The sequence below is a fragment of the Streptomyces chengmaiensis genome, assembly GCF_029846775.1.
Lineage (GTDB): Bacteria > Actinomycetota > Actinomycetes > Streptomycetales > Streptomycetaceae > Streptomyces > Streptomyces chengmaiensis.
Genome location: NZ_JARWBG010000039.1, coordinates 1 through 55028, shown reverse-complemented (window position 1 = coordinate 55028; position 55028 = coordinate 1). Strand labels below are relative to the sequence as shown.

Genomic DNA, 55028 nt, shown 5'->3' with positions numbered 1-55028 from the left:
GCGTCGGCGCGAAGATCCCCGAGGCCGTGCCCGGCAACCCCGGCGAGACCGCCGCCGAACAGCTGCGCCAAGGCCTGTCCAAGCTCAGCGCCGAGCAGCAGTCCAACGTCGTCTTCTACGCCGGCCCCAAAGGCATACTCGGCATGGGCACCCGCTGGGGAAGCTGGCAGCTCGCCGAGGAACTCACCCCCAAGGAGCCCGGCAAAGAGATCAACCAGTTCCGCAGCTGGGACGTCATACGAGCCATCCACGACCGGCTCAAACTGCTCCAGCGCGGGCCACTGCACTCCGGCGGCTTCCCCACGCCGTCCGTCAGGCACTGGATCGTCGCCCCCGTCGGCGAGAACGCCGGCGCCGTCTCCCGGCCCGAAGGCCAGGATGTCGACGCCTTCCAGATCCGCGCACACGAGATACAGCGCATCTGCAACGAGCAGCAGTTCGGCAGCGGAAACCGCCACTACCTGGGCGTGCAGTTCACCCTCTGGGACGGCCAGCTGGTGCTCACCATGATGATCACCGTCACCGTGCTGCACGAGACCCTGCGCGTCGAGGTCACCGGCCATGCCCTCGGCCCCGTGCACTCCCTCTTCACCAGCAAGCCCGAGGCGAAGACCAAGACCGTCAGCAAGACCATCCGCTTCTGGGAGACCCGCAGCATCGCCCTGCCGCTGGTGGAGACCCGGGAAGTCGTCCGGCTCATGGTGCGCGCACCGCTGACCTGGTATCCCCCGCTGCTGGAGTTCCTCGGCGGCAAACTCGTCCTGCCCGAACCCTTCGGGCTGCGCCACGCCTGGGCCGAGAAGCCCTGGCGGCACCGCTTCATGGCGGACGACGCGATGCGTGCGGCCACCCCGGTGCTGCGTGTGGCCCATGCCGCCGCCATGAGGGTGCTCGAGGAGAACGGCGTGGACACGGAGCGTTTCGGCAACCGCTCGACGGCCGTCAGCGGGGCGGTCCAGGACGCCGCCCCGAAGAAGGCGGACATCTACGACGCATAGCCGTCAGACGCCACCGGGTGCGGCCCCCGCACTATGCGGGCCACGCCTCCGCGAGCATCTTGCGGGTGTCGGCGAGCAGCTGCGGCAGGACCTTGGTGTGGGCGGTGACCGGCATGAAATTGGTGTCCCCGCCCCAGCGGGGCACGATGTGCTGATGCAGATGCGCGGCGATGCCGGCGCCGGCGGCCACGCCTTGGTTCATGCCCACGTTGAATCCGTGGGCGCCGGAGGCGGCACGCAGAGCCTGCATGGCCTGCTTGGTGAACTCCGCCAGCTCGGCGGTCTCGGCATCGGTCAGCTCCGTGTAGTCGGCGACATGCCGGAACGGCACGACCATGAGATGACCGCCGTTGTACGGGTAGAGGTTCAGCACGGCGTAGACGCTCTCACCTCGGGCGATGACGAGCCCGTCCTCATCGGACTTGGCCGGAATGGTGCAGAAGGGACAGCCGTCATCGGCCCCCGGCCCGGTCGGCTTGTTCTCCCCCAGGATGTAGGCCATCCGGTGAGGCGTCCACAGGCGCTGAAAGGCGTCCGGCGTCCCCACCCCGATCTGCTGCTCCGGCTCAGTCGTCATACCGGCCAGCATATTCGCCCGTGGGAGGGTGGGAAGCGCCGAGGGGCGGTACCGGAAGGACCGCCCCTCGGTCAGCCCCGTGTGCACGGGGACCGCTCATGCCGCGAGCTGCCGCTGCGGCTGTTCGCGGGACCACCCCGCTCACGCGGGGACCGTGTCACACCTGAATGCGATGTTCGACAGCGTCGACGAGCTCCTGCAGTGCGAGGTCGCGGGGAATCCCGTTCTTCTGCGAACCGTCGCGGTAGCGGAAGGAAACCGTGCCCGCGCTCATGTCGTCGTCACCGACGATGATCATGTACGGGACCTTCAGCTTCTGCTGGTTTCTGATCTTCTTCTGCATACGGTCGGAGGACGCGTCCACCTCGACCCGCAGCCCCTTCCGCTTCGCCTCGGCGGCGAACTCCTCCAAGTACGGCACATGCGCGTCGCCGACCGGGATGCCCACCGCCTGCACCGGGGCCAGCCACGGCGGCATCGCGCCCGCGTAGTGCTCCAGCAGCACGGCGAAGAACCGCTCGATGCTTCCGAACAGGGCCCGGTGGATCATGACCGGACGCTGCTTGGAGCCGTCAGGCGCGGTGTACTCGAGGTCGAAACGCTCGGGCAGGTTGAAGTCGAGCTGGATGGTCGACATCTGCCAGGTCCGGCCGATCGCGTCCTTGGCCTGGACGGAGATCTTCGGACCGTAGAACGCCGCGCCGCCCGGGTCCGGGGTGAGCGGCAGGCCCTGCTTCTCCGCAGCCTTGCGCAGCACCTCGGTCGCCTCTTCCCAGACCTCGTCCGAGCCGACGTACTTCGTCTCGTCCTTGGTGGAGAGCTCCAGATAGAAGTCGGTGAGACCGTAGTCGCGGAGCAGATTGAGGACGAAGGTGAGGAGCGAGTCGAGCTCCTCGGCCATCTGCTCCTTGGTGCAGTAGATGTGCGCGTCGTCCTGGGTGAAACCCCGGGCGCGGGTCAGGCCGTGCACCACGCCCGACTTCTCGTACCGGTACACCGTCCCGAATTCAAACAACCTCAGAGGCAGCTCACGGTACGAGCGGCCCCGCGCATCGAAGATCAGGTTGTGCATCGGGCAGTTCATGGGCTTGAGGTAGTAGTCCACGCCCTCGTCGAGCTGCATGGGCGGGTACATGCCCTCGGCGTACCAGTCCAGATGGCCCGAGGTCTCGAAAAGCTTCCCCTTGGTCGCATGCGGGGTGTAGACGAACTCGTACCCGGCCTCCTCGTGGCGACGCCGCGAGTAGTCCTCCATCACCCGGCGGATGATGCCGCCCTTGGGGTGGAAGACCGCGAGGCCGGAGCCGATCTGCTCCGGAATGGAGAACAGGTCCAGCTCGGCGCCCAGGCGGCGGTGGTCGCGCTTCTCGGCCTCCGCGAGGAACTCCAGGTGGGCCTTGAGCTCGTCCTTGGACGGCCAGGCGGTTCCGTAGATGCGCTGAAGCTGCTTGTTCTTCTCGCTGCCGCGCCAGTAGGCGGACGCGTTGCGCATCAGCTTGAACGCCGGGATGTTCCGGGTGGTCGGCAGGTGCGGGCCCCGGCAGAGATCTCGCCAGCACAGCTCGCCGGTCTTGGCGTCCAGGTTGTCGTAGATGGTCAGCTCGCCCGCGCCGACCTCCACATCCGCGCCGTCCTCGCTGGAGGCGGAGCCCTTGAGGCCGATCAGCTCCAGCTTGTAGGGCTCGTCCACGAGCTCTTCGCGGGCCGCCTCGTCGGTGACCACCCGGCGGGAGAAGCGCTGGCCGCGCTTCTGGATCTCCTGCATCTTCTTCTCGATGGCCTTGAGATCCTCGGGGGTGAACGGCTTCTCGACGTCGAAGTCGTAGTAGAAGCCGTCCCTCACCGGCGGGCCGATGCCGAGCTTGGCCTCCGGGAAGAGCTCCTGCACGGCCTGGGCCATCACATGCGCGGTGGAGTGGCGCAGGATGTCGAGGCCGTCCGGGGAGGAGATCTCCACCGGCTCGACCTCCTCGCCGTCCTTGACCTGGTACGCCAGGTCCTTCAGCTCGCCCGCGACGCGTGCGGCGATGATCGTGCGCTCGCCGGAGAAGAGGTCGGCGGCCGTAGTGCCCGTCGTCACCACGCGCTCTTCCCGCTCGGAATCGCGTTGGATGATCACACGGACGTCTGACACCGGTCTCTCCTGACTGAAGGGGAAGCGCCGCGCTGGTCTCGCGTGCGCACGTCGAATCGTACCGAGCCGAGCCGACCGCGCGCGAAACGGTTTGCCGCCCCTCCCTCGCACGGGAGCTCACTCGTCCCTCGCACGGGAGCTCACTCGCCGGGGCCGCAGGCGTCCTCGAAGAAGTCCAGGTTCTCGTAGAGCGACTTCATCAGCCGGTCCCGCTCGGACTCGTCGACCTGTACGGGCACCACATGGGAGGCGTCGCTGAGCCTGCGGAAGCCGCCGCGGCTCTCCAGGCGGCCGACCACGCGGATCGGCAGTCCGACCAGGTGGGCGTGGCCTGCGGTGCGGTAGGAGTCCTCGTCCAGGGCCACGCGGACGTGCGGCACTTCGGCCCCGGCGAGCACCCTCAGCCGTACGGTCCCCTCGCCGCGCGGCCCGGAGCGGCGCATCCGCACCACCGCGCCGGTGATCCGCACGGGCACCGAGGGCTCGTCCTTGAGGTAGCGTGCGCCGGCCTCCCGGAGGGCCGGCAGATCACCGGGGGAGAACTCGACGGGCTCACCTCGGGGCGCGCAGCCCTGCGGGACGCCGGCGGCGGGCGACCACTCGACCGCGATCCGCGCCCCCTCCGATCCGCGTACGAGTGCGATGACGGCCTCGGTGAGCTCCCGGCTGACGCCCGCCTGCACCGCGGTGTCGAAGGCTTCCATGCCGCCGGTCGCGCGCTGGTAGTCGATGGCCTCCCGGGCGGCCTGGAGTGCGTGGTAGAGGCGTACGGCGACGGGGCGGCCGGTGTCGACGGGCACGAACGCGGTGAGTGTGCTGCCGCCGGAGGCGGGGGCGACGAGGACGCTTTCCAGGGAGGCCTGGGCCTGCCTGCGGTGGCGTGCGCCGTAGTAGCCGGCGCGGCCGCGGACGGCGAGGGCCGCGGCGAGCAGCGTCTGGCGGGCCGCGGTGCGCAGTTGTTCCTGCACGGTCCAGGCGGCGGCCCCGGAAGGCCCCTGGGGCACGTCGCGGTGCCAGCGGATCTCGTCGCCGACGAGGGTGAGGCCGACGAGCACCTCGCGGGCGGAGGGGACGGAGCTGCGTTCGAGGGCGGTGAGGGCTTCCCCGATGAGGTCTTCGCAGTCGGGGAAGGAGCGGCTGTCGGGGACGAGGAGGCTGGTGCCGGCGGCGGGGCCGGGCGGGGTCCAGCGGGCGTACCGTCCGGGGGCCCCGCCCCGGCGTCGCCAGCCGTGGCGGGCGAGGAGGGCGCTGAGGATTGCTGGGTCGATCCGGGCGGGGTCGGGGTGCGCGGCGGTCCCGTACCAGTGGGCGTCGGGCGGTTCGCCCGGCGGGTGGAGGCGGGTGGTCGGCGGGGCCGTCGTCTCGCTGTGCGGCCGGTGTGGGACGTGCGTCTCGCATGGACCGTGAGGCTCACGAGGGCTGTGTGGCTCACAAGGGCTGTGTGGGTTGTGTGGGTTGTGTGGACCGTGCATCAGGGTCTCCCTCCCGCCCCGACCCGGGTCATGATCTCGCAGAGCGCCCGGTCGTCGAAGATCCGCGAGGTCTGTATCCGCACATTGGTTCTGCGCCGGCCCGTCACCGGGTGGCCGGCCAGATTGATCCAGTAGCAGCAGTGGCGCAGATCGAGCCGGTCATGGCTGGCCCGCAGCCATTCGTCCTGGGTGCGCGGTACGAGCATCACGACGAGGATCTTGTGCACGGAGACCGGGGTGCGGGCCAGCTTCACCAGATGGTCGTTGTCGAGGGTGAAGGAGAACGCCCGGGCCGGTGGGTGCGGGGGTATCTGGTAGGTGCATTTGAGCTGCACCTTGATGGTGATCTCGTCGTCGACTGCATGGCGGGCCGAGCTGTGGCTGACGTGCCAGTCGATGCCGTTGTCCGGGAACGGCTGGGAGAGCGAGCATCCGGCCGCCGCCGCGACGGCGTGCAGATAGCCCACCTGGAGGGTCTCCATACAGGCGGTGGTGGCGAGTGCGCCGCGCAGCGGTGCCGTCCGCTGGGGCAGCAGCCCGCCCGATTCAGGCTGCGCGAGCGCCATGGCTCCGTGTGCCTTCCCGGCAGTGCCGATCGATTCGCCGTGACGGCGCGTCAACGTTTCCGCCCGTCAACTGTGTTGTGACCCGACAGACCTCGGCGCAAACGGCGTACGGGGCAAACAGCCCGGGTATCACCGATTCGGGCAGGGGGACGACGCCATCTGCCCGGCATGTGCGAGGAGTTCGGGGATGACGCACTGGTATGACGGCCCCCTGGCCGCATTTGACACGGAGACGACGGGTGTGGACGTCGAGGAGGACCGCATCGTCTCGGCCGCGCTGGTCGTGCAGGACCTGGCGGGCGGGCAGCCGCGGACAACGCGGTGGCTGGTCGATCCGGGTGTGCCGGTGCCCGCGGAGGCGACCGAGGTGCACGGTCTGACGGAGGAGCATCTGCACCGCCACGGCCGGTGGCCCGCGCCGGTGATGGAGGAGATGGCGCGTGCGCTGGCCGAGCAGTGTGCGGCGGCGCGGCCGCTGGTGGTGATGAACGCTCCGTTCGATCTGACGCTTCTGGACCGCGAACTGCGTCGGCACCGGGCGTCGTCGCTGTGCCGCTATCTGGAGAACGTGCCGCTGTGCGTGCTGGATCCGCGGGTGCTGGACAAGCATCTGGACCGCTACCGCAAGGGACGTCGCACGCTTGCGGACCTGTGCGCGCACTACGAGGTGGAGTTGGCGGGGGCGCATGACGCGGCGGCGGACGCGACGGCGGCGCTTGAGGTCGTCCGGGCGGTGGGCCGGCGGTTCGCTTCGCGGCTGGAGCGGTTGTCGCCGGCCGAGCTGCATACGCTGCAGGCGGTGTGGCACGCGGCGCAGGCGCGCGGTCTGCAGGCGTGGTTCGCGCGCAGCGGGATGCCTGAGGAGTCGGTGGATCCGTCATGGCCGCTGCGGCCCGAACTGCCCGCGGCCGCCTGAGTCGTACGGCCGGGTGCGCAGAACGCACGAAGCCGGTCCGTCATTGACGGACCGGCCTGCTGCTGTGGGCGATACTGGGTTCGAACCAGTGACCTCTTCGGTGTGAACGAAGCGCTCTCCCGCTGAGCTAATCGCCCGGGAACGCACTGAACCATACAGGCTGCCGAGGCGTTCGTTCAAACTCCGCCCCTGCTGAGGAGGGCGGTGAGGCCGCGTCTGCCGCTGCGCATCATGGCGGCGTGGTTGGCGACGAAGAGCGGTCGGCAGGGCAGTGCGAGCAACCGCATGAGGGGTTTGCGGACGTCGACCTCCTGCTCGTACAGGGCCCGGGCGCCCGGACCGTGTGCGGTGACCGTCCAGCGCGCCCAGCCCTCCAGGTCGCCGTGCATGGCGATCTCCAGGACGCGGGCGTGCGGGTCCTTCCGGGTGGCGCTGGCGGTGACGCGCAGGTCGTACGGGAGGAGTGAGCGGAAGCGCGCGGCGCCGCTGTCGTCGCCGAGGCCGGTGACGGAGCGGACCTGGGGCCACCAGCGCGGATACTCCTCGGCACGCTCCAGTGCGGCGTAGACGGCGTCGGGCGGAGCGGGCAGCTGCCAGACGCTGCGGAAGCGGAAGTGGCTGAAGCGCATGGGGCAAGTGTGCGCCGTGATGGGGGTACTCAGACGGGACCTGAGTACCCGGGCGCATGACGGGCACTGTGGCGGGGGCCACACTGCGGCGCATGGAGAACGTACCGCCGCCGGCCGTCGAGCTGTCGACGCTCGACCGGGAGCTGGCGCGACTGGAGGCACGCCGGGCTCAGTTGCTGGCGCGCCGGGCGCAGCTGCTGAGCATGCCGTACGACGGGTTCGGGCCGCCTGCGGCCGTGCCCGTCAGGCGTCCTGCGACGGCCGTCGGGCCGCGGGGCGGGCCGGAGGCGACGCCGACGAGCGTCCAGAATGTGCTGTTGGCACTGGGCGGGGTGCTGCTCGCGGTCGCGGCGGTGGCGTTCACGCTGGTGAGCTGGGGGCGGCTGGGCATCGGCGGCCGCGGCGCGGTGCTGGGGCTGGTGACGGCGGCCGCGCTGGCGGCGCCCGCGGCGCTGCTGCGCCGACGGCTCGCGTCGACGGCGGAGTCGGTGGCCGCGATTGCGCTGGTGCTGACGGTGCTCGATGCGTATGCGCTGCACCGGGTGGTGTTCACGGGTGTGGAAGGGCGGGTGTTCTGGGCGCTCGCCGCCGCCGTGCTGGCGGCGGTGTGGGCGGCGTACGGCCTGGCGTTGGGGCGGCTGCGGGTTCCGCTGCCGGCGGCTGTGCTGGCCGTGCAGTGGCCGCCGCCGCTGTGGGCATGGTCCGCGGGGTCCGGGGGGCCGGCGCTGGAGTGGGCGCTGCTGGCGACGGCGGTCCTGGACGTCGTGCTCGCGGCGGGGGCCGGGAGGGCTGTTCCGTCCGCAGTGCGGGTGGTGGCCGCCGCCGGGGCGGGGCTGACGGGCTGCTGGGCGCTGCTGATCGCGGGCGTGCAGTCGGTGACGGCGGATTCCGCGACGGCTGCGGTCCTGCCGGGGGCGCTGCTGTTCACGGCCGCGGGGGTGCTGGTGTGGGCGGCCCGGCGGCTGCCCGGGGCGGCGGCGGGTCTGGCGGCCGGAGCGGGGCTGCTCGCGGTCGTGGGGGCCGGTGGCGTGGTGCGGGCGGCGACGCCCGACGGGTGGGCGGTTCTGGGGTACGCGCTGTGTGCGGCGGCGGTGTCGGGAGCCGTGCGGGCGGGGGCGCGGTCCGGTCGAGCGGGTCCGGTCGCGCAGGGGCTGTCGTATGCGGCGGTCTCGGTGGCCGGGGGCGCGGTCCTGTGCACCTTGCCGCTGCTGCTTGCGGGGGCTCTGCTGGGTCCGGCAGCACGGCTGGAGGGGGTCTGGTCGGGCCCGACGGCGGCCGCGTACTCGTCCGGGGGCCTGGTGCCGGCGGAGCCGGGCGGGCTGCCGGCGGTGCTGATCCTGCTGGCAGGTGCGGCGGTGCTGTGGCAGTGGCCGGGGGCGCCGGGCGGCCGGGCCGGTGGTGCGGCAGCGCTGGTGTGGAGCGCCGGGATGGTGCTGCCGGTCGGGCTCGGGGCCGGGGACGGCGCGGGGTTGGCCTGGGTGCTGGCGGTCACCTGCACGGTGGTCCTGGTGGCCGTGCGGGGTACGGGGTGGCCGGGGCTCGCCGAGGTCTCGACGGCGTGCGCGCTGGCGGGCGGCGCGAGCGCCGTTCTGGCGGGGCTGGCGACGCGGACGGCGACGTTCGCGGTGCTCGGGGTGCTTGTGGCGGTGTTCTGTCTGGGCGTGCTGTTTGCGCGCTCCGGGGCCGGACGGGCGGTGCAGGCGGTGTTCGCCTGTACGGCGACCGTGTGTGCGGCGGGTCTGGTGGGGGCGGGGGCGGCCGCGGCGGGCCTGGCGGCGCATCAGGCGGCCGTGGCGCTGCTTGCCGTGCCCGCGGCGGCGGCTCTGGCGGCTGCCCGGCTGGGGCGGCGCCCGGTGACCGTCCCGCTCGAGGTGACGGGGGCGGCGGCGGGGCTGACCGCGGTAGGACTCGCTGCCGGGGACGCGACGTGGCTGGGCGGGGTGCTGGCGCTCGGCGGGGTGATCGCCGGGGGGACGGCGCTGCGGGCGGAGCGCCGTCCGGGCGCCGGGTACGCCTCGGCGGCGCTGCTCACGGCGGCGACGTGGGCGTGGCTTGCGGCGGCGGACGTGACCGTGCCGGAGGCGTACACGGCGTCGGTGTCCGTCGCGGTGCTGGCCGTAGGGGTGCTGCGACGACGGGGCGACGCCGAGGCATCGTCCTGGTCCGCGTACGGACCGGGTCTCGCGGTGACGCTGGTTCCCAGCCTGGCGGCGGCCTGGGGCGAGGGGCACTGGCTGCGGCCGCTGCTGCTGGGGGTCGCGGCGCTGGCGGTCACCCTGGCCGGGGCGCGGCTGCGGCTGCAGGCTCCGCTGGTGCTGGGCGGCGCGGTGCTGGCCGCGGTCGCCCTGCACGAGTTGATGCCGTACGCGGTGCAGGCCGTGGGGGTGCTGCCGCGCTGGCTGCCGCCGGCTCTGGCGGGTCTGGCGCTGCTGGCCATGGGTGCGACGTACGAGCAGCGGCTGCGGGAGGCACGGAGGCTGCGGGATGCGCTCGGCCGGATGAGCTGACCTGGCGTCGGCGGGCGGGGACGCCGAAGGCCATGGAGACTCAGCGTCTCCATGGCCTTCGGTCCGGACAAGTGGGCGATACTGGGTTCGAACCAGTGACCTCTTCGGTGTGAACGAAGCGCTCTCCCGCTGAGCTAATCGCCCGGGCGCACCGCAAACATTACCCCATGTCAGCGGGTGCCTCCGACCACTTTCCGGTCACCAGTGCCCCTCCCGGCACGCTCTGCCGGGTCGCGGCACCAGCCCGGTCGCGGCACTAGCCGATGCCCCACGGCATGACGATGCCGAACTTCCACACATAGACCGCGAGCAGCGCCGCGGCGACGACCAGCCCCACGACGGTGAGAATGATGTTCCGCCGCCGGACCCTGGGGTCCAGGGCGCGGTGGGCGGCTTCGGTGACCTTGCGCTTGGTCCAGCGGAGCACGATCTGCGCCCAGACGAACTCGGTGGCCCAGATCGCCATGCCCGCGAAGATCACCAGCCAGCCGGGGCCCGGCAGCACCAGCATCGCGGCGCCGGCTCCCACGACGGCGAGACCGACGACGAACACGCCGACCTGCCAGCTCACATGGAGGGTCCTGGAGCGCTGGATGAACTCCGGCGCCCGCGAGCCCAGCTGCGGTTCCTCCTCGGCCGTCGATTCCGCCGCCTCGGCGACCCCCTTGTGAGCGGTCTCCTCCCGACCGCCGTGGACCGAGGCCGTCACGTCCCCCGTCGCGGGCTGTGAGGCCGTCGCCGCGACGCCCTTCCCCCGCTCGTCACTCTCCGCGCTCATAGTGCCAAACCTACCGGATCGATCGACTTCACTGGAATGGCCGTATATCACAAACCAGTCCAGGCCCGTATGAGCGACTTGAAGAAACACAAAACGGTCAGAGGGGTTTACATCGCCACCGTAGGTGGCATGTCGATTTCGCCGACGTGCGAATCCCCGAGCGCACACTGAGCGAAAGGCCCTGGCGCTTATGAACACCACGGTCAGCTGCGAGCTGCACCTGCGCCTCGTAGTTTCGAGCGAGTCTTCACTGCCTGTACCCGCGGGCCTGCGGTATGACACGGCCGACCCCTATGCCGTGCATGCCACCTTCCACACCGGAGCCGAGGAGACGGTCGAGTGGGTGTTCGCCCGCGACCTTCTCGCCGAGGGTCTGCACCGGCCCACCGGCACCGGCGACGTCCGGGTCTGGCCGTCCCGCAGCCATGGCCAGGGCGTCGTCTGCATCGCACTCAGCTCCCCGGAGGGCGAGGCGCTGCTCGAGGCCCCGGCGCGGGCCCTGGAGTCGTTCCTGAAGCGGACGGACGCGGCCGTGCCGCCCGGCACCGAGCATCGCCACTTCGACCTGGACACGGAGCTGTCACACATCCTGGCCGAGAGCTGAGCCAGGCCGAGCGCCGCACGGCGCCGTCTTACTCGGGGAGACGGCGCCGCGCACACAGAGTCATATACGCCGGACGCCGACGCCGTCACCGCCCGCATTCCCGCCGCGGTCACGGCGTCGGTGCGCGTCTGCGCGAACCGCTAGAGTCAGCGCAATTCGACGGGCACCCGCCCGAAGCCGGCCAGGGAGCGAATCGTGCTGATCCCCCACGACACCCGTATCGCCCTCGACGCTGTCGTCGATCTGGTGAACACCGAACCCGCGGACGACAGGGACGAGGCGCTGCCGGACGTCGCAGCGCTGTACGCGTTCGCGGACCGGCACAGCATGAGCGGCGTGGGAACGCTCGGCCCCAAGGACCTGCAGGCCGTGCACGGTGCGCGGAGGCAGTTCGCCGGGATCTTCGCCGCGCCGGACAGCCGGACCGCGGCCGGACTGATCAACGAGCTGGTGGCGGCCGCGGGCACCACCCCGCAGCTGACCGACCACGACGGCTACGACTGGCATGTGCACTACTTCGCGCCGGGTGCGTCGATCGCCGACCATCTCGCCGCCGACTGCGGGATGGCCCTGGCCTTCTTCGTCGTCGCGGGCGAGCGGGACCGGCTGCGCCGCTGCGAGGCGCCCGACTGCGGCCGCGCCTTCGTCGATCTGTCGCGCAACCGCTCGCGCCGCTACTGCGACAGCCGCACCTGCGGCAACCGGCTGCATGTCGCCGCGTACCGGGCGCGCCGCCGGGAAGCGGCGCGCTGACCTCCGGCGACGACGCCTGACGGCTCGGGGTCCGCTCACAGCAGGAAGAGATCGTGGACGGCGGCCATGAGCAGCAGAAAGCCGATCACTCCGAGGAAGATCATCAGCGGCGGCTGGGAGAGGGCGAACAGGCAGCCTCGCGGCTGCTGGTCCGGCTGGGTCGGTGCGGGGGAATCGCCCCGGGTGGTCTCGAGCATCTCGGGGCCGATGATGACGCAGCGCACGCTCCGGTGATCACGTAACACGCACTGGAGGATGGTGAGTTCACCACTTCCCCCACGGCGTGTCCCGACCTGTGAGATCTTGGTCGGTTCACCGACGGCGGGGGACTCGTAGGCCGCGGCATGGTCACCCGCCGTCGGCCCTGCGTCGGCCCTGCGTCGGCCTCAGATGCCGTGCTTCTTCAGGATCGCCTCGATGTCGCTGAAGTCGTCTCCGTCGCCGGCGGCCTTGGACTTCGAGGGCTGCGCTCCCTTCGCGGGCTTCGCCGGCTTCGTCTGCCGACCGGCCGCGGGACCGCCGGCCCCGAGGGACGGCTGCGAGGCCCCGGGCTCCAATGCCGCGCTCTCCTTGCGAGCGCCCATCGAGCGCCGCTCGACGGCCCGAGTGGTCATGAACAGCAGCCAGGCGCCGCCGAGCAGGCCGAAGCCGACCCATGCCGTCGGGCTGAAGGCGGTGTCGACGGCCCACTCCACCGCGCCCGTCAGCACCAGCCCGATGGGCACCAGCGAGTAGGCGGTGATCCGGGCCGCGGCGAGGAAGCGTTTGCGATAGGCCGTGATCGCGGCGATGCCCAGGCCCGCCGCGGACACCGCGGAACAAATGGTCTCGGCAAGCATCCGGTCCTCCAGGCTCGGCGGCATGAGCGGGTACGTCCCCTTCCATCCTGCACCGTGCGGCCGCCTGGGGGCCATGGCCCCTGGACGACCTCAGGGAGATCTCCGGGACGGCCTCCTCCCCAGGTCCCGGTTCCGGTCGACGGGCTGGAAGACTGGCCCCATGAACGACTCCACTGCCGCGCAGCCCGCGCCCCGCCCGATCCTCGAGGTCTGGTGCGAGCTCCAGTGCCCCGACTGCCGGACCGCCCTGACGGATCTGCGTGCCCTGCGTGCCCGCTACGGCGACCGGCTGGAGCTGCGGCTGCGGCACTTCCCCCTGGAGAAGCACAAGCACGCCTTCGCCGCGGCCCAGGCCGCCGAGGAGGCCGCCGTGCAGGGGCAGGGCTGGCCGTACGCGGAGGCGGTGCTGGAGCGGATCGCGGAGCTGGACGCCGAAGGCGAGCGGTTCCTGGTACGCCTGGCGGGGGAAATGGGCCTGGACGCCGAGGAGTTCGACACGGCGCTGATCGACGGCCGGCACATTCTGATCGTGGACGCCGACCAGGCGGAGGGCAAGGCCATCGGGGTCACGGGAACCCCGACCTATGTGGTCGACGGCCGGCGGCTGGACGGCGGCAAGAGCCAGGAGGGGCTGCGGGAGCGCGTCGAGGAGATCGCCGACCGGCTGCTCGCCGCGTCCTGACGCCGCGTCCTCCGGCGGCGGGCCGCCTCTCGACGAAGGCGGTCCGCGCGGGACGCCAAGGCCCCTCAGCGCTGCGCGGGACGTGCCGCGATCAGCCGTCGAGCGGATGCCGGCGCGTCCTGGCCGGTCGCGCCCACACGGCGGAGCCGCGTACCGATACAGCCCGCGCGCTCGGGGGCTCCCCCACCATTGCCGCCCCGCGCCCTTCGAGGCTCCCCCACCGTTGCCGCCCCCGCGCCCTTCGAGGCTCCCCCACCGTTGCCGCCCCCGCGCCCCTCGGGGCTCCCCCACCGCGGTCAGAGGAGCGGCTTGGCAGCGTTGACGGCCGTGACCCGGTAGCCGAGCGACTCGTACAGCCGGACCGCCGGAGTGTTGGCGGCGAACACATGGAGCCCTACGAGGCCCAGCCCGGCGTCCCGCGCGATGTGCTCGGCCAGCAGCATCAGGGAGCGCCCGTGCCCCTGCCCTCGGTGTGCCGCCCGGACCTCGACGTCGTACACATACACACCCTGTTCGCCCGGAAGGACCTCGGTCCGGCCGGCGAACAGAGTGCCCAGGCGCTCCTCGCCGCGGCTCAGCACACGCAGCCAGGTCCCGGGTGTGGCGAGACCCTGCGGAAGTGCTCCTTCGTGGTCGGCCGTCGACTTGGCACGGGCCTGCTGGGGGCTGAGGCCGCGGTCGGCCCAGCTCTGCGCATAGGCCGCGACGGCCGCCTGACGCCACGGCTCGAACTCCGCCTCGCTCATGGGGCGGGCGGCCGTTCCCGGGGGCAGCGGCGGCGGGCCGGCCGACACCTGCTTGACCATGTTGCGGCTGCGCTCGACGTAGCCGAGGGCCGTGCTCAGCCGCAGCGCGGCGGTCGCCTCGGGCGGCACGGAGACGACCACCTGGCGGCAGTCCCAGGCGCGCAGCACCTCTTCGGCGGCGAGCGCGGCGACCGTGCCGCGGCCGCGCCGCCGGTCGGCCTCGTCGATGGTGAGGGAGCGGATGGTTCCGGTCGTGGGGCCCAGGGAGCGGTGGGTGGCGAGTTCGACGGCGCCGACGGGGCGGCCGTTGACGCAGACCTCGTAGGCCCGCGAGCGGCCGCCCGCAGCCTCGTGCTGGATCGGCCCGGTCGGCCGCAGGGTCGTGGTCATCAGGGGAGTTCTACCGGTCCTGCGGCCGCCCGTCACCACGTTTGCGCGAACATGCCCCCGCGGTCAGCGCGCCAGGGGGTCCCAGTCCGCGGCCGCGCGCTCCTCGAAGATCCGCATGGCCTTGGCGGTGACCGGTCCCGGCGCTGTGCCGAGGGGGCGCCCGTCGACGCCCACGACGGCCTGGACGTCGCGCAGGGTCGAGGTCAGAAAGACCTCCTCCGCCCGGTCCAGCGCGTCGAAGGGCAGATCGGTCTCCCTGGCCCCGGTCCACTCCACGGTCAGGGCGCGGGTGATTCCGGCCAGGCAGCCGCTGGCGACGGGCGGGGTGTGCAGCTCGCCGTCGAGGACGACGAAGACATTGGAGCCGGTGCCCTCGCAGAGCTGCCCGACCGTGTTGGCGAACAGGGCCTCGGAGGCGCCCTGCTCCAGCGCCCTGGCGAGAGCGACGACGTTCTCCGCGTACGAGGTGGTCTTCAGGCCTGCCAGGGCGCCGCGTTCGTTGCGCGTCCAGGGCACGGTGATCGCGGAGGTGGTGTCGGGCCTGCGCGGTGTCTCACCGAGGGCGACGACGAGCGTGGGGCCGGCGGCGCCGCGGTCGGAGCCGAGCGGAGAGGTGCCTCCGGTGTAGGTGATGCGCAGCCGTCCCAGCTCCATCGGATTGGCTTCCAGGACGGCGGCGCAGGCGCTGCGCACCTCGTCGGCGTCGGGCTCGGGCAGCCCGAGGCCCCGGGCCGAGCGGGCCAGCCGGTCGAGGTGGCGGGTGAGCGCGAAGGGCCGGCCGCGGACGGCCTTGACCGTTTCGAAGATGCCGTCGCCCACGGTCAGCCCGTGGTCGAGTACGGAGACCAGCGCGTCGTCCGCGTCCCTGAGCCCGCCATTGACCCACAGCTTCATCCGGCCGTCCTTCCGATCGCCTCGTACGCTCCCGACGCTACCGCGAGCAGCCGGTCCGCCTTCAGTTCGGTCTCCTGCCACTCCCGCTCGGGGTCGGAGCCCCAGGTGATCCCGGCGCCGGTGCCGAAGCGCAGCATGCCCTGCGGGCGGTCGATCCAGAAGGTCCTTATGCCGACGGCGAGCTCCGCGCGGCCTTTGTCGGCGTCCACCCAGCCGATGCCGCCGCAGTACGGGCCGCGGGGCGCGGTCTCCAGGGCTTCGATGATCCGCAGTGCGCTGGACTTGGGCGCGCCGGTCACGGAGCCCGGCGGGAAGGTGGCGGAGAGCAGCTCGCGCCAGCCGGCGGCGGGGGCGAGCTCGCCGCGCACGGTGGAGACCAGATGCACCAGTCCGGGGTGCGGTTCCACGGCGCACAGGTCGGGGACGGTGACGGTGCCGGTGGCGCAGACCCGGCCCAGGTCGTTGCGGACCAGGTCGACGATCATCACGTTCTCGGCGTGGTCCTTGTCCAGCAGGTCCTCCGCGGTGCGGCCGGTGCCCTTGATGGGTCCTGACTCGACGGTGCGGCCGGTGCGGCGCAGATACAGCTCGGGCGAGGCGGTGGCGATCTCGACGCCGTGGGCGGGCAGCCTGATCGTTCCTGCGTACGGGGCCGGGTTGCCGCGGGCCAGCAGGGCGGTGAGCGCGTCGACGTCGGCGTCCGCGGGGTCCGGCAGGGGCGCGGACAGGACCCGGCAGAGGTTGGCCTGATACACGTCCCCGGCCGCGATGTGCTCGCGGATACGGCGTACTCCCGCCGTGTACGCGGCGCGGTCGAGCGATGACGCCCAGTCGTCTACGGCGGGGCCGCGCCAACGCCCCGGGGCGGGCTCCGGCACCGCTTCGAGGCGTACGTCTCCGAAGCGGGCGCAGGTCAGACGGCCTTCGAAGTCTGCGGCGACGGCCCAGAAGCCGGTGGAGTCAAGGGCTTCCGGGTCGCTGGTGACATCGCGCAGATCAGAGGCGACGATACGGCCGAAGCGGGCCAGCGGGGCAAGGTCGTACACGTCTGCGAGTGTATGGCGGGCGGGGGAAAGGCGCGGATCAGCCGCTCCGGCTTGCACACACCTCAGCACGCTGCGGAAACGCGTTTTTGTGCTGGCCCAGGAATCCGCTAGAGTTCAACACGTCGCCGGGACGCGGAAGCGGACCGGAAACGACAGGCGGACGTGGCTCAGTTGGTAGAGCATCACCTTGCCAAGGTGAGGGTCGCGAGTTCGAATCTCGTCGTCCGCTCGAAGTGGGGGATCATTCCCGGGCCCCTACGCTCCGGGTGGAGTGGCCGAGAGGCGAGGCAACGGCCTGCAAAGCCGTCTACACGGGTTCAAATCCCGTCTCCACCTCCAAGGACGATTAGCTCAGCGGGAGAGCGCTTCCCTGACACGGAAGAGGTCACTGGTTCAATCCCAGTATCGTCCACTGGACCTGCACAGGTCCCCCGCGCGATTAGCTCAGCGGGAGAGCGCTTCCCTGACACGGAAGAGGTCACTGGTTCAATCCCAGTATCGTCCACTGGACCTGCACAGGTCCCCCGCGCGATTAGCTCAGCGGGAGAGCGCTTCCCTGACACGGAAGAGGTCACTGGTTCAATCCCAGTATCGCGCACGCAGTGCCCGCAGCCGGTCGGCTGCGGTCCCGAGGACGATTAGCTCAGCGGGAGAGCGCTTCCCTGACACGGAAGAGGTCACTGGTTCAATCCCAGTATCGTCCACCACCCGGAACCCCGGTCGCGTTCGGCGACCGGGGTTCTCTCGTAGCGGGCCTCAGGAGGAGAAGAGCATCCGGCCGAAGCCCTTCTTGCGGTAGTGCCCGTGGTGGCCGTGGTGGCCGCCGTGCGGGGCGCCCCAGGCGGGGGCCGGGGCCGCGGGGTAGCTCTGTGCTGCGGGCGGCGGGGGCGGGGCCTGCTGCTGCCACTGCGCCTCCAGACGGGTCAGCGACTCCAGCTCCCCGTAGTCGAGGAAGATGCCGCGGCAGCCGCTGCACTGTTCGATCTGGACGCCGCTGCGGTTGTACGTGTGCATGGGTGCATGGCACTTGGGACACTGCATGCTCTGCTCAGCTCCTCGCCGGTCGGTCGACGTCGCGGGACTCCTGCCCCATGACGAGGAGTTCAGCCTACGGGGCGGGGTCGCACGCCAACTCGGGCGGGAGGGCGGCGATCCGCACACAGGCGTCGAGCACGAGTTGTTCCACCTCGTCCGGTTCGCGGCGCTCTGCGGCCGCTTTGGCCAGAGCGAGCGCGGCCGTCTGGACGGTCAGCGCACGGGCGGGGACGTCCAGCCGGGGCCAGGGGTCGGCCGATGCCCCGGCGGGCACCGCGGGCCCCTGCGCGGAGCGGTACGCGCCGAGGAACCGCCGCCAGACGTGCGGGGGCAGCAGCCCCGCGGCATACCAGGCCGCGGGGCGGGCGAGGTCCCAGGCGGGGTCGCCGAGACCCAGGTCGTCGACGTCGATCAGCAGCCAGCGGCCCTGTGGCGCGGGGTGGCGCACCAGCTGGCCGAGATGCAGATCCCCGTGGCAGAGGGAGCCGCCGAGGGGCGGCGGCGCCTCTCCGCGCGCCCAGGCGGGCAGTCGCAGCCAGGCCCGGCGGACCGCGTCGGCGGCGGGGTGCGCGGCGGCGGCGCCTTCCATCCGGGCCACGGCCAGGGCGGCCTTGGCCGGTCCGCGCATGGCGGGCAGGGGCCCGGGCAGGCCCGGCAGGTCCGCTGCGGCGATGCGGTGCAGCCGGGCGAGCAGGGCCGCGGCCTGTTCCCAGGGGGCGGCGTCGGGGTCGCCCGGGTCGACCGGCAGTCCGTACGGCCAGGCGCTGACGGGCCTGCCGTGCAAGAGCGGGCCGGTGGCGGGGAGCGGCGGCAGGAGGACTCCGGCGAGCCGGGGGTGGGCGGCGACGGCGAGCCGGGTGCGGTGGGCGTCCGGGTCGGTGTCGGGGGCATGCGCCTTGGCGACGACCGTGTCATGGCGGACCACGGTCCCGTCGTCCCGCTCCGCAAGCACGTGCGCCGCCTGTCGGCAGGCATGGCACGGTTGCCGCCGGGAGGGGACGCGGTCGGGGGCGTGGGCCACGGACTGGGCGACGCCGGCGAGCAGGGGCACGACGGATGCGGACGCGGCGGGGGCAGACGCACCTGGTGCGGCGGATGCGGTCATGGTCTCCCCCTCCGGGCGTCGTCCCAGCACGTCATGAGCATGATCGTCGGCGCGGCGCCGGCGCGGCGTCCGTACGGACCTTACGCCCGAGGGAGGGGCGCGGGAGCCGCGCCCCCAGCGGGGCCGGGATATCCGGCCCCGCCTGCGATTGAGGCGTGGAGCGTGAGGTCTGGAGCGGGCTCCGGTTCGGGCAGGGGCGGGCCGGGGCGCAGCCGACCCCGTACCCCGGACGGCGCGATGGCCGGACAGCGCGATGGCCGGTCAGCTCCCCAGCTGACCGGCCCACCGCTGCCGTCCGCCGCACCCCCGTCCCCACGGGGCTGTTGGCCGGATGTCCCCGGCCCGGACCGCTCTTCCGGGCCCGGGGCGCCGCTCAGCGCCCCAGCATCACGCCCACGGACGACGCCTGTGCGACCACCGCGTCCCAGCCGCCGAAGACGACCACCAGCAGGGCTGCCAGCGGCAGCACCATGGCCGTTGCGACGAGGGGGTGGCGCGTGCCGGACGGACGGCCGCCGAACGCGGCGAGCGCCCTGCGTTCCTGCGTGCGGATCAGTGTCCGCGGAGCCGTGTCCGCCATGGTCCTCTCCTGTCGTGGTCGGCAGCGGCGGGCGTCCGACCTCGGGGGACGAGTGCTTGCGCCCGCCGCTTGACCTCAACACTAGGGAAACCGGCCGGGCCGGACGTCATGCCCGCGTACCGATTGCCGGGCCTCCCGGAGGATGACCCGTGCGTTCGCCGTGTACTCCCCTGGGTGGAGACGGGGACGTGCGCCTGAGGGTCTTCCCTGAAGGGTCGCGCCGGGCGGGCGCTCAGGTGAGTTCGATCACGCGCCCCGCAATCGCCGGCGCCGGGCCGGGTGCGCGGCTCAACTGCGCGGCGGCGAACGAGCATTGACTCCCTTCGGGTGGACCGGGCGGCGGTCCTCCCGCCGGTCGGCGGCGACATTCCGAACCGGCGGGAAGGCGCGGCCTATGAGCACACCGGGGCGGGGGTACGTAAGCTGTGCCACGTTGAAAACGGACGACGGGGCAGCACGGTGGGGCCTTCCACCACACATAGGGGACGGACATGGCGATGATGCGGCTCCGGCGCGAGGACCCGCGTGTCGTCGGCTCGTTCAGGCTGCACCGGCGGCTGGGCGCGGGCGGAATGGGCGTGGTCTATCTGGGCTCCGACCGCCGTGGCCAGCGGGTCGCCCTGAAGGTGATCCGGCCGGATCTGGCGGAGGATCAGGAGTTCCGGTCGCGTTTCGCACGCGAGGTCTCCGCGGCGCGGCGTATCCGGGGCGGCTGCACGGCCCGTCTGGTGGCCGCGGACCTGGAGGCGGAGCGCCCCTGGTTCGCCACCCAGTACGTCCCGGGCCCGTCCCTCCACGACAAGGTGGCCGAGGAGGGCCCGCTGCCGGCGGCCGAGGTGGCCGCGATCGGGGCGGCGCTCTCGGAGGGCTTGGTGGCGGTGCATGAGGCCGGTGTCGTCCACCGGGATCTGAAGCCCTCCAACATCCTCCTCTCCCCCAAGGGCCCGAGGATCATCGACTTCGGCATCGCCTGGGCGACCGGCGCGAGCACGCTGACGCATGTGGGCACCGCGGTCGGCTCCCCCGGGTTCCTCGCGCCCGAACAGGTGCGGGGAGCCGCGGTCACGCCGGCCACCGACGTGTTCTCGCTCGGTGCGACGCTGGCGTACGCGGGCACGGGGGACTCCCCTTTCGGGCACGGCAGTTCGGAGGTCATGCTCTACCGGGTGGTGCACGAGGAACCGCAGCTGCACGGGGTTCCCGACGCCCTGGCCCCGCTGGTGAGGGCCTGTCTGGCCAAGAGCCCGGAGGAACGGCCCAGCACGCTCCAGCTGTCGATGCGGCTGAAGGAGATCGCGGCCAGGGAGGCGCAGGGGCTGTCCGAGGCGCGGCCGCCCGCGCAGCGCAGCCGTGGCAGGGAGCGGGAGCGCGACCGGGAGAGGGAGCGTGTCGGGCCCGACCGGGCCACAGCCCGGTACACCGAACGTGCCGAGCGGCGTACCGGGGGCACGCCGGTGCCGCGTCCGCAGCCGCCGCGTACGACGGGGCGCAACGCCGCCCCGTCCGGCAGCCCCATGGTGTCCCGCCCGTCCCGTACGAACGGCCGGCCGGGCCGGACCGGGGCGCCCGTCAGGACCACCTCCACAGGCCGGCGGCCGGCCAATCCACGGCTGCTGCGGCAGCGGCTCGTCGTGTTCGTCGTGGTGACGCTGATCGTGGCGCTGGGGATCGCCCTGGCGCAGCAGCTCTGATGCGCTGCGCCGGCCGGGCGCGGCTCAGTTCAGCGGCCGGCCGGCGGCCACCGCGTAGAAGGCGACCGCGGCCGCGGCCCCCACGTTGAGCGAGTCGACGCCGTGCGCCATCGGGATGCGTACCCACTCGTCGGCGGCGACCAGAGCCTGTGTGGACAGTCCGTCCCCCTCCGCGCCCAGCATCAGCGCGACGCGCTCCAGCCGGTGCGGGGCGGCCTCGTCGATGGCGGCGGCCTTCTCGTCCGGGGTGAGGGCGAGCAGTGTGAAGCCGGCCTCCCGCACCGGCTCCAGGCCCTTGGGCCAGGAGTCGAGCCGCGCGTACGGGACCGAGAAGACGGCGCCCATGGAGACCTTCACGGAGCGGCGGTAGAGGGGATCGGCGCAGTCGGGCGAGAGCAGCACCGCGTCCATGCCGAGGGCCGCGGCGCTGCGGAAGATCGCCCCTATGTTGGTGTGGTCGTTGACCGACTCCATGACGGCCACGCGCCGCGCGGTGCGCAGCAGCTCGTCCGCCGCGGGCAGCGGCTTGCGCTGCATGGAGGCGAGCGCGCCGCGGTGTACGTGGTACCCGGTGACGCGTTCGGCGAGCTCCGGGCTCACCGCGTACACGGGCGCCGGGAGCTCGTCGATCACATCGCGCATGACGTCGACCCATTTGGCCGACAGCAGCATCGACCGCATCTCGTAGCCGGCGTCCTTGGCTCGCCTGATGACCTTCTCGCCCTCCGCGATGAACAGCCCTTCGGCGGGCTCGCGCCTGCGGCGCAGCTCGACGTCGGTGAGGCCGGTGTAGTCACGCAGACGCGGGTCGTCGGGGTCCTCGACGGTGATGAGATCGGCCACGGGGTGATACTGCCCTTTCAGTGCTGCGGCGCCAACGGGTGTGGTCACTCGGGCCGGTTCGGCGCGTCGGCGCCGACGCCGACGGTGACGACGTCGCCGACCACGATGACGGCCGGCGGCCGTACGTCCCGCGTTCTGACGGTCTCCGCAACGGTGGCGAGCGTCGCGTCGACGCGGCGCTGGGCGGCCGTCGTGCCCTCCTGGATCATCGCCAGGGGCGTGGCCGGGTCCTTGCCGTGCGCGATGAGCGCCGCGGCGATCGCACCGATCTTGTCGACCGCCATCATCAGGACCAGAGTGCCGCGCAGCTTGGCCAAGGCCTGCCAGTCGACGAGGGAACGCGGGTCGTCCGGGGCGACATGGCCGCTGACCACGGTGAACTCATGGGCCACGCCGCGATGTGTGACGGAGATGCCGGCGGCGCCGGGCACGGAGATCGAGCTGGAGATGCCGGGAACGACGGTGCAGCCGATGCCGTGCTCGGCGAGGGCCTGGGCCTCCTCCATGCCGCGGCCGAAGACGAAGGGGTCGCCGCCCTTGAGGCGGACGACCGCCTTGCCTGCCTTGGCGTGCTCGATGAGCGCGTTGTTGATGGCCTCCTGGGCCATGAAACGGCCGTACGGGATCTTCGCGGCGTCGATCACCTCGACGTGCGGGGGGAGTTCGTCGAGGAGGTCGCGCGGGCCGAGGCGGTCGGCGATCACGACGTCCGCCTCGGCGAGGAGCCGGCGGCCGCGGACGGTGATCAGGTCCGGGTCGCCGGGGCCGCCGCCGACGAGTGCGACGCCGGGCGTCCGCTCGCGGTGGTGGGGCGCGGCGAGCGTGCCGTCGCGCAGGCCCTCGACGATGGCGTCGCGCACCGCGGCGGAGCGGCGCGGGTCACGCCCGGTGAGGACCGCGACGGTCACGCCCTCGGAGCGGCCGGTGGCCGGGGTCCAGGCGGTGGCCGCGTTCGCGTCGTCGGAGCGTACGCACCAGGTGCGGGTGCGTTCGGCTTCGGCGGAGGCAAGGCGGTTGGCCGCGGGGTCGGAGGTCGCGATGAGGGCGTACCAGGTGTCGGCGAGGTCGCCCTCCCGGTAGCGCCGCCGCTCCCAGCGGACCTCACCGGCCTCGGCCATGGCCTCGACGGAGGGTGTCGCGGACGGTGAGACGAGGACGATGTCCGCCCCGGCGGCGATCAGGGCGGGGAGGCGGCGCTGGGCGACCTGGCCGCCGCCCAGGACCACGACGCGCCGCCCGGAGAGGCGGAGTCCTACGGGGTAGGCGGGGTGCGGCTCGGCTGGGTCGGCGTACTGAGCGTGCTCCACGTGCTCGGCCATGGCGGTGCGTGCTCCTCGTGCGGGACGGGCGGGCCGCTGCGGCGGTGAAGCGGCTGGTGGGCGGGGTGGCAGACCCCGTCGCCCCACCTTACGGTGCGGGTGCCGCATCCGGGCCCCGGGCATCCGAGAAGACGCCGGCCGCGGGCCGGGGACTTCTCCGGCACCCCGAAGGGGAAGGGTGGGGGGACCGTTCCGGCGCCCCGAGCGGCGCGAGTCGGCGGTCTTCCGTGGGCGGCGGCGGGGCTGCCCCCTGCCAAGGGGGTGCGGGGCAGCCCCGCACCCCGGGTGGCGGCCTACTTCTCGGTGACGCCCGCCGAGTCAAACGTCGCCACCTCGTGCATCGCGCGCGCCGCGCTCTGCACGAGGGGCAGGGCCAGCAGCGCGCCCGTCCCCTCGCCGAGGCGGAGGTCGAGGTCGACGAGGGGGCGCAGGCCGAGCTTGTTGAGGGCGGCGACGTGGCCGGGCTCCGCGCTGCGGTGACCCGCGATGCAGGCCGCGAGGGCCTCGGGTGCGATCGCCCGGGCCACCAGCGCCGCCGCCCCCGCGCTCACCCCGTCCAGGACGACCGGCGTCCGCAGCGACGCACCGCCCAGGATGAAGCCGACCAGTGCCGCGTGCTCCAGTCCGCCCACCGCCGCGAGGACTCCGACGGGGTCCGCGGGGTCGGGGGCGTGGAGTTCCAGCGCACGGCGGACGACGTCGACCTTGCGGGCGAGCATCTCGTCGTTGATGCCGGTGCCCCGGCCGGTGATCTCGCTGGGGTCCATGCCCGTGTAGACCGCGATGAGCGATGCGGACGCGGTGGTGTTGGCGATGCCCATCTCACCGGTGAGCAGGGCCTTGTTGCCCGCCGCCACCAGGTCCCGCGCCGTCTCGATGCCCACCACCATCGCCGCGTGGACCTCTTCGCGGCCGAGCGCGGGCCCGTTGGTGAAGTCCGCGGTGCCGGGACGGACCTTCCGGGGCAGCAGGCCCGGCGTCGCGGGCAGGTCCCCGGCCACGCCCACGTCGACGACGCAGACCTCCGCGCCCACCTGGTTGGCGAACGCGTTGCACACCGCCCCTCCGCCGAGGAAGTTGGCGACCATCTGGGCCGTGACCTCCTGGGGCCACGCGGTCACGCCCTGGGCGTGCACCCCGTGATCGCCGGCGAAGATCGCGACGGCTGCGGGCTCCGGGATCGGCGGCGGGCACATCCGGGACAGACCGCTGAGCTGCGCGGAGATGATCTCCAGCATGCCCAGCGCCCCGGCCGGCTTGGTCATCCGCTTCTGCCGCTCCCACGCTTCGCCGAGCGCCTTGGCGTCCAGCGGGCGGATGTTGCCGACCGTCTCCTGGAGCAGATCGTGCGGCTCCTCGCCCGGCAGGGCGCGCCGGCCGTAGGTCTCCTCGTGGACGACCCACGACAGCGGGCGTCGCTTGGACCAGCCGGCCTGCATCAGCTCCGGCTCCTCAGGGAACTCGTCGACGTATCCGACGCACAGGTACGCGACGACCTCGAGGTGCTCCGGCAGGCCGAGCGCCCGGACCATCTCACGCTCGTCGAAGAAGCTGACCCAGCCCACGCCGAGGCCCTCCGCGCGGGCGGCGAGCCACAGGTTCTCGACCGCGAGGGCGGAGGAGTAGGGGGCCATCTGCGGCTGGGTGTGCCGGCCGAGGGTGTGGCGGCCGCCGCGGGTCGGGTCGGCGGTGACGACGATGTTGACGGGCGTGTCGAGGATGGCCTCGATCTTCAGTTCCTTGAACTGCTTGGCGCGGCCCTTCGGCAGCGACTTCGCGTACGCCTCACGCTGCCGCTGGGCCAGCTCGTGCATGGTGCGGCGGGTCTCGGCGGAGCGGATGACCACGAAGTCCCAGGGCTGGGAGTGGCCGACGCTGGGCGCGGTGTGGGCCGCTTCGAGGACGCGCAGCAGCACCTCGTGCGGGATCGGGTCGGAGCGGAAGCCGTTGCGGATGTCGCGGCGCTCGCGCATCACACGCAGCACCGCCTCGCGCTCGGCGTCGGCGTAGCCGGGCGCGGGCCCGTTCTCCGGGGCGGGAGCGGCGGCCGGGGCGGTTTCGGGGTCCGCGGGGGCTTCTCGTTCCTCCGGGGCCGGTGCCCCGTCGGCGGTCCCGGTCGGCTGCGCGGTCCCGGTCGGCTGCGCGGCCTCGTGCTGCTGCACCGGCTCGGCCTGCTGCACCGGCTCCGTCTGCCGCTCGGGGTCGGGTTCGGGCTGCGGTGCCGGCTCCAGGATTGCCGCGTCCGCTGCTTCCACTGCTTCCGGTGCTTCCGGAGCGAGCGGCTCCTGCTCGGCTGCCGGCTTGGTCGCCGGCTCGGCCTGCGGCGCGACGGGCTCCGGAGCGGACCTCGCAGGCTCTGCCGGCGGCTCGACCGAACGCGGCGCGGGCACGACGGCGGCCGGTGCGGGCTGATGGCCTGGCTCCATCGTCGCCGGTGAGACGACTGTTTCTGCCGGTGCGGCAGTGGATGTGGGCTGCCCGTGTGACTCGGGTGACTGAGGGGACAGAGGGGTCATGGGGGGCTGCGGGTTCCACGGGATGCCCGCCTGCGGCGGGATCTCGCCGAGCTGGGGTCCCGGAAGGACGGCTGCCGCCTCCTCGCCCGGCACGTCGAGGTATTCGAGCCCGGGGGCCGCCGCGGGCACCTGGTGGCCCACGGTGACCTGCACCGGCTCCGACGCCGCTGGCTGCTCCGGCTCAGCCGCCGCCGACGGGGCGGGCGCCGGCTCGGCACCGGTCGCCTCCGCCACAGCCGACTGCACGGGCAGCGGCTCGGCGGGCTGCGGCGAGGTCTGCGGCGCGCCCGCGGGACCGCGGTCGGCGAGGGAGCGCACGACGCCGCTCGTCGGCTCGGGGACGGGCGGGCCCATGTGCAGGGGACGGCGGGCGGACTGCGACGGCGACGGCGACGGCGCGGCCATGGCGGCGGGCGGGACGCGTACGCCCCCGAGGTCCACGGAGCCCGAGTCCCGGCCGCCCATCTCGTGTGCGCCGGGCACATGCTCGTCCGCCGCGGGTGCGACGGGCGTCGCGGGCTCCTGCGGCGCGGCGGCGTGCTCAGTGGCTTCGTACGGCGGGACCGGCTCGGCGGTCTGGGTTGCGGGTTCCTGGTGCGCGACCGGTTCCGGCACCACCGGCTGCTCTGCGGGGACGGCTTCCTGCACGGCGGGTTCCGGCGGAGCGGGAGCGGCGGCGGGAGCCTGCGCCGGCTCCGGAGCCACGACCTGCGGCGGGAGCGGCGCCTGGGCGGCGATCTGCTCCCGGGCGGCGGCCGTCGGCTCGGAGCCGGGCGCGGGCTCCTGCGGGTCCGCGGCTTCCGGAACGGCGGCCGCCGGCGCCGCTGCGGCGGCTTCCGGAACCGCCTGCTGCTCCCGCTGTGCCGGCAAGGGCGCCTGCGCGTGGGCGGCGTCCGGCGTGTGGGCGGCGTCCTGCGCGGGTACGGGCGCGGGCACGGCGGCGGGGGTGTGCACGGGCTGCGGCGCGACCGGCTGCGGGTCGCTCCATGCCCCCGCCGAGCCGGGCATCAGCAGCAGATCGTCCTCGTCGGCGTTGTCGGAGGCGTCAAGGAAGGTGTACACACCCGGAGCGGGGACGCCCGGCTGCTCCACCAGCCTTGCGTTCTCCGGCAGCCCCTCGCCCGGGACCTGGCCGGTGTCAGTCATGCGTACCCCTCGCCCATCGCTTGTGATCCTTCGCCTGTGGCCCGGGGCGTCGCGCCGCGGCGCACCCCGCGCCCGTCAACAAGAACGAGCGGGTGCGCCACGCGGCACGATGGCCCCGGCAGCAAGCATTGTCGCGGCCGATCGCCCCTGCGGCAGGCAGTTCCGCAGCGGTTCGGTGTGGGCTGCGCCACGTCGCGCTCCCCCCGGTTCCGACGTACCACAACCGGAGCCCAATGCGGCCCCTTTTTCCGGACATTGGTGAACCAATCGCCGAACGCCCGGCTGCGGTACGACGATCGGCCAGCCTACCCCGCGCCGTCCGTCCGCGGGGTCACAGGGCGCGGTCGGGCTGCCGGGGAGCGGCCCTGCCGGAGAGCAGGAAGACGACGCAGCGGTCGCGCTCCGCCCAGTCGGCGGTGTCGAGTTCGACGGACTGGAGCAGCGCGCACTCGACGGTGTAGCCGCCGGCGGCCAGAGCCGCTCCGACGGCCTCGGCCTCGTCGCGGGTGGTGGCATGGGTGACGATGCGGTCGGGGCGGCGCTCGGCGCAGGCGGTGACCACGGCGACGCCGCCGCCTCCGATCCGTACGACGTCCGGTTCCGGCAGCCGTTCGAGCACGTGCGGGGCGTGGCCGTGCACCGTCTGGAGCTGTACGCCGAAGCGGCGGGCGGCGGCCTCGGTCCTGCCGCAGGCGGCGGGGTCGGCGTCGACGGCGATCACCGCTGCGCCGAAGCGGGCGGCCTCCACGGCCAGTGCGCCGCTGCCGCAGCCGATGTCCCACACGAGGTCGCCGTAGCGCGGTCCAAGGCGGGCCAGCTGTGCGGCGCGCAGTTCGGGGGCGTCGCCCGGGCTCCCGCCGGGCCCGTCGCCGTCACCGTCCCCGTACTCCTCGGGGGAGAGCGCCCAGCCGCGCACCGGGGGCGGGTAGCCCAGGTCGCGTCCCATGGCCCAGCCGCCCGCGCCGTTGCCGGGCGGTGTGCCGCCGCCGCCCGCGCCGCCGATGACGATCACCACGTTGGGGTCGCTCCAGACATGGTCGGCGGCCTTGTCGGAGGTGAGGACGGTGACCTGCTCGCGTTCCGTGCCGAGTTCCTCGCAGATGACGAAGGTGCGGTGCACTCCGTCGAGGAGGAGGGCGAGCTCCGCGGGGCCGGCTCCGGGCGAGGTGAGCACGGCGACCTTGCCGTGGGCCCGGCAGACGTTGACTGCACGGCGCAGCGTGCGGGCGTGGGCGACGACGATCTGGGCGTCGTCCCAGGGCATTCCGGCGCGGGCGAAGGCCGCGGCGACCGAGGAGACGGCGGGCACCACCTCGACTTCCAGTCCGTACTCCGGCGCATGCAGGGTGCGGACGACTCCGAAGAAGCCGGGGTCTCCGTCGGCGAGGACGACCGCGGTGCCGCGGTGGCCGGCGATCCGCCGGGCGGCGAGGCCGACGCTGCCGAGGCGGATGCGTTCCGCGTCGCCGGGCACCTCGGGGAGGGCAAGGTGATGGGCGGCTCCGGCCACGAGGGTGGCGGCGGAGAGGGCGGAGACGGCTGCCGCGGTGAGGGGCGAGCCGTCCCAGCCGATCACCGTGACCCGGTCGGCCATCGTCGTCAGTCTCCTGGTGTCGTCGCAGGTGGTGAGGCGCCCGCAGGCTGCGGGCACGGTGAGATTACCCGGAGTCCCGCGGCATCGCCTCGCCGCCTGCCGCGGCCCGCGGCCCGCCGGGGTCAGTTCCAGTCGGTGAAGGAGGCGTATCCGGCGTCCGCGAACTGGTCGGCCGCGCCCTCGAGGTCCTCGGGCAACAGGCTCCAGACGATCAGATCGGTGCGGATGTCGGTCCAGCCGCCGTCCTCGGTCTGGGTACGCGCTATCCACGCGTTGCGGAGCACTCCCTCGCTGATGCAGCCGATCTTCTGGGCGACCTGCTGGGAGGCGGTGTTGTCGGCGGCGGTGCGCAGCTCCAGGCGTTCGAAGTGCTGGTCGCGGAAGAGCCACTGAGCGACGGCGAGCAGGGATTCGGTGGCGTAGCCCTCGCCGCGCGCCCAGGGGGCGGTGACATACGCGGCTTCGGTGGACAGGGTGCGCCAGTTGGTGTGCTGCAGCTGGACGATCCCCACGAGCCGCTGGGTGAGGAACTCGGTGACGGCGAAGACGATGCCGCGGCCTTCGCTGCGCTCTGCCGGTGCGGTGGCACGGACCCAGGCTTCGGAGTCGGCGGGGGTGTAGGGGTGGGGTGCCGGGGTCCAGGCGGTGACCAGTTCGTCGTTCATCATCTCGGTGAGCGCCGGGACGTCGGCGTCTTCAAAGGGGCGCAGCACCAACCGCTCCGTGCTGATGGACACGTCCGGGAAGGTCGTCATGCGCATCTCCATGCCGGTCTGGCGTGCCGGTCGCCGTATGGTGACCGCTGTTGTCGCGTGGGGCGTTGTGGCTCGTGTGGTGCGTAGCCGTGAAGGCACAGCATGCAACATCGAGCGGGGAGCGTGCATGGCCGGGTCGGGTACGGCCCGGTGTACGGCGAGGCCCGCGCCCTGGAACATGCAGGTCACAGGGTGCGGGCCTGGCGGTCCGTCAGCGGATGCCGCTCACTTGGCGGCTGAGAAGGCAGGGATGACGGAGCCTTCGTAGGTGTCCTGGATGTACTTCTTCACCTCGGGCGAGTTGAGAAGTCCGACGAGCTTCCTGACGCGCGGGTCGTTCTCGTTGCCTTCCTTGACTGCGAGGAAGTTGGCGTACGGGTTGCCCTCGGCCTTCTCCAGCGCCAGGGAGTCGGCGGCGGGCTTGAGGTCCGCCTCGATGGCGTAGTTGCCGTTGATGACGGCGGCGTCCACGTCGTTCAGGGCGCGGGGCAGGGTGGCGGCCTCAAGCTCCTTGAACTTCAGGCCCTTGCCGTCGGCGATGTCGGACAGCTTGGCGTCGGCGCCCGCGCCGTCCTTGAGGGTGATCAGGCCGTTGTCGGCGAGCAGCTTGAGCGCGCGGCCCTCGTTGGTGGTGTCGTTGGGCACGGCGACGGTCTGGCCGGCCTTGAGGTCCTTGAGGTCCTGGGCGCTCTTGGAGTAGAGGCCGAGCGGCTCCAGGTGGACGTCGGCGACGGGCACGATGTGGGTGCCGTTCTTCTTGTTGAAGTCGTCGAGGTACGGGCGGTGCTGGAAGAAGTTGGCGTCGACCTGCCCGCTCTCGGTGGCGGTGTTCGGCAGGACGTAGTCCGTGAACTCCTTGACCTCGAGCTTGAGGCCCGCCTTGGCGGCCAGCTTGTCCTTGACGTAGGTGAGGATGTCGGCGTGCGGCGTGGGGGACGCGGCGACGACCAGCGGCTTGGAGGCGTCTGCGTTGCCGGAGCCCTGCTCCGGGTCGGAGGCGGTGCCGCAGGCGGTGAGGCCGAGGGCGAGGGCGGCGAAGGCCGAGGTCGCCAGAGTGACCTTGGTGTTCTTGGTGTTCTTGGTGTTCTTGGTGTTCTTGAGCACGAAGAGTGCCTCTTTCTGGTGGTGCGGTTGACGCCCGGACAAGGAGTACGGGCCGATGGGTGCCGGGAGATTGGTGCCGGGTATGGATCCGGCGGCTGCTCAGGCGGCGCGTCCCCGGCGGGCCAGCAGCCGTGCGGCGGTGTCGCCGATGAGCTGCACCGCGGTCACGATCGCGATCAGGATGACGACCGTGATGAGCATGAACTGGGTCTCGAAGCGCTGGAACCCGTAGGTGACGGCCTTGGAGCCCAGTCCCTCGCCGCCCACCGCACCGGCCATCGCCGAGTACCCGACGAGGACGATGACGGTGGTGGTGACGGCGGAGACCAGCGACGGAAGGGCCTGCGGCAGCAGGACCTTGCGCACGACGGCGGGGATGGAGCCGCCCATGGACTGGACGGCTTCGACCAGCCCGTGGTCGACCTCGCGGACGGCGGTCTCGACGAGCCGGGCGAAGAAGGGGATGGCGCCGACGGCGAGCGGCACGATCATCGCGGTGGGGCCGATGAAGGTGCCGACGACGAGCTGGGTGAACGGGATCAGCGCGATCAGCAGGATCATGAACGGCAGCGAGCGGCCGATGTTCACGATCACCCCGACGACGCGGTTCACGGGGAGGTTCTGCAGCAGTCCGCCCTTGTCGGTCAGCACGAGGAACACGCCGAGCGGGAGACCGCCGAGGACGGTGACGAGAGTGGACCACAGCACCATGTAGAGGGTGTCTGCGGTGCCCTGCTGCAGCAGCGGCTGCATCTCGGACCAGGTCACTCGGCCGCCTCCTCGGCCAGGGCGGGGCCGTCGGCCGCCGCGGCGGACGGGTTGTCGTCCACGACGTCGATCTGCAGGCCCTGTTCGCGCAGGAAGCCGACGGGGACGACGTTCTCCTCGTACGGTCCGGGCAGCTCGATGCGCATGCGGCCGATCTGCCGGCCGCCGACGGTGTCCATCGCGGCGCCGAGGATCGAGATGTCGATGTTGTACGTGCGCGAGAGCTGGGAGATCACCGGCTGGGTCGCCGTCTCGCCGTGGAAGGTGACGTCGAGCACGGTGCGGTCGGGGCCCGAGGCGTGGCCGCCGACGGGGAAGAGCTCGCGCGCGAGCTCCGAGCCGGGGGTGGCCAGCAGTTCGCTGACCGTGCCTGACTCCACGACCTTGCCCTTCTTCATCAGGGCGGCGGAGTCGCAGACGGTTTTGACGACGTCCATCTCGTGGGTGATGAGCAGCACGGTGAGGCCGAGCGCGCGGTTGAGTTCGCGCAGCAGCGTCAGGATCGAGCGGGTGGTCTCGGGGTCGAGGGCGCTGGTGGCCTCGTCGGAGAGCAGGACCTTGGGGTCGCCCGCGAGCGCCCGTGCGATGCCGACGCGCTGCTTCTGACCGCCGGAGAGCTGTCCGGGGTAGGCCCTGGCCTTGTCTGCAAGGCCGACCAGGTCGAGCAGTTCCAGGGCCTTGCGGGAGCGTTCGGCGCCGGAGACCTTGAGGATCTCCAGGGGCAGTTCCACATTGTCCTGGACGGTGCGCGAGGACAGCAGGTTGAAGTGCTGGAAAACCATGCCGATGCGGCTGCGGGCCTCGCGCAGCTCCTTGCCCGCGCGGAGGCCTCGGCCGGCGAGGGCGGTCAGGTCCCGGCCGTCGACGGTCACGGTCCCGGAGGTGGGTCGCTCCAGCAGATTGACGCAGCGGATGAGGGAGGACTTCCCGGCGCCGCTCTGGCCGATGACGCCGAAGACCTCGCCTTCGCGCACCTGCAGGTCGACGTCGTCGAGGGCGGTGACCTCGCGGCCTCGTGACTGGTAGACCTTGGTCAGGCCTGTTGTGGTGATCACAGGGATGTTCCGTCGTTGTCGAGTGCGCGGCGCGGTGTGTGCGCCGGGCACGGGGCATTCGGGTGTGGAGAGTCAGTGACGGCCGGGCCCATGCGGCGGGTCCGTCCGGGCGGCCCGGGCGGCGCGTGCGCAGGGGTTCGGTCCGGGGTCGGCGGCCGGGCGCCGACGGACGCCGCACACGGCACGGCTGTCGGTCTCGCTTCGGGGCGCGAGGCGTACGGCAGGGGCCCTCAGAAGGCGCACATTCGACACATGCAACGAGCACCGGGCGTCGTTTTCGCCTCGGTCGCAGGGGTGCGGCTGCTCGTCGTGGTCATGGCGGCAAGTAAAGCAGACAGCCGTACGAACTGATCACGACTGTCCGCATTCCGGACGTCGCTCATGCGGCATATGGACGGCTTGAGGCTGTACGCCACAGGTGGGAGCAGATCGGCGACAGGCCGCTTCGACCGGACTGACCTGCGCGGACACCGGGGACGGAGCTCCGGCGGCGGCGTCCGGGCCGTCCGGCACGACCGCCGTGCTGTGGTCAAGACCACCACCCCCGGGCAACCCCGTGGGCCCGCTCGCATCGGGCCTTTCAGCCCGTAATACTCTCTAAGCCATGCTTGACGCCCTGACGATCGCGATCGGTGTGACCGCGGTCGCCCTCGCCGCCTGGTGCGGCTTCGCCGCCTATCGCGACCAACCCACCAAGGACTGGCATTTCATCGGCATGGCAGTGGTGTCGCTGCTGGCCTTCGCCCAGTTGGCGGTCGGCGTCGTCCAGCTCGCGCGGGGCGAGGAGCCCCACGAGGGCACGGCGATCTTCCTGGCGTATCTGATCGGCTCGTTCGCCGCCGTCCCGGCGGCCGGCTTTCTGTCGCTGGCGGAGCGGACGCGGTGGGGTTCCGCGACGGTCGCGGCCGGAGCGATCGTGCTGGCGGTGCTGGAAGTGCGGCTCTACGACATCTGGAAGGGCTGAGGGGCTTTTATGACGGAGAACCGAACCGCGATCGCCCCGGCCGGGGCGTCGAAGACCCCGCGGAGCCGGCTCGTCCAGGGGCCCGGCCTGCTGCTGGTGTGGCTGTACGGGGTGATGTCCGTCGGCTCGGTGTCGCGGTCCGCCTACCAGATCCTCACGGAGTTCGACCGCGCACCGCTCGCGTACTCGCTCTCAGCGGTGGCGGCCGTCGTGTACGCGTTCATCACCTACACACTGGTGCGCGGCGGCGAGAGGGCCCGCAGGGCAGCGCTGGCCTGCTGCGCCGCCGAGCTCGCGGGCGTGCTGATCGTGGGGACCTGGACGCTTCTGGAGCCGTCGCTCTTCCCCGACGACACGGTGTGGACGACCTACGGCATGGGCTATGTCTTCATTCCGGTGCTGCTGCCGGTCACCGGGATGCTGTGGCTGCGCAGGCCCCGGATCTCCCCTCCGCCCCGCCCGGTCCCGTAGCCGGGGGGGGCACCCTCATGGAGGCGTCGATCCGGCCCTCCGGCGTCTGATCCGGCCCTCCGGCGTCTGATCCGGCCCTCCGGCGTCTGAGGAGCGGGGGTCCGGGGGCGGAGCCCCCGGTTGGGGCGTCAGGCGCTGGCGACGAACGTCCCGGGCCGCACGCCCTTCACCGCTTCCTTCTCCAGGGTGACGACGGTCAGCCTGGGGCCCACCTGCTCACGGGAGACCGGCGCATAGCCCCGGCTGCGGTACAGCCGCAGATTGCCCTCGCTGCGGTGGCCGGTGAAGAGCTGGAACCGCTTGACCGCCGGGTCCTGTGCGAAGACCGCCTCGATCGCGTCCAGAAGCCGCCCGCCCAGGCCGTGGCGCTGCATCCTGGGGTGCACGATGAGCTTGGCGATACGGGCCGTGCCCGTCGAGTCGGCCTCTCCGCGCACTGAGGCCACCACCTCGCCGCCGAGCCTGGCCACCAGCGCACAGCCCCGGGCGATTTCCGCCTTGAGGTCGTCGAGTGTCTGGGTGAGAGGCTCGATGGCGTAGTCCCCGTACAGCTCGGCCTCGCTCTGGTAGCACAGATACTGGAGCTTGAGGATGTGCTCCGCGTCCTGCTCCGTCGCCGCTGAGATGGTCACGCTCATGCCCATGTGCGCATGCCTCCCGCTCACCTGTCCGCCGGTTGTCTACCGCTCCTTTCCCCGAAGTTCAGGAGCCGCAACCTCTGCCGAGAGCATTCTGCGCAGGCATCCCAGGCAACGGGAACGCATTGGCCCCAAACTCCCTTGTGAGATACCCAACTCTCCTGCGATCTCTCGGTAGGTCGGGTCGTTTGGGGACAACATCGCAGTCAGCAGCCGTGGGCAGTTCCCAGGAGTGCGGGCCACGGCGGCCCGGATCGCGCGCCGCCGTTCGGCCCTCAGGGCAGCCCGCTCGGGGGCGCCCGGGGAGTCCTGCGTCGGGTCCGTCACGGGCTCTTCGGCGTAGGGCAGCTCACGGGCTGCCGTCCTGCGGGCGCGGCGCGCTTCCGCACGTACCGCCCGTTTGACCCAGCGGGCCGCGTCCGACGGCGGTCCGTCGCCGTCGAGTCGCTCCAGCAGCCGCAGCCAGACGGCCTGTTCGAGGTCGCCGGGCTCCATGGCTGCGGCCGGGGCCTCGGCCGTGGCCTCGGCGTTCACCAGCGGACGCAGCGCACTGACGACACGTGCCCGGGCGGCGGTTTCGTCGAGAAGCGTCATGCCCGGCGGGACGTGCCGTCGCGCGGCGGCGGTTTCCGCACGACGGCAGCGTCACCCGCACGCGGGGCCCTGCGTACCGAAGTTGACGCACAGGGCCCCTGCGTCGAGCCTCCCGGGCGGGGAGGTTCAGCCGTGGAAGTCCGCTGCGGCCAGCAGTCCGGTGTCCGGATGGTCGGTAAAGATCCCGTCGATGCCGGTCTCGAGGTACGTCCGGTAGGCGCCGAAGACGTCGCCGAACGCGGCGGGGTCCGTGCCGCGCCGGAAGTCCGCGGGCAGGAAGGTGTTCTCGTTGCGCATCGTGTACGGGTGCAGGATGAGCCCCTTGCGGTGGGCGTCCTGTACGAGGGTGGTGGGCTTTCCCAGCTTCCCGTCGGCGTCCTTGGGGATGACCAGGTCCAGGACGGGGCCGATGCCCTGGGCGAAGGAGGCGATCCACTCCAGCCCCTCGGGGGTGATCAGATCGGCCGTGGTGCGCGGGTCGCCGGCCATGGTGAAGTCCCAGGGCCGGTAGTCCGCGGTCCACAGCAGCACGACGCGGGGCGAGGACACCAGCTTCGCCATGCGCTGCATGCTGCTCGGTTCGAACGACTGGAGGAAGACCGGCGAGTTGTGGCGGTGCCGTCCGTACCGGCGCAGCAGCCGGGCCAGGGGTTCCTCCAGTCCGAGCCCCAGCTCACGGAAGTAGGTGGGGTGCTTGGTCTCGACGTGGAGCCAGACGGGGCAGCCGCGGCGACGGCCCTCCTTGTCGGCCCAGCGCAGCACCTCCTCGAAGGTCGGTATGGTCCAGCGGCCGTCGTAGAGGGTGTTGTCCGGGCGGGTGGCGGGGATGCGCTCCTTGGCGCGCAGCGTCTTCAGCTCGGCGAGGGTGAAGTCCTCGGTGAACCAGCCGGTGATGGCCGTTCCCTCGACGGTCTTGGTGGTCTTGCGGGAGGCGAACTCCGGGTGCTCCGCGACGTCCGTCGTGCCCGTGATGTCGTTTTCGTGACGGCAGACGAGATGGCCGTCCTTGGTGGGCACCAGGTCCTGTTCTATGACGTGCGCGCCCATGTCGAGGGCGAGCTGGTAGGAGCCCAGGGTGTGCTCCGGGCGGTAGCCGCTGGCGCCGCGGTGGGCGATGACCGTGGGGACGGGCAGCTGCCTGTACGAACCCCAGTGCCCGCCGCGGCCGTGGCCGCGATCCTGGGCCGCTGCCGGAGAGGCTCCGGCAACTCCCGCGCCGAGTGCGGCCGTGCCGCCGAGAACCGCGGCCCCCAGCACCGTCCGTCGTCCCGGAGTCCTGTCCGCGTCCTTGGTCATCGACTCTCCTCTGGTCTCCCGCAGGGGTCCTGCACCTGACAAGCAGCGTCCGATGCTAGGCGGTCTCCCTTACGCACGGCAGTCCGGGGGCCAACGCCCCGGCGACATACGTCAACACTGCGTATCGGATCCGTGAACCCGATGTGCGATCTGCCGAGACCCGCGAGTATCGTCCTCACCTGCACGGGCCTCGCGGTCCTGCGCCCGCCGTCCATGACACCGGAGGACCCGTTGTCCCGCTTGTCGCTCATCAAGGCAGTGCTCGGACCGATCCTGCGCCTGATGTTCCACCCGCGGGTGGAAGGCGCCGAGAACATCCCGGGCTCGGGCCCGGTCATCCTCGCCGGCAACCACCTGACCTTCATCGACTCGATGATCCTTCCACTGGTCACGGACCGGCCGGTGTACTTCATCGGCAAGGACGAGTACGTGACGGGCAAGGGTCTCAAGGGCCGGCTGATGGCCTGGTTCTTCACCGGCGTCGGCATGATCCCGGTGGACCGCGACGGCGCCAACGGCGGTGTGGCGGCGCTGATGACGGGCCGCCGGGTGCTGGAGGAGGGCAAGCTCTTCGGCATCTACCCGGAAGGCACCCGCTCCCCCGACGGCCGCCTCTACCGCGGCCGCACCGGCATCGCCCGGCTCACCCTGATGACCGGCGCGCCGGTGGTGCCCTTCGCCATGATCGGCACCGACAGGCTCCAGCCGGGCGGCGCGGGCCTGCCCCGCCCGGGCCGGGTCACGGTCCGCTTCGGCGAGCCGATGGAGTTCTCCCGCTACGAGGGCATGGACCGCGACCGGTATGTGCTGCGGGCGGTGACGGACTCGGTGATGACGGAGGTCATGAGGCTGTCGGGGCAGGAGTACGTGGACATGTACGCCACGAAGGCGAAGGCGGCGTAGCGCCTCCGGCGGGGTCCTGTTCCCCTGAACCGGGGCTCCACCCCGGGACCGACGTCCGGGCGCTCCACCCCGGACCCCTGTGACTGAAACGCCGGCGAGGCTCGGCGTGCGCCTCAGACGCCGGCGGGCTTGAGGTCGGGGCGGCCGGTCTCAGCTCATCGGGGCACCTGGGTGGGGGCCGCCTCTGGGACCGCCGCCGACGGAGTCCGGGGGAGGTAGCCAGGTGAGATCGAGGACGCGGCCGAACCCCGTACCAGGGGTCTGGGGGCCTGCCCCCCGGTTATGAGAAGGGGCGGGCCAAGGGAACAGGCCCCCGGGCTACGGGTGTTCCACGCCCGCCTCGAGTCGCTGGCCGCGCAGCAGGAACCACGCCGCCACCGCCGTGGCCAGCAGAACCGCCGCGCCGACGGCCGAGGCGACATGCAGACCGTCGACGAAGGCCCGCTGCGCCGCGGCGACCAGCGCCGCACCCGTCTCGCCGGGCGCCTCGGCCGCCGCCTCCACCGCGCCGCCGAGCGACTCGTGCGCGGCGGACGCGACCCCCGCCGGAATGCCGTCCGGCGTCGCGAAGTCGCGGTAGACGCCGGTGACGATGGAGCCGAGCAGCGCGATGCCGAGCGCCGCGCCCAGTTCGTACGCCGTCTCGGAGACCGCGGAGGCCGCCCCCGCCTGCTCCTTCGGCACGCTGGAGAGGATCACGTCCGAGGTGACGGTGAACGAGAACCCGGCCCCCGCGCCCACGACCAGCAGGATCGCGCCAAGCAGCGGATAGCCGGTGGACTGGCTGACCATGGTCAGTGCGCCGAGCGCGACGCCCACCGCGGCCAGGCCGCCGGCCACCACGCCCCGTACCGAGAAGCGCCGGGCGACGGCGCCCGCCGCCAGTCCGGTGGCGACCGCTCCGATCGCCGCGGGCAGTTCTGCCAGGCCGGCCTCGAAGGGCCGCCGGTCCTGGACCAGTTGCAGGAACTGGGAGAGGAAGAAGACCAGACCGGACAGCCCGAGGATGGTCAGCAGGTCCGCCAGGACGGCTGCGGAGAACCCGCGGTGCCGGAACAGGCGCATGTCGAGCAGCGGCGCGGGCAGGGTGAGCTGCCTGCGGACGAATCCGTACAGGCCGGCCAGTCCGATCAGTGCCGAGATTCCGGCGTCCCAGCTCGCGCCATGGGTCGCCGCCTCCTTGACGGCGTAGACGACGGCGACCACGCCGACGAGCGAGAGGGCGACGCCGGCCAGGTCCCAGGGGCCCGCAGCCGGGTTCCTGGACTCGGGTATCAGCTTGACGCCGACGAGGACGAGGACGGCCATCACCGGCAGGTTGATCAGGAAGACCGAGCCCCACCAGAAGTGCTCAAGCAGGAGTCCTCCGACCACGGGCCCCACTGCCGCGCCCGCCGAGGCCATGGCGCCCCAGACGCCGATGGCGAGGCTGCGCTCCCTGGGGTCGTGGAAGATGTTCCGGATCAGCGCGAGCGTGGCCGGCATGAGGGTCGCTCCGGCGACGCCGAGCAGCGCACGTGCGGCGATCATCAGCTCGGGAGTGGTGGCGTATGCGTTGAGCACGGACACCGCGCCGAACGCCACCGCCCCGGTCAGCAGCAGCTTCTTGCGGCCGATCCGGTCGCCGAGGCTGCCCATGGACACCAGGAGTCCGGCGATGACGAAGGAGTAGACGTCGCCGATCCACAGCAGTTGGGTGGCCGACGGCTGGAGGTCCTCGCTGAGGAACGGCGTGGCGAGACCGAGCACCGTGGCGTCGACGGCCACCAGCAGCACGGCCAGGACCAGCACCGCGAGGGCGAGCCAGCGCCCGGGCCGGTGCAGGGTGTCGTCCGTCCCGGTCGTGCGCCGGACGGTACTGGTCATTTCTCCACACTCCGCTGTGCTCCGCCGAGCAGCAGCTCGGCGATCATGTACTGGAAGTCGTTCTTGGCGACCCGGCCGTCCATGACGGCCCAGGCGCAGGTGCCGATGAGCCCGTAGAGGGCCTCGGTCAGCCAGGCGGGCGGGAGATCGATGCGGAACTCGCCCTGTTCCTGGCCGCGCCGGAAGAGGGCGGCGACCCGGGCGTCCAGCCGGGCCCAGCCCTCGTTGACCTGGTCGCCTTCGAACAGCTGGTTCTCGGTGACGAGGAAGGCCAGCAGATCGGCCGCGGGCTCCATCTCGGCGATCAGTCGCCGCAGCGCGGCGCTCGCATCGCCCTCGTCGGCCCGGGCCCGGTCGAGGGCCGCTTCGAACTCCTGGATGCCGAGCCCCTCTAGGGCTCTGACCAGGGCGTCCCGCCCGGCGAAGTGCCGATGCAGGGTGGCCCGTCCGATGCCCGCGGCCCGGGCGACCTCGTCCATCGTGGCGGTCGACTTGCGGGAGAGCAGAGCGGCGGCGGCCTTGAGTACCTGATCACGATCCATTGCCATGAGACAAGCATACCTCATATGAGACGTTGACGTCTCACTCGGGATGTGACTGCCTCATACAAGACAGCGACGCCGCCCTGCTCGATACGAGCAGGGCGGCGTCGACGGAGAGGACGGGCGGGAGAGCGCTACCGCTTGGCAGTGGCCCAGGCACGCTGGACCGCAAGGTCCTCCTTGACCTCGGCGAGCTGGACGGCGACCGCCGCGGGCGCCGTGCCGCCGCGGCCGCTGCGGGAGGCGAGAGCTCCCGGGACGTTCAGGACGGTGCGGACCTCGGGCGTCAGATGCGGTGAGATCTTGGCGAACTGCTCGTCGGTGAGCTGGTCCAGCTCGATCCCGTGCTGCTCGCACTCCTTGACGCACTCCCCCGCGACCTCGTGCGCCACCCGGAACGGCACGCCCTTCCGGACCAGCCACTCGGCGATGTCCGTGGCGAGCGAGAAGCCGGCCGGGGCCAGTTCCTCCATCCGCTCCCGGTTGACGGTGAGCGTGGCCATCATCCCGGTGAAGGCCGGGAGCAGCACCTCCAGTTGGTCGCAGGAGTCAAAGACGGGCTCCTTGTCCTCCTGCAGATCACGGTTGTACGCGAGCGGCAGCGCCTTCAGCGTGGCCAGCAGGCCCGTCAGATTGCCGATCAGCCGGCCGGACTTGCCGCGCGCCAGCTCGGCGATGTCCGGGTTCTTCTTCTGCGGCATGATCGACGAGCCGGTGGAGAAGGCGTCGTGGAGGGTGACGAAGGAGAACTCCTTGGTGTTCCAGACGATGATCTCCTCGGCGATCCGCGACAGATTCACGCCGATCATCGCGGTGATGAAGGCGAACTCCGACACGAAGTCTCGGGAGGCCGTCCCGTCGATCGAGTTCCCGGCGGAGCCGTGCTCGAAGCCGAGGTCCCGGGCGACCGCCTCGGGGTCAAGGCCGAGCGAGGAACCGGCGAGAGCGCCGGACCCGTAGGGGGAGACGGCGGTGCGCTCGTCCCACTGGCGCAGTCGCTGGGCGTCCCGGGACAGGGACTGGACATGGGCGAGCATGTGGTGGGCGAAGAGGACGGGCTGCGCGTGCTGAAGGTGCGTGCGTCCCGGCATGGCGACGTCCGGATGCGCCTCGGCCAGCCCGACAAGGGCCTCCTGGAGCTCTGTGATCAGCCCGCCGATGATCCGGGCGTGGTCGCGCAGATACATCCGGAAGAGGGTGGCGACCTGGTCGTTGCGGGACCGGCCGGCGCGCAGCTTGCCGCCGAGGTCGGGGCCGAGCCGCTCCAGCAGTCCGCGCTCCAGGGCGGTGTGCACGTCCTCGTCGGCGATGGTGCCGGTGAAGGAGCCGTCGGCGACGTCCGCTTCGAGCCGGTCGAGGCCCGCCAGCATCCGGGTCAGCTCGTCGTCGGTGAGCAGCCCGGCCGTGTGCAGCACCCGGGCATGGGCGCGCGAGCCCGCGATGTCGTACGGGGCGAGACGCCAGTCGAAGTGCACCGACGCCGACAGCTTCGCCAGCGCCTCGGCCGGCCCGTCGGCGAAGCGGCCGCCCCAGAGCCGGACGTCACCGTTGTCACTGCTGCTCACTGCTCTAGCTCCTCAACAGGGATGGATGTGCCGCTGCCTCCCCGGCCGCGGAGGGCGGGGGGAGGCAGCGCGTGCGCACGGTGTAACGAGCGAATGGCTCAGGCGAGGTCACGCTTCGCCGCGATCTTCGACGAGAGACCGAAGATGTCGATGAAGCCCTGGGCCTTCGACTGGTCGAAGGTGTCGCCGCTGTCGTAGGTGGCGAGGTTGAAGTCGTACAGCGACTGGTCGGACCTCCGGCCGGTGACGACGGCGCGGCCGCCGTGCAGAGTCATCCGGATGTCGCCGGTGACGTGCTGGTTGGCCTCGTTGACGAAGCCCTCCAGGGCGCGCTTGAGCGGGGAGAACCACAGGCCGTCGTAGACGAGCTCGCCCCAGCGCTGCTCGACCTGCCGCTTGTAGCGGGCCAGCTCGCGCTCGACGGTGACGTTCTCCAGCTCCTGGTGGGCGGTGATCAGGGCGATGGCGCCGGGCGCCTCGTAGACCTCGCGGGACTTGATGCCGACCAGGCGGTCCTCGACCATGTCGATCCGGCCGACGCCCTGCGCGCCCGCCCGCTCGTTGAGCTGCTGGATCGCCTGGAGGACGGTGACGGGCTTGCCGTCGACGGCGACCGGCACGCCCTCCTTGAAGGAGATGACCACCTCGTCGGCGTCACGCGGGGTGGCCGGGTTGGAGGTGTACTCGTAGATGTCCTCGATCGGCGCGTTCCAGATGTCCTCGAGGAAGCCGGTCTCGACGGCCCGGCCGAAGACGTTCTGGTCGATGGAGTACGGGGACTTCTTGGTGGTCGCGATCGGGAGCTTCTTCGCCTCGCAGAAGGCGATCGCCTTGTCCCTGGTCATCGCGTAGTCGCGGACCGGGGCGATGCACTTCAGGTCGGGCGCGAGCGAGGCGATGCCGGCCTCGAACCTGACCTGGTCATTGCCCTTGCCCGTGCAGCCGTGGGCCACGATCGAGGCGTTGTGCTTCTCCGCGGCGGCCACGAGGTGCTTGACGATGGTCGGCCGGGAGAGGGCCGATACCAGCGGGTAGCGGTCCATGTAGAGGGCGTTGGCCTTGATCGCCGGGAGGCAGTACTCCTCGGCGAACTCGTCCTTGGCGTCGGCGACCTCCGCCTCGACGGCACCGCAGGCGAGCGCGCGCTTGCGGATGACGTCCAGGTCCTCGCCGCCCTGGCCGACGTCCACGGCGACGGCGATGACCTCGGCGCCCGTCTCCTCGGCGATCCAGCCGATGGCGACGGAGGTGTCCAGACCGCCTGAGTAGGCGAGTACGACGCGCTCGGTCACTGGTTTCTCCTTACGGTGCATGCCCTGCATTCGACGTTGGGTATAACTATGCAGACCTCCGTATGTTTTGTCAAAGGAGTTCTGGGGCGGCTGCGCCCGTATGAGAATCCAGGGCATGGGACAGCGCTATGAACGCATCGAAGGCCGGATACGCGACTTCATCGAGCAGCAACCCGTGTTCTTCACGGCGACCGCGCCGCTGACCGGCGACGGCCATGTCAACCTCTCCCCCAAGGGACGCAGCGGCACTCTGGCGGTCCTGGACCAACTGACCCTCGCCTACCTCGACTTCGGCGGCAGCGGCGCGGAGACCATCGCCCACCTCCGGGAGGAGGGCAACGGCCGGATCACCCTGATGTGGTGCGCCTTCAGCGGCCCGCCCAAGGTGCTGCGGGTGCACGGCCGCGGCGAGCCGGTCTTCCGGGACGATCCCCGGTGGCGCGAGTACATCTCGCACTTCGCCGAGGCCGACGGCCCGGGCGCACGGGCGATCATCCTGGTGCACGCCGTGCGGATCAGCGACGCCTGCGGCTTCGCGGTGCCGTTCATGGACTACCGCGAGGAGCGCACACAGCACGCTGAGCACTTCGGACGCAAGACGGACGAGGAGTTCGCCGCGTACTGCGAGAAGAAGGAGCACGTGGGCGTGAGCCTCGACGGCCTGCCGGCCCTCCCGCTGCCGCTGCCCGCGCGCGCGGACTGACAAGGGCTCCGCCCCAGACCCCGCTGTACGGGCTTGGCCGTGTCCTCGATGGCCGGAGTGGGCGGCGATACGGCGACCACCCGTGCAGAATCCGGCCCCGCCGTGGCTTGAGGCCCGGGATCCGGGGCGGAGCCCGGTGCGGCGGCCAGTGCCGCGACCGGCGGTGTCTGCCCGTCGGGGAGCGTCGTCCGGCGCCGGGGCGACCCCGCGCCCGAAGGACTGCGGGGGAGATCGCAAGACGGCCGGAAGTCCTCGCAGCGGAGCTGCTCGGGCTTTCGGCCGACGCAGCCTGCGGGCGCCTCCCGGGCCCGCAGGGCCCGGGAGGTGGGGCTCCCGCCCACGCCGGAGGCTGTGGCGGAGCGTGCAGGGCGGCGCGAGTGGGCAAAGCCTGCCGGGAGGGGTACTAGCGTCCGCTCTGGGCCAGCCGCAGCAGATGGTCCGCGAGCGCCTGGCCGCCCGCCGGGTCGCGGCTGATCAGCAGGAGGGTGTCGTCGCCCGCGATGGTGCCGAGGATGGCGTGCAGTTCCGCCTGGTCGATGGCCGAGGCGAGGAACTGCGCGGCGCCCGGCGGGGTGCGCAGCACCACCAGGTTGGCCGAGGCTTCCGCGGAGATCAGCAGTTCGCCGGAGAGGCGGCGCATGCGCTCCTCCTTGGCCGACTCGCCGAGCGGCGCCTGCGGGGTGCGGAACCCGCCCTCGCTCGGCACCGCGTAGATCAGCTCGCCGCCGGTGTTGCGGATCTTCACCGCGCCCAGCTCGTCGAGGTCGCGGGAGAGCGTCGCCTGGGTGACGCTCAGCCCGCTGTCCGCGAGGAGCTTGGCCAGCTGGCTCTGCGAGCGCACCGGCTGCCGGTTGAGGATGTCCACGATCCGGCGGTGGCGGGCCGTACGGGTCTGCGGAACCGCCGGTCCTCCGTGCTCGGTTTCCTGCGCCTCGGTCATCGTCGTCTCATTCTCCGGATCGTCCTGCCCCGGGCTCCGTCCCCTTCGAGCCCGCGTCGAGGATGCCGGGGAGCGCCTGGAGGAACGCGTCCGCCTCCGCGTCGCCGATGATCAGGGGCGGCATAAGCCGTACGACATCGGGAGCGGGGACGTTCACCAGGAAGCCGGCACCCTGAGCCGCCTGCTGCACCCGGGGCGCGAGGGGCTCGTTGAGCACGATACCCAGCAGCAGGCCCGCGCCACGGACATGGGAGACCGTGGGGTGCCCGAGGGACTCGATTCCCTCGCGCAGTTTCTCGCCCAGCCGCTTCACCTCGTCCAGCCGGCCGTCCTCGGCGAGCGTGTCGAGCACGGCGAGTCCGGCGGCGCAGGCGACCGGGTTGCCGCCGAACGTGGTGCCGTGGTGGCCCGGCTTGAGGAGGTCGGCCGCCTGGCCGAAGGCGACGGCCGCGCCGATGGGGAGCCCTCCGCCCAGGCCCTTGGCGAGGGTGACGACATCGGGTTCCACGCCTTCGTGGGCCTGGTGCTCGAACCAGTGGCCGGTGCGGCCGACGCCGGTCTGCACCTCGTCGAGGACCAGGAGCGCTCCGGCGGCGCGGGTGATCTCCCTGGCTGCCCGGAGATACCCCGGCGGCGGCGCCACCACGCCGATCTCGCCCTGGATGGGCTCGACGATGACGAACGCGGTCTCCTCGGTGACCGCCGCCCGAAGTGCCTCCACATCCCCGTACGGCACATGGGTGACCTCGCCCGGAAGCGGCAGGAACGGCTCCCGCTTGCCCGGCTGGCCGGTGAGGGCGAGCGCCCCCATGGTGCGGCCGTGGAAGCCTCCTTGCGTGGCGACCATGTGCCGACGACCCGTCAGCCGCCCGATCTTGAAGGCGGCTTCGTTCGCCTCGGCGCCCGAGTTGCAGAAGAAGACCCTCCCGGGCCGGGCGAAGTGCTGGAGCAGCCGCTCGGCGAGGGCGACGGGCGGCTCGGCGACGTACAGGTTGGAGACATGGGACAGGGCGGCGATCTGCCGGGAGACGGCCTCGACGACGGCCGGATGGGCGTGGCCGAGCGCGTTCACCGCGATGCCGCCGACGAAGTCGAGGTACTCGACGCCGTCCGCGTCCCAGACCCGGGCGCCTTCGCCGCGGACCAGGGCGAGCCGCGGCGTGCCGTAGTTGTCCGTCATCGCGCTCTGCCAGCGGCGCGAAAGCTCCTGGTTGCTCATGCCGGGTTCACTGCCTCTCCGCCTTCGTCGTCGGGTACGACCATCGTGCCGATGCCCTCGTCCGTGAAGATCTCCAGCAGGATCGAGTGCGGCACCCGTCCGTCGAGCACGCGGGCCGTGGTGACGCCGTTGCGCACCGCGTACAGGCAGCCCTCCATCTTGGGCACCATGCCGCTGGAGAGGTCGGGCAGCAGTCTCTCCAGCTGGGCGGCGGTGAGCTTGCTGATGACCTCGTCGCTGTTCGGCCAGTCCTCGTACAGCCCCTCGACGTCCGTGAGGACCATCAGCGTCTCCGCTCCCAGCGCGGCGGCGAGCGCGGCGGCGGCGGTGTCGGCGTTGACGTTGTAGACGTGGTGGTCGTCGGCGGAGCGGGCGATGGAGGAGATGACCGGGATACGGCCGTCGTCGAGCAGCGCCTCGATGGCTCCGACGTCGATCTCGGTGATCTCGCCGACCCGGCCGATGTCGACGAGTTCGCCCTCGATGCGCGGCTGGTGCTTGGTCGCCGTGATGGTGTGGGCGTCCTCGCCGGTCAGGCCCACGGCGAGCGGGCCGTGCTGGTTGAGCAGCCCGACGAGCTCGCGCTGGACCTGGCCGGCGAGCACCATGCGCACGACGTCCATGGCCTCCGGGGTGGTGACCCGCAGTCCTGCCTTGAACTCGCTGACCAGACCCTGTTTGTCGAGCTGGGCGCTGATCTGCGGGCCGCCGCCGTGGACGACGACGGGCTTGAGGCCGGCGTGGCGCAGAAAGACGACGTCCTGGGCGAAGGCGGCCTTGAGGTCCTCGTCGACCATGGCGTTTCCGCCGAACTTGATGACCACGGTCCTGCCGTAGTGGCGGGTGAGCCAGGGCAGCGCCTCGATGAGGGTCCGGGCCTTGGGCAGGGCGGTGTGCTTCCGTGTCGTGCTCATGAGCTGTACGCGCTGTTCTCGTGGACGTAGTCGGCGGTGAGGTCGTTCGCCCAGATGACGGCGGACTCCGAGCCGGCGGCCAGGTCCGCGGTGACCCTGACCTCGCGGTAGCGCATGTCGACCAGGTCGCGGTCCTCGCCGACGGAGCCGTTCCTGCAGACCCAGACGTCGTTGATGGCGACGTTGAGCCGGTCGGGCTCGAAGACTGCGGAGGTGGTGCCGATGGCGGAGAGCACCCGGCCCCAGTTGGGGTCCTCGCCGTGGACGGCGCACTTGAAGAGGTTGTTGCGGGCGATGGAGCGGCCGACCTCGACGGCGTCGTCCTCGCTCGCGGCGTTGACCACCTCGATGCGGATGTCCTTGGAGGCGCCCTCGGCGTCCCGGATGAGCTGACGGGCCAGATCGTCGCAGACCTCGCGGACCGCCTCGGCGAACTCGTCGTACGCCGGGGTCGCGCCGGACGCGCCCGAGGCGAGCAGCAGCACCGTGTCGTTGGTGGACATACAGCCGTCCGAGTCGACCCGGTCGAAGGTGAGCCGGGTGGCGTGCCGAAGCGCCGCATCCAGCGCGGAGGCCTCCAGGTCGGCGTCGGTGGTGAGGACGACGAGCATGGTGGCCAGTCCGGGGGCGAGCATGCCCGCGCCCTTGGCCATGCCGCCGACCGTCCAGCCCTCCTTGACCGCCACGGCGGTCTTGTGGACGGTGTCGGTGGTCTTGATGGCGATCGCCGCCTTCTCGCCGCCGTGTTCGGACAGCTCCTGCGCGGCCTTCTCCACGCCGGGCAGCAGCTTGTCCATCGGCAGCGGCACGCCGATCAGCCCGGTGGAGCAGACGGCCACCTCCCCCGCGCCGACGCCCAGGACGTCGGCGGCCTTCTCCGCGGTGGCGTGCGTGTCCTGGAAGCCCTTCGGACCGGTGCAGGCGTTGGCGCCGCCCGAGTTGAGGACGACCGCGGCCAGCTCGCCGCCCTTGAGGACCTGCTCGGACCACAGAACCGGTGCGGCCTTGACACGATTGGATGTGAAGACGCCCGCGGCGGCGCGGCGCGGACCGTTGTTGACGACGACGGCCAGGTCCGGGTTGCCGTTCTCCTTGATCCCTGCGGCGATGCCGGCCGCTGTGAATCCCTGTGCTGCCGTGACGCTCACTGCATCTCCTTGTTCTCCCCCAGGGCGTTCGCCTGGGTGGTGCCCCGACTCGGCCCGGGGGCGCCCCCGCGGATGCGCCCCCGGCTCACGGTGCGACCCCGGTCGTGGACAGGCCCGTGGTCTCGCCGAGACCGAGGGCGATGTTCATGCTCTGGACCGCGCCGCCGGCGGTGCCCTTGGTGAGGTTGTCGATGGCGCTGATCGCGATGACCCGGTCGGCGGCCCCGTCGTAGGCGACCTGGATCTGGACGGCGTTGGAGCCGTAGACCGACGCGGTGGCGGGCCACTGCCCCTCGGGGAGCAGCCGGACGAACGGCTCGTCCGCGTACGCCTTCTCGTACGCGGCCCGGACGTGGGCCGCGGTCGCGCCCGGCTTCGCCTTGGCGGAGCAGGTGGCGAGGATGCCGCGGGACATGGGGGCCAGCGTGGGCGTGAAGGAGACGCTCACCTGCTCTCCGGCCACGGCGCTGAGGTTCTGGATCATCTCGGGTGTGTGACGGTGGGAGCCGCCGACCCCGTAGGGGCTCATCGAGCCCATGACCTCCGAACCGAGCAGATGCGGCTTGAGCGCCTTGCCCGCGCCCGAGGTGCCGGTCGCGGCGACGACCACGGCCTCCGGCTCGGCCAGCCCGCCCGCGTATGCGGGGAGCAGGGCAAGCGAGACGGCCGTCGGATAGCAGCCGGGCACCGCGACACGCCTGGCCCCCTCCAGCGCGGCGCGGGCGCCCGGCAGCTCGGGCAGGCCGTACGGCCAGACGCCGGCGTGCTCGGAGCCGTAGAAGGTCTCCCAGTCGGCCGGGGAACGCAGCCGGAAGTCCGCACCCATGTCGACGACCAGCACCTCGTCGCCGAGCTGCTGTGCGACGGCCGCGGACTGGCCGTGCGGCAGCGCCAGGAACACCACGTCATGCCCGGCGAGCGCCTCCGCGCTCGTCGGCTCGAGCACCCGCTCGGCGAGCGGCAGCAGGTGGGGCTGGAGCGCGCCGAGCTTCTGGCCCGCGTTGGAATGGCCGGTGAGGGCGCCGATCTCCACCTCCGGGTGCGCCAGCAGCAGACGCAGCAGTTCGCCGCCCGCGTATCCGCTCGCTCCCGCCACCGCTGCCCGAATTGCCATCGAAGTCCTCCTTCTCGATGGCATGACTATACGAGGCTATGCAGTTTTATGCAATCACTGCCCCTATGGAGGTGCAGGTCGGGGCTCCGCCCCGGATCCCGCTCCTCGATCGCCGGAGGGACTGGATTCCCCAGCTCGTCCGCCGATCGAGGACACGGCCTACGCCGCCGTGAGCAGCCGCACGCTCCACCGCGACGGCATCCCCGTGAGCGTCAGCGTCGACAGGGGCCGCACGTCCACGTTCCAGAAGGAGGAGGGCGGGGCCTTGAGGGCGTAGACCAGCGCCGCCCGGACGACGGCGGGCTCGGCGACCGCCACGATGACGCCGCCGTCGTCGGCGGGGCGGGTGTCCAGCCAGCCTCCTATGCGGGTGATGAAGGCGAGCAGCGGTTCGCCGCCGTGGGGCGCGGAGCGCGGGTCGGCGAGCCAGGTGTCGACCGCCTCGGGCTCGCGGGCCGTCACCTCGGCCAGGGTGCAGCCGCGCCAGCGCCCCATGTCGCAGTCGCGCAGGGCGGGCTGCGCCATGGGGGCGAAACCGAGGGCGTCGCCTGTGGCGCGGCTGCGCGGAGTGGGCGAGCAGTAGCGCAGCTCCGCGGCGCTCAGCGGCACGAGGGCGTGTGCGGCGAGCTGGACCTCGTGCCAGCCCGCGTGGTCGAGCGGCCGGTCGTCGTCGAAGCGCTCCGCAAGGAGGGGCGCGCTGCGTGCTGCGGCCACCATCGTGATCCGGACACTCATGGCCAGATCGTGCTCATGCAGCCCCGCCCGGTCAAGAGACGAGTCGGCCTCGGCCGCATCCGCGGAGCCCTCAGGACCGCAGAATCTCGTCGCAGGCGGTGCGCAGCCGCCGCACTCCCTCCGTGATCTCGGCCGTCCCCGCGACCCCGGCGAAGCTCAGCCGCAGCCGGCCGGCCGGGGGCTCCGCGCAGTAGTACGGGCGGCCGGGCGCGACGGCGACTCCGGCGCGCAGGGCGGCCGCCGCCAAGGCGGCCTCGTCGGCGTCCTCGGGCAGCCGCGGCCACATGTGGTAGCCGCCGGAGGGCACGTACGGCAGGGCCAGCTCCGGCAGGTGCAGCCGCAGGGCAGCGGCCATGGTGTCCCTGCGGATCTTCAGCTCGGCGGCGACCGTGCGCAGATGGCGACTCCAGGCAGGCGAGCCGACCAGTTCGAGGGCGGTCTCCTGCAGCGGGCGCGGCACGAAGAAGTTCTCGACGACATGGATGGCGCGCAGCCGTTCCAGCACCGGGCCGCGTGCGGCCAGCATGCCCACACGCAGGCTGGGCGAGGCCACCTTGGTGAGCGAGCCGACGTGGACGACGACTCCGTCCCGGTCGAGGGCGGCGAGGGGCTCCGGCACCTCGCCGGCATCCTCGTGGACCAGCCGCCGTGCGAAGTCGTCCTCGATGATGAACGCCCCCGCCTCGCGGGCGATGCGCAGCACTTCGGGGCGGCGCTCGGATGCGAGGACGGCGCCGGTGGGGTTCTGGAAGAGCGGCTGGCAGACGAAGACGCGGGCGCCGGTGGCGGCGAAGGCGGCGGCGAGCAGGTCGGGCCGCACGCCGTCGTCGTCCGCGGGGACCGGCACGGGCCGCAGCCCGGCGGCGCGGGCGATGGCCAGCATGCCCGGGTAGGTGGGTGACTCGACGAGCACGGGCGCGCCGGGAGGGGCCAGGGCGCGCAGTGCGCAGCTCAGCGCGGACTGGCCGCCGGCCGTGACCAGCACATCGGCGGCGGAGGCGGTCTCGCCGAGGCCGCGGGCGAACCATGCGCGCAGCTCCGGAAGGCCCTCGACGGGCGGGCGGCCCCAGGCCCCGGGCCGGCGTCCGGCACGGGCGAGCGCCGCCGCCATGGCCCGTTCGGGTTGCAGACCCGGGTGCAGATAGCCGCTGTTGAACTCCACGACGCCGGGCGGCGGCGCGGCGAGGGTGACCAGGACGCCGGAGGCGTCCACCGCGCGCGGCACGGGCTCGGCGGAGGCGTCCGCGCTGAGGGCGACCTCCTGCCAGGAGGTGTCGCCGGGGGGCTGCGCATCGGCGCGCGGCCGGGCCCGGAAGGCGCCCGCGCCCGGCCGGGTGACGACCAGCCCTTCCGCGGAGAGCTGCGCCAGGGCACGCGAAACGGTCACCGGGGAGACCCTGTAGCGCTCGACGAGGGCTCTGCTCGATGGCAGCTTTCCATCAATTGGATAGCGCTTGAGCTCTACCCGCAGCGAATTCGCCAGTTCGACCACACTGCTACGCTCTTGCATGACAGTACAGAATAGCGCTACTACTCCTGCGGCGATAGCGATCGGCGGCCACGCGGGGGGCACGCTCCTGGCGGCGCTCGGCGTCGTCGCCTTCTCCCTCACCTTCCCGGCGACGGTGTGGGGCCTGGACGGCTTCGGCCCCTGGTCGCTGGTGGCCCTGCGGAGCGTTCTGGGGGCGCTGATCGCCGGCGGCTTTCTGCTGGCGCTGCGGGTGCCGCTGCCCGAGCGCCGCCACTGGGGCCCGCTCGCGGCGGTGGCGGGCGGCGTTGTGCTCGGCTTCCCGCTGCTGACGACGCTCGCGCTGCAGACGTCGGCGACCTCGCACGCGGCCGTCGTGGTGGGGCTGCTGCCCCTCGCGACCGCCGCCGTCGCCGCCGTGCGCACCTCCCACCGCCCTTCCCGGAGGTTCTGGCTCGCCGCGGGCGCCGGGGCCGCCGTCGTCGCCGCCTTCACCGCGCGGCAGAGCGGCGGCGCGATCCACTCCGGCGATCTGTATCTGTTCGCCGCGCTGCTGGTGTGCGCCGTCGGCTATGCCGAGGGGGGCAGGCTGGCGCGGCTGATGCCCGGCTGGCAGGTGATCGGCTGGGCGCTGGTGCTGTCCCTCCCGCTGATGCTGGCCGTGGCGGTGCTCGCGCTGGCCCATGAGCCGGTGCGGCTGACCGCCCACGGCGTGACGGGGCTGCTGTGGCTGGCGGCCGGATCCAGCTTCGCCGGGATGTACGTCTGGTACCGGGGCATGGCGGCGATCGGGATCGCCCGAGCGAGCCAGCTCCAGCTGGCCCAGCCGCTGCTGACGCTCCTGTGGTCGTTCGCGCTGCTCGGCGAGCGCGTGTCGCCCGCCGCGCCTGCGGCCGCCGTGGCCGTCCTGGTGTGCATCGCCGTCACCCAGAAGGCGGGCAACTGAAGCGCGAGGAGGCCCAGCGCCCTTAGACTCTTCAGTACGGACCACCCCTTCACGGACGACCGTCTTCGAGGAGGTCACCCCGATGCACGCAAGCAAGGGCGACAGGCTGGTGGTGCACGGCAGGATCGTCGGTCAGCACGACAGGACGGCCGAGGTCATCGAGGTGCTGGGCGAGAACGGCGAGCCTCCCTTCCGGGTCCGGTTCGAGGACGGCCACGAGACGGTCATGTCTCCCGGGCCCGACACCGTCGTCCGGCACTTCCCGGACAAGGACCGTCGCTAGTGCCGCGACAGGGCAGAGCTTGCCGGGAGCGGCACTAGTACCGCGACAGGCGATGTCTGCCCGTCGAGGAGCGCGACAGGGCTGAGCTTGCCGGGAGCGGCACTGGTGCCGCTCCCGGCGATGTCTGCCCGGCGCCAGCCCCTTGCGGCGAGAGGCGGCTCACCGGTCGGCGTAGTGGTCCGAGACCACTCTGGCCATCGCGCCGATCGGGTCCTGAGCGACCTCCTTCGCCGAGAAGAAGCAGTGGCCGCGGACCTGCGGGCACCGGGCCGCGAGTGTGAGATGGCGGGACAGCTCCGCCGGATCCTGCCAGGCGTCGGGCTGGCCTGGCGCGCCCGCCTTGTAGAGCGCCTCCCCGATGTAGAGGTCGACGCCGGAGCCCGCGGCCACCTCGTCCCACCAGGGCGTCAGCCGGGCGTAGTCGGCGGCGGAGAAGCCGATGTGCCAGTACACCTGCGGCACCACATAGTCGATCCAGCCTTCCCTCACCCACTTGCGGGTGTCCGCGTGCAGGTCGTCGTAGGTCTGCACGCCGGCCCGGGTGTCGGAGCCCAGCGGATCGCTGTCGGCGTTGCGCCACACCCCGAAGGGGCTGATGCCGAAGCGGGTCCCCGGCCTGATGCCCCTGATCCGGTCGCCCATCTCGATGACCAGCCGGTCGGTGTTGTCCCGCCGCCAGGCCGCCCGGTCCTCGAAGCCGGCGCCATGGCGGGCGTAGGCGTCATCGTCGTCGAAGCGCTGCCCGGCGACGGGATACGGATAGAAGTAGTCGTCGAAGTGGACGGCGTCGACGTCGTAGCGCTCGACGGCGTCCAGCATCGCGTCCTGGACAAAGCGCCGCACATCTGGCAGGCCCGGGTTGTAGTAGAGCCGGCCGCTGTGCGCGACGATCCATTCCGGGTGCCGCCGTGCCGGGTGGCCGGGCGCCAGGCGCGACGGGTCGTCGTGGAGGGCGACCCGGTACGGATTGAACCAGGCGTGCAGCTCCAGCCCGCGCGCATGGGCCTCGTGCACCGCCGTGCCGAGCGGGTCCCAGCCGGGATCCTGCCCCTGTACCCCGCTGAGGTACTGCGACCAGGGCTCGTACGGCGAGGGCCACAGGGCGTCCGCGGTGGGGCGGACCTGGAAGACGACGGCGTTCAGCCGCCGGGCCACAGCCGCGTCGAGGAGGTCGAGCAGCTCGGCGCGCTGTCGGCCGGCGTCGAGACCGGGCCGGGAGGGCCAGTCGCGGTTGGTGACAGTGGCTGCCCACATGCCCCGGAAGTCCCGCACATACCCGCCCCGGCGGGCTTTTCGTGCGGGCGCGGGGGCGGCGACGGCGTCCCCGGCCGGCGTCAGCGCGACGGCCAGCGCACCGGCGGCGGCCAGCATGAGCCTTCTTCTCCCGGTGTGCCGGGTGACTGTTCGGATATCAGCTCCCATGTCCGGACAGCATGCCCGGCCCTGGCCGCCCTGCACAGATGCAATCGGAGTAACGTCAGGGAGTCGAGGCGGGCGCCGGAACCATACGGGGGCCTGCCGCAGGAGCTGAGCGAAAGGCACGAGGGTGACGGACTCAATGGCCGACATTGCACGCGTCGGAGTGGTGGGCTGCGGCCAGATGGGCGCGGGCATCGCCGAGGTGTGCGCACGCAGCGGCCTGGAGGTGAAGGTCGCCGAGACCACGGGCGAGGCCCTGGAGATCGGCCGCACCCGCCTGTACAACTCCCTGGCCAAGGCCGCGGAGCGCGGCAAGATCACCGAGGAGGAGCGCGACGCGACCCTGGAGCGGCTCACCTTCACCACCGATCTCGGCGAGTTCGCGGACCGCGATCTCGTCATCGAGGCGGTCGTGGAGAACGAGCAGGTCAAGACCGAGATCTTCCAGGTCCTGGACCAGGTGGTGACCCGGCAGGATGCGATCCTCGCCTCCAACACCTCCTCCATCCCGCTGGTGAAGCTGGCGGTGGCGACCTCCCGGCCGGACCAGGTCGTCGGCATCCACTTCTTCAACCCCGCGCCGGTGCAGCGGCTCGTCGAGCTGATCCCCGCGCTGACCACCTCCGAGGAGACGGTCAAGCGCTCGGAGGCCGTGGTCCAGCAGGTGCTGGGCAAGCACGCCATCCGTGCACAGGACCGATCGGGCTTTGTGGTGAACGCCCTGCTCATCCCGTATCTGCTCTCCGCGATCCGGATGTTCGAGTCCGGCATCGCCAGCCGTGAGGACATCGACAACGGCATGGAGCTGGGCTGCGCCCATCCGATGGGCCCGCTGAAGCTCTCCGACCTCATCGGCCTGGACACGGTCGCCTCTGTGGCGGACTCGATGTACGCGGAGTTCAAGGAGCCGCTGTACGCCGCGCCCCCGCTGCTGCAGCGGATGGTCGACGCGGGGCGGCTGGGGCGGAAGTCGGGGGCCGGCTTCTACTCGTACTCCTGACGGACCGGCTCAACGGGCCCGGTTCACCCCGACCGGCTCACCGGACCCGGTTCACACGGAGTGTGCTGGGTGCGCTCGCATATGCCGTGCGCACACACTCCCGCCCTCCCACCAGGGGGAGTTGACTCGGATCGCTCAGCCAAGGGTCCGCGCACGACTTTTCCCTGCTAAGGAGTCCATCCGTGACCACCGGCCCTGATCACTTAGTGGTCGTCGAGGAGTTCGCAGAGCTGCGCCGCAGCATCGACGTCGGCCTGGCCCGCATCGACGGCCAACTGGCTCTGCTCGCACAGCGCAACGAACAGATCGACCGGGACCTGTCCGATCTCGCCGCACGCGTCGGCTCACTGGAGCACGGCAGGTGGCCGCTGCCCGCGGTGGCCGCGCTCACCGCGCTGGGCGCGCTGGCGGTCGCGCTCTGGGAGGCGGTGGGAGGTTGACACCGGGGCCGCCGCCCCGTGCCGCGGCGGTGCGGCAGCTCCGCGCCGCGGAAGCCGGCGCGTACAGCCGCGCCGGACGGGCTCACGGCCCCGTCGGCTGCCCGCAGGCGCCGAACGGCCGGAGGCCGAACACGACCACGTCGGCGTAACGGGCGGGGCGCTCCCGTACCCCGCCGGCCGGCGCGCCCCGCAGCGGCCGTCTGCCACTGCGTCTGCCGCTGCGGGCGAGTAGAGCGCCGTTCGCGGGCGGGAGTTGCTGCGGCGCGTTTCCCATCAGCGGGCGCAGCCTCGCCTGCGACCCGGCACGCGGGTCGCAGGCGTGAAGGCCCAGCCATCGCGGGGACGCGTCTCGGGGGCGGATGCCCAGGCTCGCACGCGGCGGAGCCGACGTGGCCCAGTGGCCCGGGGATGCGGGATGGCGGCCCCGCACCCTGGACCCGCGGAGGTCCGGGGGGCGCCGCCCCGCCCTCCCCTCGGGGCCCGGGGACCCTCGGGCCTCCGGGCCGCCGGGCCGCCGGGCCGCCGG

The 55028-nt window shown here is 72.2% G+C and carries 52 protein-coding genes and 8 tRNA genes (1 of these 60 running past the window's edge); 21 read left to right on the top strand and 39 right to left on the bottom strand.

Features of this window, described 5'->3' with window-relative positions:
• Positions 1 to 998 carry the 3' portion of a hypothetical protein gene (locus tag QCN29_RS26665; RefSeq protein WP_398860019.1) on the top strand. It extends 658 nt beyond the left edge of the window, so the window shows 998 of its 1656 coding nt (coding positions 659-1656); the start codon falls outside the window, past its left edge; its stop codon occupies positions 996 to 998.
• Between the two features lie 31 nt (positions 999 to 1029).
• On the opposite strand, the gene QCN29_RS26660 is transcribed toward QCN29_RS26665, so the two are convergent.
• The 4 genes from QCN29_RS26660 to QCN29_RS26645 form a co-directional block, all read right to left on the bottom strand.
• On the bottom strand, positions 1030 to 1587 hold the full coding sequence (locus QCN29_RS26660) for an HIT family protein (RefSeq protein WP_279931335.1): 558 nt from the start codon (positions 1585 to 1587) through the stop codon (positions 1030 to 1032).
• Between the two features lie 145 nt (positions 1588 to 1732).
• The gene (gene thrS / locus QCN29_RS26655) at positions 1733 to 3709 is read right to left on the bottom strand and encodes a threonine--tRNA ligase (protein ID WP_240139994.1); all 1977 of its coding nucleotides are present in this window, start codon (positions 3707 to 3709) and stop codon (positions 1733 to 1735) included.
• Positions 3710 to 3849: 140 nt separating this feature from the next.
• Positions 3850 to 5181: a hypothetical protein gene (locus QCN29_RS26650; protein WP_279931322.1), complete on the bottom strand. Its 1332-nt coding sequence runs from the start codon at positions 5179 to 5181 to the stop codon at positions 3850 to 3852.
• Complete coding sequence (locus tag QCN29_RS26645; protein ID WP_240139992.1) at positions 5181 to 5747, bottom strand: DUF4365 domain-containing protein; 567 nt, start codon at positions 5745 to 5747, stop codon at positions 5181 to 5183. The genes QCN29_RS26650 and QCN29_RS26645 overlap by 1 nt, the downstream gene beginning before the upstream one ends.
• A gap of 187 nt (positions 5748 to 5934) precedes the next feature.
• Between QCN29_RS26645 and QCN29_RS26640 the strand changes: the two genes are divergently transcribed.
• The gene (locus QCN29_RS26640; RefSeq protein WP_279931320.1) at positions 5935 to 6663 is read left to right on the top strand and encodes a 3'-5' exonuclease; all 729 of its coding nucleotides are present in this window, start codon (positions 5935 to 5937) and stop codon (positions 6661 to 6663) included.
• 65 nt (positions 6664 to 6728) lie between these two features.
• Here the strand turns inward: QCN29_RS26640 and QCN29_RS26635 are convergent.
• Positions 6729 to 6800, bottom strand: a tRNA-Val gene (locus tag QCN29_RS26635).
• 39 nt (positions 6801 to 6839) lie between these two features.
• Entirely contained in the window at positions 6840 to 7292 is a 453-nt protein-coding gene (locus QCN29_RS26630) for an SRPBCC family protein (RefSeq protein WP_279931318.1), read from the bottom strand.
• A 92-nt stretch (positions 7293 to 7384) separates the two neighbouring features.
• Here QCN29_RS26630 and QCN29_RS26625 point away from each other — a divergent pair, with 92 nt between their 5' ends.
• The gene (locus tag QCN29_RS26625; RefSeq protein WP_279931317.1) at positions 7385 to 9799 is read left to right on the top strand and encodes an SCO7613 C-terminal domain-containing membrane protein; all 2415 of its coding nucleotides are present in this window, start codon (positions 7385 to 7387) and stop codon (positions 9797 to 9799) included.
• A 72-nt stretch (positions 9800 to 9871) separates the two neighbouring features.
• Here the strand turns inward: QCN29_RS26625 and QCN29_RS26620 are convergent.
• Positions 9872 to 9943: transfer RNA gene (locus QCN29_RS26620), tRNA-Val, on the bottom strand.
• 112 nt (positions 9944 to 10055) lie between these two features.
• Positions 10056 to 10577: a TIGR02611 family protein gene (locus QCN29_RS26615; RefSeq protein WP_279931316.1), complete on the bottom strand. Its 522-nt coding sequence runs from the start codon at positions 10575 to 10577 to the stop codon at positions 10056 to 10058.
• 190 nt (positions 10578 to 10767) lie between these two features.
• Here QCN29_RS26615 and QCN29_RS26610 point away from each other — a divergent pair, with 190 nt between their 5' ends.
• Together QCN29_RS26610 and QCN29_RS26605 are read left to right on the top strand one after the other, a co-directional pair.
• The gene (locus QCN29_RS26610) at positions 10768 to 11181 is read left to right on the top strand and encodes an SsgA family sporulation/cell division regulator (RefSeq protein WP_003959770.1); all 414 of its coding nucleotides are present in this window, start codon (positions 10768 to 10770) and stop codon (positions 11179 to 11181) included.
• Between the two features lie 195 nt (positions 11182 to 11376).
• Positions 11377 to 11934, top strand: coding sequence for a CGNR zinc finger domain-containing protein (locus QCN29_RS26605; RefSeq protein ID WP_279931314.1), 558 nt, complete (start codon positions 11377 to 11379; stop codon positions 11932 to 11934).
• Positions 11935 to 11969: 35 nt separating this feature from the next.
• Here the strand turns inward: QCN29_RS26605 and QCN29_RS26600 are convergent, their stop codons facing one another.
• Positions 11970 to 12179 (bottom strand): hypothetical protein, encoded by a 210-nt coding sequence (locus QCN29_RS26600; protein ID WP_279931337.1) that lies wholly within the window; start codon positions 12177 to 12179, stop codon positions 11970 to 11972.
• A 141-nt stretch (positions 12180 to 12320) separates the two neighbouring features.
• Positions 12321 to 12773, bottom strand: coding sequence for a hypothetical protein (locus tag QCN29_RS26595; RefSeq protein WP_279931333.1), 453 nt, complete (start codon positions 12771 to 12773; stop codon positions 12321 to 12323).
• Positions 12774 to 12933: 160 nt separating this feature from the next.
• Here QCN29_RS26595 and QCN29_RS26590 point away from each other — a divergent pair, with 160 nt between their 5' ends.
• Positions 12934 to 13455: a DsbA family protein gene (locus QCN29_RS26590; RefSeq protein WP_240137295.1), complete on the top strand. Its 522-nt coding sequence runs from the start codon at positions 12934 to 12936 to the stop codon at positions 13453 to 13455.
• 296 nt (positions 13456 to 13751) lie between these two features.
• On the opposite strand, the gene QCN29_RS26585 is transcribed toward QCN29_RS26590, so the two are convergent.
• The 3 genes from QCN29_RS26585 to QCN29_RS26575 all read right to left on the bottom strand — a co-directional run bounded on the left by QCN29_RS26585 (position 13752) and on the right by QCN29_RS26575 (position 16531).
• Complete coding sequence (locus QCN29_RS26585) at positions 13752 to 14591, bottom strand: GNAT family N-acetyltransferase (protein ID WP_279931311.1); 840 nt, start codon at positions 14589 to 14591, stop codon at positions 13752 to 13754.
• A gap of 63 nt (positions 14592 to 14654) precedes the next feature.
• A complete protein-coding gene (locus QCN29_RS26580) occupies positions 14655 to 15485 on the bottom strand; it encodes an aminotransferase class IV (RefSeq protein WP_279931309.1) in 831 nt (276 codons plus the stop codon).
• Positions 15482 to 16531, bottom strand: coding sequence for a chorismate-binding protein (locus QCN29_RS26575; protein ID WP_279931308.1), 1050 nt, complete (start codon positions 16529 to 16531; stop codon positions 15482 to 15484). Before QCN29_RS26575 ends, QCN29_RS26580 begins: the two co-directional genes overlap by 4 nt.
• A 156-nt stretch (positions 16532 to 16687) precedes the next feature.
• Between QCN29_RS26575 and QCN29_RS26570 the strand changes: the two genes are divergently transcribed.
• From QCN29_RS26570 to QCN29_RS26545, 6 genes are all read left to right on the top strand, one after another.
• A tRNA-Gly gene (locus QCN29_RS26570) sits at positions 16688 to 16760 on the top strand.
• A 36-nt stretch (positions 16761 to 16796) separates the two neighbouring features.
• A tRNA-Cys gene (locus QCN29_RS26565) sits at positions 16797 to 16870 on the top strand.
• Position 16871: 1 nt separating this feature from the next.
• Positions 16872 to 16943, top strand: a tRNA-Val gene (locus tag QCN29_RS26560).
• Between the two features lie 24 nt (positions 16944 to 16967).
• Positions 16968 to 17036, top strand: a tRNA-Val gene (locus QCN29_RS26555).
• A gap of 21 nt (positions 17037 to 17057) precedes the next feature.
• Positions 17058 to 17129 (top strand) — tRNA-Val (locus tag QCN29_RS26550).
• A 34-nt stretch (positions 17130 to 17163) separates the two neighbouring features.
• Positions 17164 to 17238: transfer RNA gene (locus tag QCN29_RS26545), tRNA-Val, on the top strand.
• 49 nt (positions 17239 to 17287) lie between these two features.
• On the opposite strand, the gene QCN29_RS26540 is transcribed toward QCN29_RS26545, so the two are convergent.
• From QCN29_RS26540 to QCN29_RS26530, 3 genes are all read right to left on the bottom strand, one after another.
• Positions 17288 to 17572, bottom strand: a complete 285-nt coding sequence (locus QCN29_RS26540; RefSeq protein WP_240137299.1) for a TFIIB-type zinc ribbon-containing protein — start codon at positions 17570 to 17572, stop codon at positions 17288 to 17290.
• Positions 17573 to 17639: 67 nt separating this feature from the next.
• Positions 17640 to 18671, bottom strand: coding sequence for a phosphotransferase family protein (locus tag QCN29_RS26535; RefSeq protein WP_279931305.1), 1032 nt, complete (start codon positions 18669 to 18671; stop codon positions 17640 to 17642).
• Between the two features lie 373 nt (positions 18672 to 19044).
• Entirely contained in the window at positions 19045 to 19251 is a 207-nt protein-coding gene (locus QCN29_RS26530) for a hypothetical protein (RefSeq protein WP_240137301.1), read from the bottom strand.
• A gap of 491 nt (positions 19252 to 19742) precedes the next feature.
• On the opposite strand from QCN29_RS26530, the gene QCN29_RS26525 reads away from it, so the two are divergent.
• Positions 19743 to 20942 (top strand): serine/threonine-protein kinase, encoded by a 1200-nt coding sequence (locus tag QCN29_RS26525; protein WP_279931304.1) that lies wholly within the window; start codon positions 19743 to 19745, stop codon positions 20940 to 20942.
• Between the two features lie 24 nt (positions 20943 to 20966).
• On the opposite strand, the gene QCN29_RS26520 is transcribed toward QCN29_RS26525, so the two are convergent.
• The 8 genes from QCN29_RS26520 to QCN29_RS26485 all read right to left on the bottom strand — a co-directional run bounded on the left by QCN29_RS26520 (position 20967) and on the right by QCN29_RS26485 (position 32042).
• The gene (locus QCN29_RS26520) at positions 20967 to 21785 is read right to left on the bottom strand and encodes a TrmH family RNA methyltransferase (protein WP_279931303.1); all 819 of its coding nucleotides are present in this window, start codon (positions 21783 to 21785) and stop codon (positions 20967 to 20969) included.
• A gap of 44 nt (positions 21786 to 21829) precedes the next feature.
• Positions 21830 to 23104 (bottom strand): uroporphyrinogen-III C-methyltransferase, encoded by a 1275-nt coding sequence (gene cobA / locus QCN29_RS26515; RefSeq protein WP_279931302.1) that lies wholly within the window; start codon positions 23102 to 23104, stop codon positions 21830 to 21832.
• A 293-nt stretch (positions 23105 to 23397) separates the two neighbouring features.
• On the bottom strand, positions 23398 to 26766 hold the full coding sequence (gene cobT / locus QCN29_RS26510; protein ID WP_279931300.1) for a nicotinate-nucleotide--dimethylbenzimidazole phosphoribosyltransferase: 3369 nt from the start codon (positions 26764 to 26766) through the stop codon (positions 23398 to 23400).
• A gap of 331 nt (positions 26767 to 27097) precedes the next feature.
• Positions 27098 to 28360, bottom strand: coding sequence for a precorrin-6y C5,15-methyltransferase (decarboxylating) subunit CbiE (gene cbiE / locus QCN29_RS26505; RefSeq protein WP_279931299.1), 1263 nt, complete (start codon positions 28358 to 28360; stop codon positions 27098 to 27100).
• Between the two features lie 122 nt (positions 28361 to 28482).
• Complete coding sequence (locus QCN29_RS26500) at positions 28483 to 29127, bottom strand: GNAT family N-acetyltransferase (protein WP_240137307.1); 645 nt, start codon at positions 29125 to 29127, stop codon at positions 28483 to 28485.
• Positions 29128 to 29340: 213 nt separating this feature from the next.
• On the bottom strand, positions 29341 to 30219 hold the full coding sequence (locus QCN29_RS26495) for a MetQ/NlpA family ABC transporter substrate-binding protein (RefSeq protein ID WP_279931298.1): 879 nt from the start codon (positions 30217 to 30219) through the stop codon (positions 29341 to 29343).
• Between the two features lie 99 nt (positions 30220 to 30318).
• Positions 30319 to 30987: a methionine ABC transporter permease gene (locus QCN29_RS26490; RefSeq protein ID WP_279931297.1), complete on the bottom strand. Its 669-nt coding sequence runs from the start codon at positions 30985 to 30987 to the stop codon at positions 30319 to 30321.
• Positions 30984 to 32042 (bottom strand): methionine ABC transporter ATP-binding protein, encoded by a 1059-nt coding sequence (locus QCN29_RS26485; RefSeq protein WP_279931296.1) that lies wholly within the window; start codon positions 32040 to 32042, stop codon positions 30984 to 30986. The genes QCN29_RS26490 and QCN29_RS26485 overlap by 4 nt, the downstream gene beginning before the upstream one ends.
• Before the next feature lie 604 nt (positions 32043 to 32646).
• Between QCN29_RS26485 and QCN29_RS26480 the strand changes: the two genes are divergently transcribed.
• Both QCN29_RS26480 and QCN29_RS26475 read left to right on the top strand, forming a co-directional pair.
• A complete protein-coding gene (locus QCN29_RS26480) occupies positions 32647 to 33006 on the top strand; it encodes a hypothetical protein (protein ID WP_240137311.1) in 360 nt (119 codons plus the stop codon).
• A 9-nt stretch (positions 33007 to 33015) separates the two neighbouring features.
• Positions 33016 to 33477: a hypothetical protein gene (locus QCN29_RS26475; protein ID WP_279931293.1), complete on the top strand. Its 462-nt coding sequence runs from the start codon at positions 33016 to 33018 to the stop codon at positions 33475 to 33477.
• A gap of 128 nt (positions 33478 to 33605) precedes the next feature.
• Here QCN29_RS26475 and QCN29_RS26470 read toward each other — a convergent pair whose 3' ends face one another.
• The 3 genes from QCN29_RS26470 to QCN29_RS26460 all read right to left on the bottom strand — a co-directional run bounded on the left by QCN29_RS26470 (position 33606) and on the right by QCN29_RS26460 (position 36005).
• Entirely contained in the window at positions 33606 to 34121 is a 516-nt protein-coding gene (locus QCN29_RS26470) for a GNAT family N-acetyltransferase (protein ID WP_279931292.1), read from the bottom strand.
• Positions 34122 to 34157: 36 nt separating this feature from the next.
• Complete coding sequence (locus QCN29_RS26465; RefSeq protein ID WP_279931291.1) at positions 34158 to 34709, bottom strand: sigma-70 family RNA polymerase sigma factor; 552 nt, start codon at positions 34707 to 34709, stop codon at positions 34158 to 34160.
• A gap of 126 nt (positions 34710 to 34835) precedes the next feature.
• Positions 34836 to 36005 carry a glycerophosphodiester phosphodiesterase gene (locus QCN29_RS26460; protein WP_279931289.1) on the bottom strand — a complete coding sequence of 390 codons (1170 nt, stop codon included), beginning with the start codon at positions 36003 to 36005 and terminating at the stop codon, positions 34836 to 34838.
• Positions 36006 to 36218: 213 nt separating this feature from the next.
• Between QCN29_RS26460 and QCN29_RS26455 the strand changes: the two genes are divergently transcribed.
• On the top strand, positions 36219 to 36908 hold the full coding sequence (locus tag QCN29_RS26455; RefSeq protein WP_398860008.1) for a lysophospholipid acyltransferase family protein: 690 nt from the start codon (positions 36219 to 36221) through the stop codon (positions 36906 to 36908).
• A gap of 318 nt (positions 36909 to 37226) precedes the next feature.
• Here QCN29_RS26455 and QCN29_RS26450 read toward each other — a convergent pair whose 3' ends face one another.
• The 4 genes from QCN29_RS26450 to QCN29_RS26435 form a co-directional block, all read right to left on the bottom strand.
• Positions 37227 to 38774 (bottom strand): MFS transporter, encoded by a 1548-nt coding sequence (locus tag QCN29_RS26450; protein WP_279931287.1) that lies wholly within the window; start codon positions 38772 to 38774, stop codon positions 37227 to 37229.
• Positions 38771 to 39322, bottom strand: a complete 552-nt coding sequence (locus QCN29_RS26445; protein ID WP_240137318.1) for a TetR/AcrR family transcriptional regulator — start codon at positions 39320 to 39322, stop codon at positions 38771 to 38773. The genes QCN29_RS26450 and QCN29_RS26445 overlap by 4 nt, the downstream gene beginning before the upstream one ends.
• A gap of 128 nt (positions 39323 to 39450) precedes the next feature.
• The gene (gene argH, locus QCN29_RS26440; RefSeq protein ID WP_279931285.1) at positions 39451 to 40881 is read right to left on the bottom strand and encodes an argininosuccinate lyase; all 1431 of its coding nucleotides are present in this window, start codon (positions 40879 to 40881) and stop codon (positions 39451 to 39453) included.
• Positions 40882 to 40979: 98 nt separating this feature from the next.
• A complete protein-coding gene (locus tag QCN29_RS26435) occupies positions 40980 to 42173 on the bottom strand; it encodes an argininosuccinate synthase (protein WP_279931283.1) in 1194 nt (397 codons plus the stop codon).
• A gap of 115 nt (positions 42174 to 42288) precedes the next feature.
• Between QCN29_RS26435 and QCN29_RS26430 the strand changes: the two genes are divergently transcribed.
• Complete coding sequence (locus QCN29_RS26430; protein WP_279931282.1) at positions 42289 to 42876, top strand: pyridoxamine 5'-phosphate oxidase family protein; 588 nt, start codon at positions 42289 to 42291, stop codon at positions 42874 to 42876.
• A 403-nt stretch (positions 42877 to 43279) separates the two neighbouring features.
• Here QCN29_RS26430 and QCN29_RS26425 read toward each other — a convergent pair whose 3' ends face one another.
• The 7 genes from QCN29_RS26425 to QCN29_RS26395 form a co-directional block, all read right to left on the bottom strand.
• On the bottom strand, positions 43280 to 43816 hold the full coding sequence (locus QCN29_RS26425; protein WP_240137322.1) for an arginine repressor: 537 nt from the start codon (positions 43814 to 43816) through the stop codon (positions 43280 to 43282).
• A 7-nt stretch (positions 43817 to 43823) separates the two neighbouring features.
• Positions 43824 to 45035, bottom strand: a complete 1212-nt coding sequence (locus QCN29_RS26420; RefSeq protein WP_279931281.1) for an acetylornithine transaminase — start codon at positions 45033 to 45035, stop codon at positions 43824 to 43826.
• A complete protein-coding gene (gene argB, locus QCN29_RS26415; protein ID WP_279931279.1) occupies positions 45032 to 45949 on the bottom strand; it encodes an acetylglutamate kinase in 918 nt (305 codons plus the stop codon). The genes QCN29_RS26420 and argB overlap by 4 nt, the downstream gene beginning before the upstream one ends.
• The gene (gene argJ, locus QCN29_RS26410; RefSeq protein WP_240137325.1) at positions 45946 to 47097 is read right to left on the bottom strand and encodes a bifunctional glutamate N-acetyltransferase/amino-acid acetyltransferase ArgJ; all 1152 of its coding nucleotides are present in this window, start codon (positions 47095 to 47097) and stop codon (positions 45946 to 45948) included. Before argJ ends, argB begins: the two co-directional genes overlap by 4 nt.
• Before the next feature lie 85 nt (positions 47098 to 47182).
• Positions 47183 to 48211, bottom strand: coding sequence for an N-acetyl-gamma-glutamyl-phosphate reductase (argC, locus tag QCN29_RS26405; protein WP_279931277.1), 1029 nt, complete (start codon positions 48209 to 48211; stop codon positions 47183 to 47185).
• 159 nt (positions 48212 to 48370) lie between these two features.
• Entirely contained in the window at positions 48371 to 48946 is a 576-nt protein-coding gene (locus tag QCN29_RS26400; RefSeq protein WP_279931276.1) for a histidine phosphatase family protein, read from the bottom strand.
• Between the two features lie 70 nt (positions 48947 to 49016).
• Complete coding sequence (locus QCN29_RS26395) at positions 49017 to 50456, bottom strand: aminotransferase-like domain-containing protein (protein WP_279931275.1); 1440 nt, start codon at positions 50454 to 50456, stop codon at positions 49017 to 49019.
• On the opposite strand from QCN29_RS26395, the gene QCN29_RS26390 reads away from it, so the two are divergent.
• Entirely contained in the window at positions 50455 to 51360 is a 906-nt protein-coding gene (locus QCN29_RS26390) for a DMT family transporter (RefSeq protein WP_279931273.1), read from the top strand. The two genes, QCN29_RS26395 and QCN29_RS26390, sit on opposite strands and share 2 nt — an antisense overlap.
• 82 nt (positions 51361 to 51442) lie before the next feature.
• Positions 51443 to 51643 (top strand): DUF1918 domain-containing protein, encoded by a 201-nt coding sequence (locus QCN29_RS26385; protein ID WP_240137331.1) that lies wholly within the window; start codon positions 51443 to 51445, stop codon positions 51641 to 51643.
• Between the two features lie 159 nt (positions 51644 to 51802).
• On the opposite strand, the gene QCN29_RS26380 is transcribed toward QCN29_RS26385, so the two are convergent.
• Positions 51803 to 53014, bottom strand: a complete 1212-nt coding sequence (locus QCN29_RS26380; protein WP_279931272.1) for a glycoside hydrolase family 10 protein — start codon at positions 53012 to 53014, stop codon at positions 51803 to 51805.
• Positions 53015 to 53201: 187 nt separating this feature from the next.
• Between QCN29_RS26380 and QCN29_RS26375 the strand changes: the two genes are divergently transcribed.
• Positions 53202 to 54062, top strand: coding sequence for a 3-hydroxybutyryl-CoA dehydrogenase (locus QCN29_RS26375; RefSeq protein ID WP_240137333.1), 861 nt, complete (start codon positions 53202 to 53204; stop codon positions 54060 to 54062).
• A gap of 182 nt (positions 54063 to 54244) precedes the next feature.
• Entirely contained in the window at positions 54245 to 54502 is a 258-nt protein-coding gene (locus QCN29_RS26370) for a hypothetical protein (RefSeq protein ID WP_240137334.1), read from the top strand.
• The last annotated feature ends 526 nt before the right edge of the window (positions 54503 to 55028 follow it).

Excerpts from the sequence above, each read along its gene's own strand:
- QCN29_RS26660 (WP_279931335.1), bottom strand. The coding sequence starts at position 1,587 with ATGCTGGCCGGTATGACGACTGAGCCGGAGCAGCAGATCGGGGTGGGG.
- QCN29_RS26650 (WP_279931322.1), bottom strand. The coding sequence starts at position 5,181 with ATGCACGGTCCACACAACCCACACAACCCACACAGCCCTTGTGAGCCA.
- QCN29_RS26645 (WP_240139992.1), bottom strand. The coding sequence starts at position 5,747 with ATGGCGCTCGCGCAGCCTGAATCGGGCGGGCTGCTGCCCCAGCGGACG.
- QCN29_RS26640 (WP_279931320.1), top strand. The coding sequence starts at position 5,935 with ATGACGCACTGGTATGACGGCCCCCTGGCCGCATTTGACACGGAGACG.
- QCN29_RS26630 (WP_279931318.1), bottom strand. The coding sequence starts at position 7,292 with ATGCGCTTCAGCCACTTCCGCTTCCGCAGCGTCTGGCAGCTGCCCGCT.
- QCN29_RS26625 (WP_279931317.1), top strand. The coding sequence starts at position 7,385 with ATGGAGAACGTACCGCCGCCGGCCGTCGAGCTGTCGACGCTCGACCGG.
- QCN29_RS26615 (WP_279931316.1), bottom strand. The coding sequence starts at position 10,577 with ATGAGCGCGGAGAGTGACGAGCGGGGGAAGGGCGTCGCGGCGACGGCC.
- QCN29_RS26610 (WP_003959770.1), top strand. The coding sequence starts at position 10,768 with ATGAACACCACGGTCAGCTGCGAGCTGCACCTGCGCCTCGTAGTTTCG.
- QCN29_RS26595 (WP_279931333.1), bottom strand. The coding sequence starts at position 12,773 with ATGCTTGCCGAGACCATTTGTTCCGCGGTGTCCGCGGCGGGCCTGGGC.
- QCN29_RS26590 (WP_240137295.1), top strand. The coding sequence starts at position 12,934 with ATGAACGACTCCACTGCCGCGCAGCCCGCGCCCCGCCCGATCCTCGAG.
- QCN29_RS26585 (WP_279931311.1), bottom strand. The coding sequence starts at position 14,591 with ATGACCACGACCCTGCGGCCGACCGGGCCGATCCAGCACGAGGCTGCG.
- QCN29_RS26580 (WP_279931309.1), bottom strand. The coding sequence starts at position 15,485 with ATGAAGCTGTGGGTCAATGGCGGGCTCAGGGACGCGGACGACGCGCTG.
- QCN29_RS26540 (WP_240137299.1), bottom strand. The coding sequence starts at position 17,572 with ATGCAGTGTCCCAAGTGCCATGCACCCATGCACACGTACAACCGCAGC.
- QCN29_RS26535 (WP_279931305.1), bottom strand. The coding sequence starts at position 18,671 with ATGACCGCATCCGCCGCACCAGGTGCGTCTGCCCCCGCCGCGTCCGCA.
- QCN29_RS26530 (WP_240137301.1), bottom strand. The coding sequence starts at position 19,251 with ATGGCGGACACGGCTCCGCGGACACTGATCCGCACGCAGGAACGCAGG.
- QCN29_RS26525 (WP_279931304.1), top strand. The coding sequence starts at position 19,743 with ATGGCGATGATGCGGCTCCGGCGCGAGGACCCGCGTGTCGTCGGCTCG.
- cobA (WP_279931302.1), bottom strand. The coding sequence starts at position 23,104 with ATGGCCGAGCACGTGGAGCACGCTCAGTACGCCGACCCAGCCGAGCCG.
- cobT (WP_279931300.1), bottom strand. The coding sequence starts at position 26,766 with ATGACTGACACCGGCCAGGTCCCGGGCGAGGGGCTGCCGGAGAACGCA.
- cbiE (WP_279931299.1), bottom strand. The coding sequence starts at position 28,360 with ATGGCCGACCGGGTCACGGTGATCGGCTGGGACGGCTCGCCCCTCACC.
- QCN29_RS26500 (WP_240137307.1), bottom strand. The coding sequence starts at position 29,127 with ATGGAGATGCGCATGACGACCTTCCCGGACGTGTCCATCAGCACGGAG.
- QCN29_RS26480 (WP_240137311.1), top strand. The coding sequence starts at position 32,647 with ATGCTTGACGCCCTGACGATCGCGATCGGTGTGACCGCGGTCGCCCTC.
- QCN29_RS26475 (WP_279931293.1), top strand. The coding sequence starts at position 33,016 with ATGACGGAGAACCGAACCGCGATCGCCCCGGCCGGGGCGTCGAAGACC.
- QCN29_RS26470 (WP_279931292.1), bottom strand. The coding sequence starts at position 34,121 with ATGGGCATGAGCGTGACCATCTCAGCGGCGACGGAGCAGGACGCGGAG.
- QCN29_RS26465 (WP_279931291.1), bottom strand. The coding sequence starts at position 34,709 with ATGACGCTTCTCGACGAAACCGCCGCCCGGGCACGTGTCGTCAGTGCG.
- QCN29_RS26460 (WP_279931289.1), bottom strand. The coding sequence starts at position 36,005 with ATGACCAAGGACGCGGACAGGACTCCGGGACGACGGACGGTGCTGGGG.
- QCN29_RS26455 (WP_398860008.1), top strand. The coding sequence starts at position 36,219 with ATGACACCGGAGGACCCGTTGTCCCGCTTGTCGCTCATCAAGGCAGTG.
- QCN29_RS26450 (WP_279931287.1), bottom strand. The coding sequence starts at position 38,774 with ATGACCAGTACCGTCCGGCGCACGACCGGGACGGACGACACCCTGCAC.
- QCN29_RS26445 (WP_240137318.1), bottom strand. The coding sequence starts at position 39,322 with ATGGCAATGGATCGTGATCAGGTACTCAAGGCCGCCGCCGCTCTGCTC.
- QCN29_RS26430 (WP_279931282.1), top strand. The coding sequence starts at position 42,289 with ATGGGACAGCGCTATGAACGCATCGAAGGCCGGATACGCGACTTCATC.
- QCN29_RS26425 (WP_240137322.1), bottom strand. The coding sequence starts at position 43,816 with ATGACCGAGGCGCAGGAAACCGAGCACGGAGGACCGGCGGTTCCGCAG.
- QCN29_RS26420 (WP_279931281.1), bottom strand. The coding sequence starts at position 45,035 with ATGAGCAACCAGGAGCTTTCGCGCCGCTGGCAGAGCGCGATGACGGAC.
- argB (WP_279931279.1), bottom strand. The coding sequence starts at position 45,949 with ATGAGCACGACACGGAAGCACACCGCCCTGCCCAAGGCCCGGACCCTC.
- argC (WP_279931277.1), bottom strand. The coding sequence starts at position 48,211 with ATGGCAATTCGGGCAGCGGTGGCGGGAGCGAGCGGATACGCGGGCGGC.
- QCN29_RS26400 (WP_279931276.1), bottom strand. The coding sequence starts at position 48,946 with ATGAGTGTCCGGATCACGATGGTGGCCGCAGCACGCAGCGCGCCCCTC.
- QCN29_RS26390 (WP_279931273.1), top strand. The coding sequence starts at position 50,455 with ATGACAGTACAGAATAGCGCTACTACTCCTGCGGCGATAGCGATCGGC.
- QCN29_RS26395 (WP_279931275.1), bottom strand. The coding sequence starts at position 50,456 with ATGCAAGAGCGTAGCAGTGTGGTCGAACTGGCGAATTCGCTGCGGGTA.
- QCN29_RS26385 (WP_240137331.1), top strand. The coding sequence starts at position 51,443 with ATGCACGCAAGCAAGGGCGACAGGCTGGTGGTGCACGGCAGGATCGTC.
- QCN29_RS26380 (WP_279931272.1), bottom strand. The coding sequence starts at position 53,014 with ATGCTGGCCGCCGCCGGTGCGCTGGCCGTCGCGCTGACGCCGGCCGGG.
- QCN29_RS26375 (WP_240137333.1), top strand. The coding sequence starts at position 53,202 with ATGGCCGACATTGCACGCGTCGGAGTGGTGGGCTGCGGCCAGATGGGC.